The sequence below is a fragment of the Polycyclovorans algicola TG408 genome (assembly GCF_000711245.1).
GTDB classification, from domain to species: domain Bacteria; phylum Pseudomonadota; class Gammaproteobacteria; order Nevskiales; family Nevskiaceae; genus Polycyclovorans; species Polycyclovorans algicola.
In genome coordinates this window covers 1,938,430-1,996,100 of the sequence record NZ_JOMH01000001.1, presented here as the reverse complement: position 1 = coordinate 1,996,100, position 57,671 = coordinate 1,938,430, and the positions used below count along the sequence as shown (strand labels likewise).

Sequence of the window (57,671 nt, the reverse complement as noted above, 5' to 3'; positions counted from 1 at the left end):
CACGGGCCTGGGCCAGCGCCACCGCATCAAGAATCAGCACCACCTGCCCGTCCGGCAGGATGGTGGCGCTGCTGATGCCGTTGATGGCGCTGACGATGGGGCCCAGCGGCTTGGCGACGATTTCGCGATTGCCGATCACCGCATCAACCAGCAAGGCCGTGCGGCCGCCGCCTATCGGGCCTTCACTGGCACGCAGCATCACCGCCTGCACGGTGTTCTGGTCAACCGCGATAGGATGCGCCGCCACGCCCAGCAGGTCACTAAGACGTCGTAGCTGATAGGGGCTGCCGCCGTACATTACCGGCTCGGGCGTGCTGGTCGACAGGTGGCGCGGCAGCTCATTGAGCGGTACGCGGACCACCCCTTCAATGTTGGCCAGCGGCAATGCGTAGGGGCGCTCGGCGACACGCACCAGCAGCGCGTGCGATACCGCCAGAGTCAGCGGCAGACGAACCTGGAAGCGCGCGCCCTTGTGCCGTGTCGAGACCACGCCCAGCGTACCGCCCAACTGCTTCACCTCAGCGGCCACCACGTCCATACCGATGCCACGCCCGGCGGCCTGGGTGACGGTTGCGGCCGTGGAGAAACCCGGTTCAAAAATAAAGCTCGCCAGGTCGATCTCACGCTGCGGCGCGCCGGGGTCCAGCGGCGCGGCCAGCAAACCTTTTTGCACCGCGATGGCCTCGATGCGGTCGTGGTCGAGCCCGCCACCATCGTCGCTGAGCACCATCAACAGTTCGCTGCCCTCGCGTTGCAGGGTCAGCGTCACCAGCCCCACCGGCGGCTTGTTGGCCTCGGCACGCTGCTCGGGGGTCTCGATGCCGTGCACCACGGCGTTGCGCAACAGGTGCTCCAGTGGCGCGGTCATGCGCTCGAGCACGTTGCGGTCAAGCTCGGCTTCTTCACCGATGACCTGCAGGTTGGCCTGCTTGCCCAGTTCGAGCGCCGTGCTGCGCACCACGCGCTGCAGGCGCGGAATCTGCCGCGAAAACGGCACCATCAAGGTGCCCATCAGCCCTTGCTGCAGCTGGGTGTTGACGCGGTTCTGCTGCACCAGCAAGGTTTCGCTGTCGCCGACCACGGCGTTGAGGGTGTCCTGCAAGCCTGCGATGTCGCCCAGCGATTCGTTGAGCGAGCGCGACAACTCCTGCATACGCGTGTAGCGGTCCATTTCGAGCGGGTCAAAGTCGCTGGCGTAGCGGTCCTGCTCGGCGGTGCTGGAGGCCAGACCACGGGCGCGGATCTGGGCGTCGGTTTCGGCGTCCATCTGGCGCAACTGGTCACGCAAACGATCAACCGACTGCGCCATTTCGTTGAGCTGGCTGCGCGCCTGGGTCATCTGCGCTTCGAGTCGTGCACGGATGATCGACGCCTCGCCGACCTCGTTGAGCATGCCGTCGAGTCGTTCGACCGCAACGCGTGCGGTTTCCTGTCGCGACACGGCGCTGTCGGCCTCGTACTCGGGGACGAAGAACAGGCGCGGGTCCCACGCGGATGGCGCAGCGGCGCGCATCGGTTGACTGGGTGCGGCCGCCGCCAGTGCGGCGAGGCTGACCGGCGGCTTCAGCGACTCTTGTGCCAGATCGCTGATCGCCTGTCCGACCGCGTTCAGCGTGGCCGGCTCGGTGAGTGTCTGGCCTGCGCGCTCCTGGCGTTCCAGCTCGGTTTCGAGCGCATGCGCGCGGTCCGAGAGCGCCGACCAACCGCACATGCCGGCGCCGCCCTTGAGGGTGTGAAGGGCACGCAGCAAATCGCCTCGTGGGCTGGCGTCGGCGCTGTTCTGCCGCCAGCGCCCAAATGCAGCCTCGAGCGCATCGATCAACTCGCTGGCTTCTTCGGAGAAGATCGCCAGCAACTCAGCCTGGTCAGCGTCGTCGCCCGCCGTGTCGAGGCGCGTGAGTTCGGTAAACGGTGCCGCTTCAAGCGTAGCGACCGGCTCGGCATCGGCAATTGGTGCCTCGACCTCGGCCGGTGTTTCTGCAGGGCTGCGCAGGTCCAGGGCAGCGTCGTCCCACAGTGCAAAGGCGTGGGTCGATCCATGTTGCAACGCGCGCAGACCCGACTGCAGTCGCTCGGCGATGTCGGTGAGACGACTGAACACGCCCGGCGGCGGCGTCTGGCCCTGCAGGGCTTTGATCTGTATTTCAAGCCGCGAGGCGACATCGCCAAAGTCGGCGTAACCGGCCATGCGCGCACTGCCCTTGAGGGTGTGCAGCACACGCTGGGTCTCGGTGGCCGGCTCAGGCGCTTCAGGGTGCAGCGACCAGCTTCGCGCCAAGTCGTCAAATGCGTCGAGCAGCTCGTGGGCCTCGGCGAAGAAAATCGCTTCCAAGGTCTGGTCGTCGTCAGGATCGACCTCCGCCTCGACAGCCGCCTCGACGACCGCTTCGAGCGTCGCATCGGACGTCGCCGGCGGCGCAGCTTCGTCTTCGACTTCGGTTCCTGCGGCAACCGGCGTGGGCGGCTTCGCGTCAGCAGTCACACCCAGGTCGGCCTGCTGCGGCGCCTCGTCGACCCCAAGCCGGGCAATGCGCTCCAGCTGGTCCGGCGCCGCAGCCGGGGCACGCCCGTCGCGATAGGCGTCGAGCAACTGCATCATCGCCTCGAAGATCATCGGCAGCTGGGCGAAGACCCCGGGACCGGGCGTCACGTCGCCGAGCCGGCGTTGCAGGGCACGCGCCACGTGGGCGAGTGCCGGCACACCGGACACCGCTGCTGAACCGGCCAGGGTGTGGAGTTCGCGCTGCATCGCCTCGAGCAGGTCGTCGCGCTCGGGATCCTGTGCCCAGGCGCGTGACAGGGCCTCGGTCTTGTCGATGAGGTCCAGTGCTTCCATCGAGAAGATGTCGACCAGCTCGCGCGCCGCGACCACCGCCTTGACAGCCTCCGGCGCCCGGGTTTGCACCTGCCGCAGTCGCGCCATCATCGGCGCGGCGTCAGGGGCCTCGGCGTCGCTGCGGGTCACGGTGGCGACCCACGCGCGCGCCTCGGTGAGCACCTCGGCCAGTACCGCGCAGGCTTCTGCGTCAGGGCGCTGACTGATCGCACGCAACCCGTCGAGCCAGTGTTCGCATTCGGCGGCGACTTCGGCCAATGACGCCAATCCAACAACCCCGGAGGCGCCGCGCAGGGTGTGGAACGCGCGGATCACCGGATCGGGCACATTCGAATGGGTGCCGGGCTGCTGCAGCCATGCACCAATCTGATCGATTTTTTCGCCGGCGTCTTCGACGAACGCGACGCGCATCTCCGGCGTGACACGCGGCCCGTCAAGACAGAGTCGCGCATCTTCAATCAGGGTGGACACGTCTGCGGGCATGGCCTCGCCATCGCGGAACCGGGCGATCAGCGTTGGCAGCGCCGCGTGCGCGCGGGTGACGAGGGCGATGACGTCCGGGCGAATGTCGAGGGCGCTGTCGAGCACGGCATTGAGCACCCGCTCGACGGCCCAGGCGTAGTCGGCGAGATCATCGGCACCGACCATGCGGCCCGACCCTTTCAGGGTATGGAACGCGCGCCGGATCACCACCAGCGCCTCGGAACGCTCGGGCTGCCTGAGCCACGCCGGGATGACGCCATTGAGGGTCATCAACACTTCGCCGGCCTCTTCGCCGAAAATCTCGCGCAGCTCGGGATCGATGGCGTGGGTGTCCTTTGACGCCATCTCGGGTGCCGGCGGCGCAACCGGGGCGCGTGAACCGTGCGCCGGTAACAACGCCCGTAAATCGGCCAACAACAGGTCGATCTCGCCAAATGGGTCAGCGGCAGCCGAAACGGCCGGGATATCCAGGCCGTCGCGCAGGGCTTCGAGCGTCAGTTCGACACGGGTGAGGATCAGCGCGAACAGCCGCGCCACCGGGGTCTCCGGGCCCTCGAGCACCAGCGCCGGGTGCAAGGCCACCTCGGCGAGGCCGTTCAGCGCGGTGGCGAGGGTCAGTTGGTCGATGATCGGCAGGGTCAGCGCAACCCGCTCAAGCACCGCCGGCACGTCAGCCAGACCGGCAGGCTCACGCCGGCGAAACGCGGTGTCCAGCGCGCCACGCGCGCGGGCGATGTCGCCAAGGGCAACGCTGATCAACGCAGCCCGGCTGTCTTCGAGCGTCGGGTTGGGCAGCTCGCCCAACTCCGGATTCATCGGCGGCACCAGGCCACCCAGCTGGCCAAACAACTCGCGCTCCAGACTCGACTCGACGCGCAGCAGGTTTGCCGCCAACGCCTCCCAGCCGGCCACATCCGCCGTGAGCTTGAGCGCGCCCAACTGCAGGCATTGACGCGCGACGTGACCGCCGAGCACCCGCAGCCCCAGACCGCGCAGCGTGTCGGCCACCTGTGACAGTGACCGTTCGGCGGTTTCAAGGTGGCTGGGTTCGGCGGTGCGAACTGCGAGGTCAATCGCGTCTTTGGCCTCGGTAAGATCGGCCTTGATTTCGCGCGTCACCTGCGCCAAAAGACGTGCGTTGGGCCCCTGCAGTTGCGCGCGGCGACGCTCAACGGTGCGGTCGTCGGGCACCCAGTCGAACAGCCGCCATGCGGCCTGCGCTGCCATCACACGACGGCCACGCGGCAAGGCACGGGCCACGAAATACATCAGGGTGGTCGCGAGCTTGGCCGCCTGGGCATCGGCCTCGGCGGGCTGCTCTCCGAGCAGCTTGAGTTGCTGGCCGACGGTGCCCAGTTGGCGACGCAGCTCCATGCCAAAGTCCAAGCCCTGGGTCAGCACCGCCTCGACCACGGCGGCCATCGCAGTCCACAACCAGTAAGACGGCAAGTGCGGCGTGGCGGCTGCCAATTGTTCGGAGAGCTTGCCGAGACGGCCCCAATGGGCGCGCGCGTCAGATTGCTCGCGCATCACGGCCAGCAGCGACGACTGGTAATACGCTGACGCCTTGCGTGCCAGCGCTGGCATCTGGCTGGCACGCGCCTGGGCAGCGCCATCACGCGCCGGCCACGGGTGCAGTGCCAACTGCCGGGCGATGATCGCCGACTCGCTGACCAGGGGCCGGTTGACCGCAAGGCGCAGCTCGTTGATCAGCGGCAGCAACAGCAGCGGCGAGTCGGCCTGACCACGCGCCAGCAGGTCAAGGTAATCGGGAATCAGCACACAGCCGCTGAGCACCGCGCTCAGGCCGACATCATTGGTGCTGAGATGGTCGCCGCCGCCGGCCACCATGCCGCTGCGACGGCTGAGCACCTCGGCCATGCCCTCGAAGCTCAGCCGCAGGCTAACCCACGGCAAAATCTCGGCGACGCCCTGCAGTTGTTGCAGCACGGCCATCGCATCACTCAGCGGCGCGGTGCCGTCGTGACCTTCAACGTGACGCTCAATGGCCAGCCGCACCTTGATCAGACAGGCATCGATCTCGGGCCGTATCCACAGCACCCGATAGCCCTCGGGCAGCGGCGTCATCAGCGACACGGCGCGCTCACCAGCCGGCATGTCGCACCCGCTCGCTGGCTGCCAGTTTGTGCAGGCTGATGACGCGCAGCGCGCCGGTCTCGGGGGTGCGCAGGGCACCAAGTGTCACGGCCATCCACGGGTCCCCCTCGGTGGACGCCCACTCGCACTGGTCGCTGACGTCGAAGCTGCGCGAGCCGACAACCTCATCGACCAGAAACCCCAACCACTGCGGTTGGGTGTTGACCACCAAAGTGCGCTGCAAACGGCCCGGTGCGGTGTGACCGTCGCCGATCAACGCCTTCAGGTCGACCAGGGTCAGCAACTGGCCGCGCAGGTTGCCAACGCCGCGCAGCCAGGCGCGGGCATTGGGAATCAGGGTGGCGGGTGGTGGCGGAATGACCTCGCTGACATCAGCCTGCGGTACGAGCAGCGACTCGCTGCCGACCCGCACCATCAGCCCCTTCCAGCGGGTCGCAGCCTCGGTGGCAAGGTCGACGCGGAGCAACCGCAGCTGCGCGTCCAGCGCCAGCAGAGACTCGAACGGACCCTGCGACATCAAGCGGCCCCGAGGTGGGACTCGACCGCAGCGAGAAGCTCTTCGCGGGTGAAGGGCTTGGTGAGGTACTGGTCGGAGCCCACCAGTCGGCCGCGCGCGCGATCAAACAACCCGTCTTTGGACGACAGCATGATCACCGGAATTTTTGCGAACTGCGCGCTACCCTTGATGAGCGCGCAAGCCTGATACCCGTCGAGGCGCGGCATCATGATGTCAATGAAAACAAGCGAAGGCACGCTGCGCGCTAACACCGCCAGCGCTTCGAAACCGTCTTGTGCGGTCACCACTTCGTAACCAGCTTTGGTCAGCAGCGACTCGGCGGTTCGCCGGATCGTCTGACTGTCGTCTACCACCATGATGCGCACGGCTGAGCGTTGCTCCTCGGACACAGGCGATCCACTCCCTTTTGACGACAGTTTCTTGGCTTACTTGAACTGCGTTTTAGCACACTCCCAGCCCCGCCCGGCAATCATCGGCCTGCCCGAGCTGCGGCGCTACACTGCGCACCTTTCAAATCGAGTGTGCCTGCACCATGACGCCTCCCGTTCCCCGCCTTGCCACCGCCAACATGGGCCCGCTGCTGTCGCTGGAAACGCGCCTGATCGAGCGCTCGGCCGACATCGAAGCGTGGTTCCGCCAGCAGTGGCGCAAGACACCGGCGCCGTTCTACGCATCGACCGACCTGCGCAACGCCGGCTTCAAGCTGGCGCCGGTCGACACCAATCTGTTCCCGGGCGGCTTCAACAACCTCAGCGCGTCATTCGAGCCGCTGTGCATTCTGGCGCTGCAGGCGGCACTGAAGGGCCTGTGCCCCGAGGCGCGGCAGATCGTGCTGGTGCCCGAAAATCACACCCGCAACCACTTCTATCTTGAAAACGCCGCCCAGTTGCATGCCCTGTTGAGCAAGGCCGGCTACCGGGTCCGCATCGGGTCGCTGTCGCCTGAAATCACCGCGCCGACGCAAATCGAGCTGCCGGTGTCGGGCCGTAGCCTCACCTACGAACCGCTGGTGCGCGACGGCAACCGCTTGCGCGTTGGCGACACCAGCCCCTGCGCGATCCTGCTCAACAACGACCTGTCGGCCGGCTTGCCCGAGATTCTCAAAGGCTTGGAGCAGACCGTGTTGCCGCCGGCAGGGCTGGGTTGGCACGCGCGCCTCAAGTCGCGGCACTTCGGCTTTTACCGCGAGGTGGCGGCCGAGATTTCGGCGCTGCTTGAGCTCGATCCGTGGTTCATCGATCCGATGTTTCGCAACTGCGGGCAGATCAACTTCCTCAAGCGTGAAGGCGAAGAGTGCCTGATCAGCAATGTCGAGCGCCTGCTGGCCGACATCAAGGAAAAATACAAGGAATACGAGATCGATTCCGAGCCGTTCGTCATCGTCAAGTCCGACACCGGGACCTATGGGATGGGCGTGATGACCGCACGCTCGGTCGATGACGTGCGCGAAATGAATCGCCGCGCCCGCACGCACATGTCCAGCGCCAAAGAGGGCAACGCCGTCACCGGCGCCATTCTGCAAGAAGGCGTGCCCACCCTTGAGCGTATGGGCGATGACAACGCCACCGCCGAACCGGTGGTGTACATGATCGACCAACACGTGGTCGGCGGCTTCTACCGGCTCAACAGCCAGCGCGGTGCCGACGAAAACCTCAATGCGCCCGGCATGCGCTTCGAGCCGCTGGCCTTCGAAGAGTGCGGCAACCATCCCGAGCCCGGGGCCGCGCCAGATGACCAGCCCAACCGCTTCTACGCCTATGGCGTCATCGCCCGCTTAGCGGCGCTCGCCGCGAGCCGGGAAGCGGAGGCGCTGGGTGCGATGAGCTGAGTCAGGCCACGTCGGCGAGGGGTGCGTCTCGGTGAGTTTCAAGGCCCTCATCGCTGCTCGAATGGTTCGGTTTGCTGCGATTGCTGGGCCTATTTTGGTTTCAAAACCCTCACTGCTCGTTTGAAGGTTCAGTTGGCCGGGATTGCCCCCGGCGGTGCAGTTCCTTTTCTTGACACCAAGAAAAGGGAACCAAAAGAAGGTGCCCCACTGCCGGGCCCCGCTGCGCGGGGTGCCCTGTGCTTCTCGCAACGGAGGGGATTCGCGGAACTCGCTTCGCTCAGACAACCGCGAATCTGGTCCCTCCGCTGCTGCGATGCTCAGCCCGGTCAGACGGGGGTTGAACAGCAAAAGCCAAAGCGTCAGGGCGCGCTGCTTTTGCCTTTGACGTTCTCCCCCTTTGTTTCGGCCGAGCATCGGAGCGGCAGGCGATCAAGGCTTGCGCTTGTCTGAGCGATAGCGAGTTTGCGCAAGCCCGCCTGACGCGAGAAGCGCAGGGGCCTTTGGGCTGCAAGCCCAAAGCCGAAACATGGGGTGGCTCTTTTGCTTACTTTTCTAGCAGTAGAAAAGTGAGTGCCCCGCCGGGGGCAGTCCCGGCCACTGAACCATCAAGTTGGCGTTGGGGGTCATGAAACCCGCCGCTTCCAGAATCAGAATCAAGAACGGTTAATCAGGTCGCGCAGGAAGCAAACCCACCGCCGGAATAAGCCCCGGCCCGGCCGTCCGTGGCCGGGCGTTCGAGGCCGCAGCGAGTGCCACTGGCACGCTAGCTGCGAACAAACCTCAAGAAGCCATCCCTGGCGCGACTTCACCGCCCGAATGAACCCCGGCCCGGCCGTCCGTGGCCGGGCGTTCGGGGCCGCAGCGAGTGCCACTGGCACTCGCCAAGCGCGGCCCCTCACCCATTCGGCAGCTTCATGGTGTAGCGGCAGATTGCCGGGCAGACGAAGATCGCGCCGAGCATGTTGGCGAAGAAGGCGAACATCAGCAGCACGCCCATGTCAGCCTGGAACTGCAGGCCCGAAAGCAGCCAGGTCGACACCGAGCCGGTGAGCACCAGACCGGTAAAGATCACCGGCTTGCCGGTCATGCGTAGCGTTTCGTAGTACGCCTCGGTGAGCGATTTGCCCTTGCGGACAAACTCCTCAATGGTCGAGTAGATGTAGATGCCGTAGTCGATGCCGATACCCACCGCCAGGGCGGCAACCGGCAAGGTGGCCACCTTCATGCCTATGTCGGTCAAGGCCATAACGCCGTAAATGAGCTGCGACACCACCACCAGCGGCAGCAGAATCGACAGCACGCCGGCAAGGTTGCGGAACGAGATGAACAGGAACACCACGATCACCAAGTAGACGAACAACACCACCTGGATTTCTTTGTCCTTGACCACTTCATTGGTCGCCGCCATGACGCCGACGTTGGCAGTGGCCAGCGCAAAGTTGACCGGACAGTCAGCGGTCATGCCTTTCCAGGTTTCGACTTCGACGATTTCGCGTTCGCGCAGCGCCTGCACCTGTGGATCTGCGTCCACTTCGGCGTCAGATGCGCCGTCTGCCCGCAGCTTTTCAGTGAGGTGGCGCAGGTCCAGACGCAGGTTGCCAAACTCGCGTCGCTTGGCCGTCTTGGCCTCGCAGTCCGAGGCGCTGGCATCCGGGTGGTCCTCGTAGTACTCGGCGGCGTTACGGGCGTTGAAGTCCTTCACCGCGTCGGTGGCGCGGGTAATGGTCGTGGCCTTGTGATCCCCCATGAACAGGAACACCGCCATCGCCGAGCAATCGGGGTTCAGCAGACCCGAGGTGGTCGGTATCGGCGTGATCGCCTGCACCATGACGTACTGGTTGCGCGGCAAGATGTGGTGCTTGGGCGAAGCCTCGTTGAAGGCAGCCGTGACCTGCTTGGCGGCCCAAGGCAAGGACACGTAAGACTGCACACCCTCGACGTTTTGCAGCGTCCAGGCGAAGCGGTCAATCTGCGACATCACGTCGTGACGGATGCAGGCATCGGGTGAGGTTTCGGCAATGACCTTGAGGATGTCCGTGCCGATGGAAAAATTCTCAACCACTGCCGCCGTATCCTGGTTGTAGCGTGAGTCCGGGCGCAGCTCGGGCACGCCGGCCTGGGCATCGCCGTAGATCATGTCCTTGCCTTTCCAGGACGCCCAGCCAAAAGCCGAGGCCGCCATGAGGATGACAATGGCGGCCGGGACCGGCCGCGTGACGACGGTCATGGCGCGGAAGATCGGGTTGAGCACCGCCTCGCGCGATTCCTGTTTTTTCAGGAAGGCATCAACGTCACTCACCGAAATGTAGGTCAGCCAGATCGGCATCAACACCTTGTTGGTGATGATGATGGCGATCATGCCGTAGGTGGCGTTGATCGCCATCTCGCGAATGACGTCGATGGGGATCAGCGCGATGGTCAAGAAGCCAGCCGCGTCGGTGATCAGTGCCGTGGTGCCCGGAATCGCCAACCGGCGGAAGGTTTCCAGCGAGGCGTCATAGCTGTTTTTGCCAGTCGCCAGTTCTGACACCCAGCTGCTGGTGTACTGCACGCCATGCGAAACCGACACCGAGAGAATCAGGAACGGCACCAGAATGGCGAACGGGTCCAGCCCGAATCCGGTCATGGTGAGCAGGCCAAACTCCCAGATCACCGCCACAAATGAGCACACCAGGGGCAGCCACGACAGCTTGAAACTGCCGAGGTAGAGAATCAGCAGAATGAAGGTCAACCCCAGTGCGACGAAGAAGAAGCCGACCACCTCCATGGCCGCATCAGTGACGTCGCCGATGACCTTGGCAAAACCAAGAATGTGCACCTCGATCTCGTCGTCTTCGAACTGACGGATGGTGTCTTCAAGCTGTTTGGCGACCGCGCGGTAGTCGAGCTTTTCGCCGGTGACCGGATCGGTTTCCAGCAGCTCGGCAAAGATCATTGCCCCGCGCTGGTCGACGGTGGTGTAGCGACCGATGATGCCGGCCTTGCCGACATTCCCGCGAATGATGTCGAAGTACTCCTGCGTCGGCTGATACTCGGCCGGAATCACGTTGCCGCCGCGAAAGCCGCCTTCGACCACCTCGATGTAACGTACGTCTGGCGTGAACAGCGATGACACCCTGGAGCGGTCAACGCCTGGCAAAAAGAACACCTCGTCAGTGGCCGCCTTGAGCTTGTCGAGAAACTTCTCGTTGTAGATGCTGCCGTCCTTCTGGATCAGCGCCACCAACACCGTGTTGGCCCCCCCAAACTCGGCTTCGTAATGCTTGTAGATCTCCATGTAGGGGTGATCGAGCGGGATCGACTTGTCGAACCCCGCATCGACCCGCGTCCCTGAGGCAAACCACGCAAACAACACGGTGAGCACCAGCAAGATGAGCAGGTTGATCTTGCGAGGCCCGTAAATCAGCGGCTCGATGACCTTGAGAATCTTGTCCTGCAGGCTGCCGGCTTCGACGGTGGATGGCGCTGCCATGAGTCCTCTCCTTGTTATTCGTTAGATCAACGGTCGGACAGCGACAGCGGCGCCCGCTGCACGCCGGACTCGCCGACCGCCAGCAGGCCATCGCCGAAGGGAATCACCGCCGAGAGCGGCGTGCCGCGCGCCGAGCGGAAAGCGTCGATCTCCCGGTCGTCAAGGATCGTGATCACGCCATTGAGCCCGACCAGCACGGCCCGTCCGTCGTCGAGCCGGGCACCGCCGAACATGGTGGCCTCGTTGTCGCTTGCGATCTCCTGCCAAGCCTCGGCCTCGGGCTGATTGACCGGGTCATCGTTGGTGTACAGCGTGCCGCGCAGGCCATAGACCATCACGCCGGCCCCGCCGGTCCCCAAAGCGCCAAAGTACGAGCTTTCATAAGGCGAGGGCAGCCGGGTCCAGGTCTGGCCCTGATCGCTGGACACCGCGAGCAGACCCATCTCGCCGGCGATGAACAGGCTGCCATCGCCGAGGCGGGTGATGCTGTTGAGGTGAAACTCGTCTTCGACCACCTCAGGCGCGTCAACCGGGTTCCAGGTTTCGCCGCCGTCATCGGTGCGACGCATCTTGCCGTAGGTGCCGACGACGATGGCACTGTCAGCATCAAGCACCAGCAAGTCAAGAAACGGGCTTTCGAGCTCGGGTTCAAAGTTCTGCAGCGACCAGCTCGCGCCGCCATCGTCGGTGTGCACGATGACCGCATCGTGCCCCACCGCCCACCCGGTCTGACCGTCTTCAGCAAACTGCACGGCGGTCAGCGCCGAACGTACCGGCACTTCAACCTGTGCCCAGACATTGCCGTCCGCCGACACCAGAATGTGGCCACGATCACCCACCGCCACCAAGCGCTGGCCGGTGTTGACCACATCGAGTAGCAACGACTGCGGCGCCAGGGGTTGAATTTCGGCAGGTCGGGGGCGGATCGGCGGGGCGTCGTCATCTTGAGCAATGGCCGGAGGGGCTACCAAGCCGGGGGCAAACAGCGCCGCCATCAACCATCCGATTCGACGTTTCATCACGGTCCATCCCCCGATATGAGAGGCGTCATTTGCGCCCCGGTCTTGATCTCGTCATTTGCGCCTGCGGAAATGACGTCGCACGCCAGTGTAGGCCGGCGTGCGCAAATTGTTTGACCGCAGCGCCATGCGACGCGCGGCCCCCGCACAGTGCTCAGAAGGCGTAACCCAAAAACACCAGCAAGTTGTCGCGGTCACGCAGCGCATCGCGGTTGGCGCCGCCGGTGAACCAGGTGTAGCGGAGCTCACCGAGGATGCGATCCTGATAGTCCCAGCGCAGACCCGCGAGGATCTGCTTGCGGCCTTCGACGAAGTTCTGGCCAAGGCCGGGACCGACGCCGCCCACATCATGAAAGAAGGCGCCCAGAAACTCGAGATTGGCGCCAAAAATGGCGTTGTTGTAGCGCGTCAGCGTCACCAGGCGATAACCATACGAATGCTCGGTACCGAACCCCGAGCGATCGATCACGGCCTGGGACTGAGGGTTCTGCAACAGCTCGGGATTGGTGCGAATGTCACTGCTTGGATCGTTGGGATCGGCGCGAATGTCCGACGGGTTGATGCCGAGACTGCCGTCGGCACCGGCGGAAATGTGGGTGTCTACGCCACCACCATTGGCCTGGAAGACACCAAGGTCAGGGAAGCCCGGCAGATGGGTGTAACCCAGCTCCAGCAGCAGCGTCATCTGCGAAGCACCAAACGGGTTCTCGGCTGCACCCAACAGACGCGACAGGTTGAGGTTGAGCTGGCCAATGCCCATCGGCTCCCAGCCTTGCACGTACTGACCGGCCTGCACCGTCTCACCGCGATAGGTGGTCTGCAAAAAGTCCGGTACCGCCGTGCGGCGACCGGGCAGCACGGCAATGCTCAGGTCCAGGTCGTTTTCGGGAAACGCCGGCTGCAGCAGGGCGAAGGTCAAGTCCACCGTGTGCGCCTGGATCGGCAAGTTGTCGCGGTAAACATACTCGCCAGCCAGCGCGTAATTGCCCACCGTGGTGTTGAACGACATGCCGTACATGCGAATGTCTTCCGGGTACTCGACGAACAGCCGCGCCGTGTCCAACGGCAGCGCCTCACCCGAGAATGGAATCTGCACGCCATCGACGCCGTTCTGCAAAACGCCCTGCAGAATGCCGCCGAGCGCCGCCGGGTCAATGCCGCAGGCCAGCGCCAGCGGGACGATGGCCGTGGCAATACCACCCGGCGGAAGCGATGCCGGTAGGCAGGTGTCCTGCGCGGCAAAACCGCTGACGCTGGGCACCCTTGCGTGATAGTTCGCAAAGTAAAGGCCGAACTCGGTGCCGTTGTTGAAACCCTCGGCAAAGTAGCGGAAGGCGGCGCCGTACTGACCTGTGTCGCTGGGCCGGCGACGGAATTCTTCAGCGCCATCACGTTGCAGCGTGCGACTGGCCTGCGAGTTCAGAATGAATGCCGGGTCGCCAGGATTGTCGGCAGGGCGATACACGCCGCGCGTGCCGAACTGGTACGGGTCGTCAGCGCCGGCCGGAATGTAGGCCATTCCAGGGTCTTCCGGCGCCTTGCCGAACGACAGCATGGCGTACGTACCGCCCGGTCCGAGGGTGTCGGAAACCGAGAAGAAACTGCCCACCGGGTCGGTTGAGATCGGCCGCCACTCGTAGCCGTAGAACAGCTCCATGTTGAGGTTGGTAAACAGCTCGGCGTTGATCGTCACCATGCCCAGCGGCCGCTGCAGCTCACGCACGTCAAAGCCGGGGATGCGCAGCAGCGATTGGTCCGCAGGGTTGAGGGCGTTCAGCGAATTCGGCACCAGAAATGCCGACTCGCCCCAGTTGATCACCTGCTGGCCCACCTTGACGCTGACAAACTTCTCGCCGATCAGGAAGTTGCGGCTGATGAACGCGTCAAGAAAACGCAGCTCTCGCGCAATGGCGTCTTTACCGCTGCTGGAAAACGCCGTCTCGCGCGCCTGAAGCGTGGTGTCGGGGTGAAACTGGTCAAGGCTGTTGTAGTTGGCATCAAACAGCGCCAGGGTGCGAACGAACACGTTGGCGTCAAAAATCGTGAAGTTGATGTCCGTGGTCAGTTTGGCCGCCGCATGCACCACGTCATTTTTCGCGAAGTTCAGGTTGCCGTCGTCGGCGTTGGGGGTGAACGAGCCTGGCTGCGCGATGTAAAAATCGTTGGCGTTCATGTCTCCGGTCATTTCCTGCGGATTACAGGTGTTGCCGATGAACGTGTTTTCACCGCGCGGCCCAGGACCACTGACGCCGTCATCACCGACACGCTCGACACAGATCGGGTCGTTGCCCAGCAGCGCCGCCACGTTGGGCTTGCCAATGTTCGACAGATCGCGGTCCTGCATGCGCCACAGCGCGCCGGCGGTGGCCAAGTTGCTGACGGTGAACGGCACGCCGCCCAGCTCGAACTCAAAGATGGCCTGCGCCGCGCTCCCCCAGCCGGCACCGACTGCACACATCAGGATGCCTGCACCACGCCGTAACGACGCACCCCGTGATCTCTTCATATCCGCTACTCCCTCGGTTGCGGCGCCGTTTGGCTGTGGCCCTGCTCTCACGCCGTCTTGATGATGAAATCGGCTTGGCATCTCGATTACCGGCGACCCGCGTCAGTGAATCGGTGCTTAATTTGTACGAAAGTGTCGCAATCAAAATGCCCGGACGCAATCGGTGAAATCACCCTAAAGCGGATTTATTGCGCACGCCAGATGACACTCGCCATGCGCCCGCATTGACCGTCTCGGCGAAACGAAAACCAACGCTGCGACTCGGTGACCGTGCACGCCGCACTGTCGGTCACGTGAGTGATGCCCAGACCCTTCAATCGCAGCCGTGCCAGCGCGCCCAGATCACCCAGCCAGTGGCCCGCACGTGATGACGCCACGAACGCCGCCGACGCGGCCGGGGAATGCGCGACGAAGGCCGCGCGCACCTCGTCCCCCACCTCGAACGCCGTCGTGCCGATGCGCGGCCCCAACCACACCTGCAGCGCCGATGCCGAGGGCGGCAGCGCGCGCACGGTGGTCTCGATGACCCCGGCCGCCAGTCCGCGCCAGCCGGCATGAATGGCGCCGACCAGCGAGGCGTCGGCGCGCCAGAACAACAAAGGCAGGCAATCGGCCGTCATTACCACGCACGCCACGCCGGCTTGCGTCGTCCATTGCGCATCGGCCTCGGCATTGACAGCCGAGGGCGCCTCGACGACGTCAATGCCGTGGATCTGCGTCAGCCACTGGATCTGGTCGATACCGGTCAGTTGGGCCTGCAAGCGGGCGCGGTGGCGTGCGACCTCAGCAGCCGGCGCGCCGACGTGGCCAGCGAGGTTGAAGCCCCAGCCCTCGCCGCCGCGCAGGGTCTGAACAAGACGAATACCGGAGGGCAAATTGACCGGCGGCGACCAAACCGGCAACGGTTCAGTCATCGCGCGGGTCGAGCTCAACCAGTGCGTCCAGCAGGCCCTGCATGTCGGCGGGCGGCGGGCGACTCCAGACCACATCTTGGCCGGAACGCGGATGCACGAAACCCAGGGTCCGCGCGTGCAGCGCCTGCCGGTCAAACGCCGCAAGCCGCTCGCGCAAGGCTTCGTCCAGTCCGCCGCCACGCACCCGGTGTGCGCCGTAAGTCAGGTCACCGACCAGCGGATGACGGATGTGCGCGAAGTGCACCCGTATCTGGTGGGTGCGCCCGGTCTCAAGCTGCACGCGCACATGGCTGTGGTGGCCAAAGTGCTGCTCGACCCGGTAGTGGGTGACCGCCTCGCGCCCACCGCGCGGCACCACCGCCATTTTGGTGCGCTCGCGCGGGTGACGGCCGATGGGGGCATCAATTGTGCCGCCGGCGATCAGCGGCCCCTGGGTCACCGCGTCGTACTCGCGCTGCACGCTGCGCGCCGCCAACTGGTCAACCATCGACGCATGCGCCTCCAGGGTGAGCGCGACCATCAAAAGACCACTGGTGTCCTTGTCGAGCCGGTGGACGATGCCGGCGCGTGGAATCGCATTGCTCTGCGGAAAATGGTGCAGCAGCGCATTTTGCAAGGTGCCATCACGCTGACCGGCACCGGGGTGCACGGTGAGACCTGCGGGCTTGAAGATCACGGCCAAATCGGCGTCGGCGTGAACAACCTCCAACGGCATGTCCTGCGGCTCGACGCGGTGGTCGGGTAGCGGCACGGCATCGAGCTCGATCAGGCCGCCCTCAACCACCAGTTCGCGCGAGCGGGTCAGCACTTCACCATCGACCTTGACCCGACCCTCAACGATCCATTGCTGCAATCGCGCCCTCGAATATTGGTCGAACAGTCGCGCGCAAACCACGTCCAGTCGTTGCCCGCCCAACTCGGCAGGTACCGGCATGGTGAGCAAGTCGTCGTCACTGTCGACGGCCACTTCGGGGTCGACAGCGGTCATTGGCTATACTCGACGATCATCCGCAGCTCACAACGATTGGCTTCCATGATTTCCTGCCTGCAACGCCTGATGGTGATCTCAACGCTCGCGCTATTGAGTGCTTGTGCTTCGACGCCTGATGACAACGCCGACCCGGTGCTGCCGCCGACCAGCCCGTTCGCCGGTCCCGTCGACCAACCGCTAAGCGGTCGCGAGAGAAACCTGACCGTGGCGCAATTGTATCGGGCCGCCCGCGGCGCGATGGAGGACGGTGACTTTCAGACCGCCCTGACCCGCTACGACCGTTTGATTGGCGAGTTCCCGTTTTCGTCGTTTTCGACCCAGGCCTCGCTGGAGCAGATTTACGCGCTGCACCGCACCTTCAACCCCGACACGGCCATCGCCGCTGCGGACCGTTTCGTGCGCGACAACCCCCGCCACCCGGCCAACGATTACGTGCAGTACCTGCGCGGGCTGATCAACGAATCACGCGGTGACGGCTTTTTGTCCGGCCTGGGCTACGACACCACCCAGGACGACGTCAGCTTTGCACGGCGCGCGTTTGATGATTACGCGGTGCTGATTCAACGTTTCCCCGACAGCGTCTACAACGCTGACGCGCGCCAGCGGATGATTGCGCTGCGCAACCGCATCGCCGCTCACGAAATGCACGCACTGCGCTTTTACATGGATCGCCGGGCATATCTGGCAGCGGTCAAGCGCGCCGAGCATATCGTTGCCACCTACCCCGGCACCCCCTCGGTGCCCGAGGCGCTGGCGCTGATGGAACGCGCCCAGCGCACCCTCGGGCTGACCGACCAGGCCCTGGCCACCGAGCGGCTGCTGCGCGGCAACAATCTGCCCACCGCTGCCGACCTGGGCGAGGCGCAGGTCGAGCAGGGCTTCTTCGCACGAATCGGCACCCGCATCGGCAGCTGGTTTGGGCTGAGCGGTGGCGACGCCGAGACCGAGGCCGAGCCGGGCGAAACTGGCTGACGCGTCACCTGCGGCGACTTAGTGCCGCGCCCTGCCCTCAAATATCGCCGTAGAGCGCCGTGATCGGATAGCGCCGCTCACGGCCGAACGCCCGGCCCGTGACTTTGGGTCCCGGTGCAGACTGGCGACGCTTGTACTCCGAGCGGCGCACCAGACTCACCACGCGGCGCACGTCGGCCTCGTCGAAGCCCTCGTGAATCAGGTCGGGAATCGAACGCTGCGCCTCCACGTAGCGCTGCAAAATCGCGTCAAGCACCTCGTAGGGCGGCAGTGAATCGTCATCACGTTGGTCGGCGCGCAACTCGGCGCTAGGCGCGCGGGTTAGCACCCGCTCGGGAATCACCTCACCCAGGGTGTTGCGGTAGCGCGCCAGCGCGTAGACCTGCTGCTTGTAGACGTCCTTGAGCGGCGCAAAGCCACCGCACATGTCGCCGTAAAGCGTGGCGTAGCCCACTGCCATCTCCGACTTGTTACCGGTGGGCAGCACCATGTGGCCGAACTTGTTCGACAGCGCCATCAGCAATGCGCCACGACAGCGTGACTGCAGGTTTTCTTCGGTCACGTCCGCGGCGCGCTCATCAAACAGCGGCGCCAGAAGATCGGTGAAGGCCTCGAAGGCCGGCTCAATGGCGATGCGGTCGTAACGGATACCCAGCGCCTCGGCCTCGATTCGTGCGTCGTCATTCGACATGTCCAGCGTGTAGCGCGATGGCATCGACACCCCCCAGACACGCGAGGCCCCCAGGGCATCCGTGGCGATGGCCGCCACCAGCGCAGAGTCAATCCCCCCTGACATGCCCAGCAGTGCACCCGGGAACCCGTTGCGATTCACGTAATCGCGGGTGGCCTGGACCAGGGCGCTGTACAGCAGGGCATCGTCACCCGGTGCCGGGTGAGATTCACCGTGGCAGGTCACGCGGCCCTCCGCGTCACGGCGCACCTGCAGGGGGGTCACTTCTTCAACGAAGGGTCGCGCCTGGGCCGTCACCTGTCCGTCAGCGCCCAGCGCGAAAGCGTTGCCGTCGAAGACCACTTCATCCTGACCGCCGACGGCGTTGAGATAGACCAGCGGCAGGCCGGTTTCGGCGACGCGCTGACGCGCCACACTCAAACGCGCAGCCGCCTTGCCCTGCTCGAATGGCGAGGCATTGAGCGTCAGGATCACCTCGGCACCGGCGGCGCGCGCCTGGGCGCAGGCCTCGGTCGTCCAAATGTCTTCGCAGATGGTCACGGCCACGCGAAAGCCGTCCTGTTCGAAGACACAGGCCGCATCCCCGGACGCGAAATGACGGCGCTCGTCGAACACGCCATAGTTGGGCAGGTGCTGCTTGCGATAGGTGGCCAGACGCTGTCCATCACGCAGCACCCATGCGGCGTTGAACAGCCGCTCCCCTTCATAGGATGGGCCACCGACCACCACCGTGATGCCGTGCACGCTGTCCTGCAGGCGCTGCAGACCTTCTGCAATCAGCGCCGGCAACCCCCGGCGCAGCAACAGGTCGTCGGGCGGATAGCCGAGCAGCGCCAATTCCGGGCACAACAACAGGCTGGCGCCGTGGCGGTCACGCGCCTCGGTGGCGAATTGAATGATCTTGTCGACATTGCCAGCCACATCCCCGACCCAGAGGTTGAGTTGTGCCAGCGCCCAGCGGGTCTCAGCTTGCATGTGTACTTGCTCCAGAAACGTCAAAGGCCCGCGCTGCGAGCCTTTGAGTCACTGCAATCCCTGATTACAGCAGGGCCTTCATCGCCGCGCCGAGATCGGCCGGTGACCGTACGGTCTTGACGCCTGCCGCTTCCAGCGCCGCGAACTTCTCGTCGGCCGTGCCCTTGCCACCGGCGATGATCGCGCCGGCATGGCCCATGCGCTTGCCGGGGGGCGCCGTGACACCGGCGATGTAGGCCACCACCGGCTTCTTGACGTTGGCCTTGATGTACTCGGCCGCCTCTTCCTCCGAGCTGCCGCCAATCTCACCGACCATGATGATGCCGTCGGTCGCCGGATCGGCCTCAAACAGGGCGATGGTGTCGATGAAGCCCATACCGCGCACCGGGTCACCGCCGATGCCGACGCAGGTGCTCTGGCCCAGCCCGTTCTGGGTGGTCTGGTAGACGGTTTCGTAGGTCAGCGTGCCGCTGCGCGAGACGATGCCGATGCGGCCGGGCTTGTGAATGTGGCCGGGCATGATGCCGATCTTGCATTCGCCCGGCGTGATGATGCCGGGGCAGTTCGGCCCGATCAGCACGCAGTCGAGGCCCGCCAGCGCCGCCTTGACCTTGACCATGTCGTTGACCGGAATGCCTTCAGTGATGCAGACGATGACCTTGATGCCGGCATCGGCCGCTTCAAGAATCGCGTCAGCCGCGCCAGCGGCGGGCACGTAGATCATCGAGGCTTCGGCGCCGGTGGCGGCGACCGCATCATGAGCGGTGTTGAACACCGGCCGGTCGAGATGCTTGCTGCCGCCCTTGCCCGGCGACACGCCACCGACAAACTGCGTGCCGTAGGCAATCGCCTGCTCGGAATGGAAGGTGCCCTGCTTGCCGGTGAAGCCCTGGCAGATGACCCGGGTAGTCTTGTTGACGAGAATCGACATGTGCTTCAGGCCCCTTGATTGGCGAGGGTGACAACGGTTTTGGCGGCTTCAGTGAGGTCGGAAACCGGGGTGATCTTGAGGCCACTGGATTCGAGCATTTCGCGCCCTTTCTCCATGTTGGTGCCCTGCAGACGTGCCACCACAGGCAGCTTAAGACCGGTCTGCTTGCACGCCTGGATGATGCCTTCGGCAATCAGGTCGCAGCGAACGATGCCGCCAAAGATGTTGATGAAGATGGCCTTCACGTCGTCGCTGCGGGTGATCAGCTTGAAGGCCTCGGTGACCTTCTCGGCCGTGGTGCCGCCGCCGACGTCGAGGAAATTGGCGGGCTGGCCGCCGTGCAGCTTGACGATGTCCATGGTCGCCATCGCCAGACCCGCGCCGTTGACCATGCAGCCGATGCTGCCTTCCAGGGTCACGTAGTTGAGGTCGAAGCGGGTGGCCTCGACTTCACGCGCGTCTTCCTGGCTGGTATCGCGCATCTCGGCGACGGCCTTCTGCCGGTACATGGCATTGCTGTCGAAATTGACCTTGGCATCCAGCGCCATGATCTTGCCTTCGGCGGTGACGATCAGCGGGTTGACCTCGACCTGACTGGCGTCCAGCTCGGCAACGATGCGGTAAATGCCGAGCAGCGCCTGGGTGAACTGCGCGGTCTGGTCCTTGTCGAGCCCCATGAAGAAGCCGAGCTGGCGCGCCTGGTAGGGCTGCAGACCGGCGGCCGGATGCACGTGCACCGACATGATCTTCTCGGGGGTCTTTTCGGCGACCTCTTCGATGTCCATGCCGCCTTCGGCCGAGGCCATGAGCACGATGCGCTCGGACGTGCGATCCACCAGCGCCGACACGTACAACTCGCGGGCGATGTTCGAGGGTTTTTCGACCCAAACACTGTTGACCGGCAAGCCGTCGGCGCCGGTCTGCTTGGTGACCAAACGGGTCCCCAGCATGGCTTTGGCCGTGACTTCAACCGCATCGACCCCTTCGACGAGTTTCACGCCACCGGCCTTGCCGCGTGCGCCGGCATGCACCTGCGCCTTGACCACGAACCGATCCCCACCGAGCGACTTGGCCGCGGCACGCGCCTGCTCGGGACTGGTCGCCAAAGCCCCCTGCGGCACTGAAATGCCGTAGCGCGCAAATATCTCTTTGGCCTGATACTCGTGAAGGTTCATGACGGTCTGGGGTGCGGAAATGAGCGCGCATTCTGGACGAAGTGCCCCAGCGCCGCCACTGACCGGGTGCCGACGATTGGCCACACAGTGCACAATTTTCCAACGTCGACCGTTGCTGCACTTTGCACACCACACCGACGCGACATGCACGCGCCAACCTTTCCGGGGGACCGATTGATGTTCAGACTGATCCTGCTGATTGCCGCATTGCTGATCATCGGCCAGTTGCTGCGCATCGGCCTGCGCCAACTTCGCGGGCCTGGCAGCCCTCGCGACAACGACCCCGACGCCGACCCATTCGAGGTAATGACCCAGTGCCCGCACTGCGGCGTGCATGTGCCCAAAGTCACGCTCGATGCCGGCGGCGTTTGCCCCGAATGCCACCAGTAATCCTGCGCAGCGGCGGAATCGAAGACTGGCGCGCGCTGCGGGCACTGACCCTTTACCGACTGGTGCTAATCGGCGCACTGCTGGGCTCGCTGGAATTCGGCATCAGCCTGCAGGTTTTCGAGCAGGTCGACGCCGCGCTGTTTCGACAGGTCAGCCAGGCCTACGCCATCGCTGCCCTGCTGATGCTGGCCGCCGTGCTCTACCGCACACCGCGCAGCAGCCTGCAGATGGGCGTGCAGTTTGTGGTCGATGCGCTGGGCGTGGCGGCGCTGGTCTATGCCACGGGTGGCATCCAGAGCGGCCTGGGCATTCTGCTGATCACCCCAATGATCGTGGCGGCGCTGATTCTCAGTCCGCGCATGGCCCTGGTCTGCGCCTCATTCGGCAGCCTGCTGATGTTTGGCGAGGAGTTTTATCGCCATATGGGACGGCCTTTGTCGACGCCCGACATCACCAGTACCGGCGTGCTTGGCCTGATGCTGTTCGCCAGCACCGCCGCAGCCTCAACCGTCGCCGCGCGAGCGCGGCGCAGTGAAGAGAAAGCCGTGCAGGCCGGCACCGAGCTGGCCGACCTGTCGCAGCTCAATGAAAGCATCATCGGCACCATGCAAACCGGCGTGGTCGTGGTCGACGCCGACGGCACCTTGCGGCTTGCCAACCAGGCGGCGCGACATTTTCTGGGCACCCCGACCACCGACCAGCACACGCTGCATCGGGTTGCGCCCGCGCTGGCCCAGGCGTGGCAGGTGTGGCGCGGCGGCAGCGCACTGGCGCAGGGGCCCATCGCCATTCCCGGGCATGACCGCGAAGTGGTGCCGCGCTTTTCGCCGCTGGGACAGGGGCCGCGCCGGGCGACGCTGATCCTGCTCGATGACGCCTGGCAGCTTCAGGAACAAGCGCGGCAACTCAAACTCGCAGCATTGGGACGGCTGAGCGCCGGCATTGCGCACGAAATTCGCAACCCGCTGTCGGCCATCACCCAGGCCGGCCAGTTGTTGGCCGAAGACGCCCGACTGGCACCTGATCAGCACAAGCTGCTGGACATGATTCAGCGCCATGGCGCGCGCATCGACCGTATCGTCCGTGATGTGCTCGACTTGGCGCGCCCGCACGACCATGCCCTGCCAGTGATCGACCTTGACCGCAGCGTCGAGCAGGCACTGGTGGCGTATCGCGAACAGCCGCAAACCACTGAGCAGACCATTCAACTTCACCCGGCTCGGGTCCCACGTCAGGTGCGTTGCGACCCGGCGCACCTGCAGCAGGTGCTGCACAACCTTTGGGAGAACGCCGCCGAACACGCGCCCGGACAGCCGGTGGACGTCCTCAGCGGTCGCGACAACCGCGGCAACACCTGGCTGGACATCTGCGACAGCGGTCCCGGCATCGACAGGGCGATGCGCGAGCGCATTTTTGAACCGTTCGTCACCACCTCGCCGCGCGGCATCGGTCTTGGGCTGTATCTGTCGCGCGAACTCTGCGAGCTTAACCAGGCCCAGCTGCGCTACCTTGACCAGCCGCGCGGCACGCGTTTCCGCATCCGCTTCGCCAGCACACCGCCGTAAGCACGCCCCACCATGCCCTCTTCAACCCCTGCCCGCCGCGTGCTGATCGTCGACGATGAAGCCGACCTGTGCGAACTGCTGGAAATCACCCTGTCGCGCATGGGCCTGCAGACCCGGGCCGTCGGCAGCGTGGCGGCGGCGCGCGCACAACTGGCCGAGCAGGCGTTTGATTTCTGCATCACCGACATGCGCCTGCCCGATGGCAGCGGGCTGGATTTGGTGCATCACCTGCACGGCCACTATCCCGATCTGCCGGTGGCGGTCATCACCGCCCATGGCAACACCGAGTTGGCCGTGGAAAGCCTCAAGGCCGGCGCTTTTGATTTTGTCAGCAAGCCGGTGGATCTGAGCGTGCTGCGCCGGCTGGTGCACGATGCACTGGCCCTGTGTCCGCAAGGCGCCGCGCCCGATACCGAAGACCCAACGCTGCTCGGCACCCACCCGAGCATGGTGGCGCTGCGCGCGCTGGTCCAGCGGCTGGGGCGCTCGCAGGCACCGGTGCACATCAGCGGCGAATCCGGCACCGGCAAGGAGTTGGTGGCGCGGCAGATTCACCGTTGCAGTGCCCGCGCCAAGGCGCCGTTCGTGCCGGTCAACTGCGGGGCCATTCCACCCGATCTGATGGAGAGCGAATTCTTCGGCCACCTGAAAGGCGCCTTCACCGGCGCCGTGCGCGACAAGGCCGGCTTTTTCCAGGCTGCCGAGGGCGGCACGTTGTTCCTCGATGAAGTGGCCGACCTGCCGCTGGCCATGCAGGTGAAATTGCTGCGCGCCCTGCAAGAGCGGCAAGTGCGCCCGGTTGGCGCCGAGCTGGAGCAGCCGGTCAACGTGCGCATCATCTCGGCCACCCACCAGAGGCTGGACGAGGCCGTGCAGCGTGGTCATTTTCGACAAGACCTTTACTACCGGCTCAATGTCATCGAGGTCCATGCGCCGGCGCTGCGCGATCACGCACAAGACATTCCCGCGCTGGTTGAACACGGACTGGCGCTGCTCACCGCGCGGCATGGATTGCCACAGGTTCCCGCAGTCACTCGCGCTGCGCTGGACGCGCTGTGCGCTTACCCGTTTCCCGGCAATGTGCGCGAGCTGGAGAACATTCTCGAGCGCGCATTGACGCTGAGCGATGGCGGTGCGATTGACGCCCACGATCTGCAGCTCCGGCCTGCCACGCTTTCGGCCCGCGCCGCACCGACAGCAACCAAGCCGGAACCCGAGGCCATGGTCGCCGAAGACGCGTCGCTGGGCGATCAGGTCGAGGCCATCGAGCGCCGCGCGATTGTCGATGCCCTGCAGCGCGCACGCTTCAACAAGACCCGTGCCGCCGCGCTGCTGGGGATGAGCTTTCGTGCGCTGCGCTACCGGATCAAAAAGCTCAAGATAGACGCATAAATTGGCCCGACCAGGCCGCCGTTGGGGAACGGAGAAAGACAATGGGGAGAAACGCGCGTCAATCGTTGTCGGGCTGGGCCCTGGCAATGGCCATTGCGGCCCTCAGCCCGATGGCATCAGCCCAGGACGCCGAGGCACCGCCCACCGTCAGCACGGTCGCAGCGCCGCCGCTGGAGGACGCCGAGGCTGCGTCCGTGGCAGCGCCCCCCGCGCGCCGGGTCATCGAAGAGATCGTTGTCACCGCCACCAAACGGTCCACCGACATTCGCGACATTCCCCTGAGCATCGACGCCTTCGACGGCGATGAACTGCGCGACATCGGCGCGACCAATCTGGAGGCCATCCTGCGCTTCTCGCCCGGCGTGGCGGTGACGCCGGGGTTGGACCCGGAGGCCGCACAGGTGATCATCCGCGGCGTGTCCACCGACACCTTTTTCACCTTCTTCACCCGCACCTTCGGGCTGTTCTATGAAGATGTGGCGCTGGTTAATCCGTCGATTCTCGGGCCGCAGCCCAACCTCGATCCGTTCGACATGGGCGTGGAAGTGCTCAAGGGTCCGCAGGGCACGCTGTTTGGCGGCTCGGCGCTGTCGGGCGCCATCCGCTACGTGCCCAACAAACCCGACACCGAGTCCAGCTACGGCAAGCTGGGCGCGGGCGTCGGCGTGCTGGCGCGCAGCGATGGCCTCATCCAGCGCTACGACGGCCTGTGGAACCAACGCATCAACGATGACCTGGCGCTACGCGTGGTGGGCACGGTCAACGAGCGGCCCGGTTACGTGCGCGACCTGCGCTCGGGTGAGGACGACATCAATGCCACCGGCTCGACCCAATTTCGCGCGCTGCTTGACTGGCAGGCCAGCGACCGCCTGGCGCTGGGCCTGAGCCTGCTGCGTCGCGACACCGACCAAGACGACGGCGCCCTTGGCAATAACGACCGCAGCCCCGAGCACAGCCAGCGCTTTTTGCCGGACGAGCTGGAATCGACCACCAACGTTTTGCTGGCCGACGCCGAATGGGCCTTTGATGCCTCCAGCCTCACGCTGATCGTCAGCCACCTGGACAAGGACTATCCGCAAAATCTCGACTATTCCCAGTTCATCGGCACCGCGTCGGTGGGCGTCGGCACCTTTGGCGACACGGTGGTCGAATCGCAGCAGCCCAGCGCCGAGCTGCGCTGGGTGACAAGTGCGCCCACCGATTCGGCGCTGTGGCTGCTGCGCGACTGGTCGTTGGTGACCGGGTATTTCTACACCGCTGCCGATCAATTTTTGCAACTGACCATCGGCACCCTGCCCAGCGGCGGCCTGATTCGCCTGCGCGCCCAGGTCGATGCCGAAGAACACGCCGTCTTTGCCGACTTGACCCGCAGCCTCGGTGAACGCTGGGAGGTTGGGCTGGGTGGGCGCCTGTTCCGCCAGACCACCGAGGCCGACATCAGCACCACCGTCATCGCCGCCGAAGGGCTGAGCACGGTGCTGCTGCCCGGCCTGCTGCCGCAGGTGATTGGCGCGCTGCCCGGCAAAGCCGCGGTGCCCGTGGGGCGCGATGTGGGCAACATCGGCGAAACGGTGTTCAACCCCAAGTTCACTCTGCGCTGGATCTACAGCGATGACCTGTCAGTGTTCGCCTCGGCGGTGAAAGGCTTTCGCTATGCCGGCGCCAACCAGAACCCGACGCGCGACCCCGATGTGCCACTGTTTTTCGATTCAGACGAGATCTGGAACTACGAACTGGGCGTGCGCACCCGCTGGCTGGACGGCTCGCTGCAGGTCGATGCCACGGTGTTCTACCTGGACTGGACCGACCTGCAAATCCAGCAGCGCGAGTTCACCGGCGCGTTCGCCTATTCGGACAACGTGGGCGGCGCGCGCAACCAGGGTGTGGAGTTGAGCATTGACTGGCTGCTGCCGGCCGGTTTTACGGTGGTGCTCAACGGCGCCTATGTGGACGCCGAAACCACGACCTTCTTCGATGACTTCCAGGGTCCGGCCCCGGCCGGCAGCGAACTGCCGGGCACCTCGCCGTTCTCGGGCTCGGCACTGTTGGCCTGGGCCGGTGACCCGGGCGGGCGACGGGTGTGGAACGGTTCGCTGTCGTACACCTACCAAAACCGCAACTTCAACAACCTGCCGCACACCTACGCGCATCCACCGCTGGGACTGCTGGGGGCCAGCGTCAACCTCACGCTGGCGACGCTGCCCGGGCAACCGAGGCTGTCGCTGATCGGCAACAACCTGACCAACGAGCTCAAACCCGGCGCGGTATTCGAGACACCCAACAGCGGCGGCATTCTCACGCTGTTCAACCCGCCACGGTCGGTGGTGCTGAGCGTCGAGGTCGCGTTCGGCGGCTGATCTGGCCGCGAATTTGTGCGGTCAGCGCGTCAAGGCAGTTTCTTAGCCGCCGCCGCGCCGGTATACTTCTGCGGCTCGACGTGCCGGCACCCCGTTCAGGTCTGCGTCGACTCCTTTCGTTAGTTCATGAGGTTTATCAGTCGATGAGCAATCAAGGCGTGGATGGCGGCCGTCGCCGCTTCCTGACCCAGGCCACTGTGGTTGTCGGCGGTGCAGGCGCCGTGGCGGCGGCCTGGCCCTTTCTGGCTTCTCTGAAGCCCAGCGAACGCGCCAAGGCGCTCGGTGCCCCGGTGGTCCAGGACATCAGCGCCCTGGAAGCCGGCCAGCGGATTACCGTGGCCTGGCGCGGCAAGCCGGTCTGGGTGGTGCGCCGCACGCCCGAGATGCTGGACAGCCTCGGCGAGATCAAAGATGAACTGAGCGATCCCGATTCCGAACAACCGCAGCAGCCCAGCTACGCGCAGAACGACGCGCGCGCGCTCAAGCCCGAAGTGCTGGTCATGGTCGGTTCGTGCACCCACCTCGGCTGCTCACCCACCTTCCGTCCCGACCATCCGGCACCGGAGATTCACAGCAACTGGAAGGGCGGCTATTTCTGCCCCTGCCATGGTTCGATGTTTGACCATGCCGGCCGGGTGTATCGCGGCGTGCCGGCCCCGCTCAACCTTGAAGTGCCCCCGCACCGCTACGAGTCCGACACCATGGTGGTGATCGGCGAAGACCCGAAGGATGTTGGCTAATGGCGATCGTTCCCAACCCTTATAAAACCACTGGCGTGCTCGGCTGGATCGATGACCGCTTCCCGCTGACCAAGATCTGGAAAGATCACATCAGCGAGTACTACGCCCCGAAGAATTTCAACTTCTGGTATTTCTTCGGCTCACTGGCGATGGTGGTGCTGGTCAATCAGTTATTGACCGGCATTTTCCTGACCATGCACTACAAGCCGTCGGCCGAGCTGGCCTTTGACAGCGTCGAATACATCATGCGGGACGTGCCGTTTGGCAACATCATCCGCTACCTGCATTCCACCGGTGCCTCGGCCTTCTTCGTGGTCGTGTTCCTGCACATGTACCGGGCGCTGATGTACGGCTCCTACAAGAAGCCGCGCGAACTGATCTGGATTTTCGGCTGCCTGATTTTCGTCGTGCTGATGGCCGAAGCCTTCGCCGGCTACGTACTGCCCTGGGGCCAGATGAGCTACTGGGGGGCACAGGTGATCATCTCGCTGTTCGGCGCCATTCCGGTGATCGGCAACGACATCGTGATCTGGATACAGGGGGACTACATTCCTTCTGATGCAACCCTGAACCGACTGTTCTCGCTGCACGTCATCGCCCTGCCCTTTGTGCTGGTCGGGCTGGTGGTCGCGCACCTGATGGCGCTGCACGAAGTGGGTTCCAACAACCCCGACGGCATCGACATCAAGAAGAACAAGGACGCCAGCGGCAAGCCGCTGGACGGCATCGCCTTCCACCCGTACTACACCGTGAAGGACCTGGTGGGCGTGGGCGGCTTCCTGATCATCTTCCTCGGCGTGGTGTTCTTCGCCCCGGATGGCGGCGGCTACTTCATTGAACGTCCCAACTTCATCCCCGCCGACCCGCTGGTCACGCCCGAACACATCACCCCGGCGTGGTACTTCGGTGCCTTCTACGCGATGTTGCGCGCGGTCCCCAGTAAGGCCATGGGCGTCATCACCATGGGCGCTGCCGTGGTCATCCTGTTTGCGGTGCCGTGGCTTGACCGCTCCAAGGTGCGTTCGATCCGCTACAAGGGCATGTTGTCGAAGATTGCGCTCGGGGTGTTCACCGTCGCCTTCGTGCTGCTGACCTACTACGGCCTGCAGCCGCCGTCGGGTCTCGGCACCTTGATTTCGCGCGTCGGCACGGTGATTTACTTCGCCTTCTTCCTGCTGATGCCCTTTTACACCTCCATCGAAAAAACCAAGCCCGAGCCAGAACGGGTGACGGGGTAAACATGAAAAGTCTGTTCTTGACTGCAGGGGCGCTCGCCCTGGGCCTCATGGCCAGTTCCGCTGCCACTGCAGCCGGCGGTGGTGCGATGCCGTTCAGCTATTCGCCCGACCCCGGCAACACCGCATCGTTGCAACGCGGCGCCCGCAATTTCACCGCCTACTGCGCGGCCTGCCACTCAATGAAGCTGATGCGCTACAGCCGCGTCGGGGACGACCTGAACATTCCGGAAGAAATGCTTCAGGCCAACCTGATGTTCAACACTGACGCGACCGGCGACATGATGATGGCGGCCAGTGCCGACGGTGCCGCCAGCTGGTTTGGCCAGAAGCCGCCCGACCTGTCACTGACGGCTCGTGCACGCACGCCGTCGTGGGTCTACAGCTACCTGATGAGCTTCTATGTCGATGCCGAGCGGCCGCTTGGCGTCAACAACACCGTGCTCGCCGGCGCCTCGATGCCGCACGTGCTGTGGGAGCTCCAGGGATGGCAGGTCAAGCCCGACGCCGAAGAAGGTGACGCGGCGGCCGACGACGATGGTCACGGCGGCGGTTCGCCCAACGGCCTTGAGCTGGCCACTGAAGGCCAGCTGTCACCCAAGGAATATCAGGCATTTGTGGGCGATCTGGTCAATTTCATGGCCTATGCCGCAGAGCCAGGACGGGCCGGTCGTCAGCAGTTGGGCGTGAAGGTCCTGCTCTTTCTGCTGGTGTTCACCTTCCTTGCCTACCTGCTGAAGAAAGAGTACTGGCGCGACATTCATTGACCGTGCGGCCGCCTTCTCCGTACGGCGTCACTGCCCGCCTTAAGCCGCTCATGGCCCAGCCATGAGCGGTTTTTCTATGGGCGTCACCCCCAAACGACGGGTCCGCGCCGCCCCGTTCCGGCCCCTGCGGGTCTTCGGCCTGGAAGCGGACCCTGCCACGCGCTGGGTGAGGATCGTGCTGGCCGAAAAACTGCAGCACGACGCCCACTTTGAGGCGGTCGATGTCAGGCGGCCTCCCGAAGACCTGATCGCCCTCAACCCCGGCATGCGCCTGCCGATGCTTCTCGACCGTGAAGTCTGCGTGGTTGAGGCAGGCATCATCGTCGAGTACCTCAACGAACGCTTTCCGCACCCGCCGTTGATGCCCTCAGATCCTGCCGGCCGTGCGCGCATGCGGCTCCTGCTGTCGCAGCTGTGGCAGGCACAGGCGCGCAAAGCTGCCACCGGCAAAACCGATGCCTGCCGCGACATGTTGCTGACACTGGCGCCGCTGATGAGCGCCAAGGGGCTGGCCATCGCCCCCGGGCTGCACCTCGGCGACACGGCACTGGCGGCACTACTGCCGGGCTGGCTACGCGCCGACATGGCGTTGCCCGCCTCGCTCGCGAGCCGCGTCGAAGCCTGCTACTCGGCCCTGATGCGGCGGGCTGCAGTACACTCGGTTCCATTATGAAAGCTCGCAGCCGCCGCCCTTATCTTGTCCGCGCGATCTACGACTGGACCCTGGAACATGGTTTCACCGCCCACCTGCTGGTGGCCGCCGATTTCCCCGGGGTCAAGGTGCCCCTGAGCTACGTCAAAGACGGGCGGATCACGCTCAACATCAGCCCGACCGCCGTGGTCAACCTCAATTTGCTGGCCGACATGGTCTGGTTCAGCGCCCGCTTCGGCGGTCGCTCGCAGGAGGTGCTGGTGCCCTATGGCGCGGTGCTGGCCATCTTTGCCCGCGAGAATGGTGAGGGCGTGGTCTTCGGTGAAGTTGAACACGCCGATCCTGCCGACCCCAGCGCGCCGCCACCCGGTGACGGCCCGCGACCGACCACCCCGCCACCGCCCTCCAGCGGCGACGAGGGCAAATCCAAACGTTCACATTTGCGGGTCGTGAAATAAGGCGATCACAAGCCTGCGCGCGGCCCGCCGACATGCCAGCGGAGGCCCTATGCGATTCATTTACCTGATCCTGATCATCCTGATTTCTGCAGTGATCTTCGTGTTCACCTTACAGAATCTGGGTGCGATCACCGTGTCGTTCCTGCACTGGCAGATGCGTACGCCGCTGTCGATCACCATCGTGGTGATTTACTTTCTGGGCATGCTCACCGGTGGGTCGCTGGTGTCGTTGATCAAGTCGTGGATTCGTGGGTCGACGCGGGAGCCGCGGAGTCCGACTTGAAGGTGCGGTTGGGCTCGTCATCGACACGGCGTGGGTTGATGGTCCGTCCGGTTGCTTTCAAAACCGTTGTGACTTGTTCTGACTGGTCTGTCAGCGAGTTGGGTTTCAGAACTTCCACTGCCAGCTTGAGGGCTCAGTGGCCGGGACTGCCCCCGGCGGGGCACTCACTTTTCTACTGCTAGAAAAGTAAGCAAAAGAGCCACCCCATGTTTCGGCTTTGGGCTTTCAGCCCAAAGGCCCCTGCGCTTCTCGCGTCAGGCGGGCTTGCGCAACTCGCTAACGCTCAGACAAGCGCAAGCCTTGATCGCCTGCCCCTCCGATGCTCGGCCGAAACAAAGGGGGGAGAACGTCAAAGGCAGAAGCAAAAGCAGCGCGCCGGTGACGCTTTGGCTTTTGCTGTTCACCCCCGTCTGACCGGGCCGAGCATCGCAGCAGGGGCGGGATCAAGCCTCGCGGTTGTTTGAGCGAAGCGAGTTGAAGCGAGGCCCCGCACCTGCGAGAAGCACAGGGCACCCCGCGCAGCGGGGCCCGGCAGTGGGGCACCTTCTTTTGGTTCCTTTTCTTGGTGCAAGAAAAGGAACTGCCCCGCCGGGGGCAGTCCCGGCCTCTGAGCCCTCAAGTTGGTGGTGGGGGTCATGAAACCCAGCCCGCCAGCAGGCCCATCAAGCGAGCCTTGATGGTGATGGAACCCTTAATCGCCAGCACATCAGACCCGACGATCAGGGCTCTGAAACAAGCCCGCAGCCCCCTAAGGTCCCGGCAACGTCTTCCCCGGATTCAGAATCCCCACCGGATCAAACACCCGCTTCAGTGAGTGCATCAGTGCCAGTGTCACCGCATCAATCTCCCAGGCAACGAACTCACGCTTGTCGATACCCACGCCGTGCTCCCCCGACAACGTGCCCCCCAGATCAAGCACTTTGCGGAACAATCGTGACAGCGCAGGCGTGATGGCACTCATCTGCGCCGGATCATCCGGGTCGGCAAGGATGTTGACGTGAATGTTGCCGTTGCCGGCATGGCCGAAGTTGACGATCTGCAAGCCGCCCGATGCGGCGATCGCCTCGACCTCGGCCAGCAATAGCGGCAGACGGCTGACCGGCACCGCGACGTCTTCGTTGACCTTCTTGGGTGCCAGTTTGCGCAGCGACGGCGACAGCGCCTTGCGACATGCCCAGAGCGCCTCGGCATGCGCCGCTGTCTCGGCAACATCGACGGCCACCACCCCATCGCCGGCGGCCGCAACCGCCGCCACGGCTTGCTGGGTCAAGCTCACCGACGCGGCGCTGCCGTCCACCTCGATCAGCAGCAGCGCGCCGGTTGCGGCAGGCACCCCGGTATCACGCCAGGCCTGCGCGAGGGCCACGGCGGCGCCGTCCATGAACTCCACCGCGCAGGGCAGATCGGCTTGGCCCATCAGGCGTACCACGGCGGCGATGGCGGCCGTGGTGTCAACGTAGCAGGCGCGCAACATGCGGCGCTCGGTGGGGCGCGGCAGCAGTTTGAGGGTCGCCTCGGTGATCACCGCCAGCGTGCCTTCACTGCCGATCAGCAGCCGTGTCAGGTCATAGCCGACGACGCCCTTGGTGGTTTCACCGCCGCTGCGAATCAGGTCGCCGTTGCCGGTCACCGCCCTGAGCCCGAGCACCGCATCCCGCGCGGTGCCGTACTTGACCGCGCGCGGCCCGCCGGCACCGCAGGCGAGGTTGCCCCCCACAGTCGAATAGGCCGCACTGGTCGGATCCGGCGCCCAGAACAGACCATCGGCCTCGGCAATGCGCTGCACCTCGGCGTTGAGCACGCCGGGCTCGACCACCATCAACCGGTCCGCCGGTCGATACTCGATCACGCGGTTCATCCGCTCCAAAGTCAGCACCACACCGCCTGCGACCGGCACGCTGGCACCGGTGGTGTTGGTGCCTCGGCCGCGCACGGTCAGCGGCACGGCATGCTCGCGGCAGGCGCGCACGGTCAATGCCACATCCTCGGCATTCAGGGCGACCACCACCGCCTGCGGCGCGGCGCAGCGACGCGAGTTGTCGTAACCATAGGCCAGGCAATCGGCGGCGTCGGTCATCACCCGCTCGGCCGGCAAGGTGGCGCGCAAAGACGCAAGTACGGCCTCGATGTGGCCTATCATTAGCCGGCCACCTCGAAGGCGTGGCGGATCCACTGCGGTTCGGCGCTGCCGTCAAAGGCCATGACATCAAAGCGAACGGCGCGATGTTGGTGCGCGCGTTGCTGCTGCAACCACGCTTGCGCGGCGCGCACCAGACGCGCCTGTTTGGTGGCGGTGATGCTGTCAGCAGCGGTACCGAAACGGCTGATTGCGCGGGCGCGCACTTCGACGAACACCAATTGCTCGCCGTCGAGCGCGATCAGGTCCAGTTCGCCAGCCTTGAATCGCGCATTGCGCGCCAGGATCTGGAGACCGGCGCGCCGCAAATACTGCGCCGCCCGGTCTTCGGCCTGTCGCCCCCGCGCCAGCGCGCGCAGGCGATCAATTACCACGCCGAGCCGCGAACGCCGTCCTCGACGCGCAATTGTTCAAGGTAGCGATCTTCAACCCTGACACGGCCGGGGTCGGTGGCGCGCGGCAGCAGGTCGATGCCCCGGGTGGTGAAGCGCGCGCAGTCGAGTCGTCGCTGGACCGCGCCGTTGACGTCAAACCAGAGCTCACCGGTGCTGCCAATGACGCTGTAACCGAGACTGGCCTGACCTCGCGCGACACTGGAGGCCAGCGCGAAGGCATCTACGCCCATCGCGAACAGGCGCGACTGATTGCCGTTGCTCGGGAGCGTCTGCGCCACCCCTGCCAGCGGACTTTGCGTGCCGAGGGCGTCGTCAAACATCCACGGCATGTCGCAAAAACGGCTGCCGGCAAGGTCAATGCCCGGCCGCATACCCGGCTCGTAGATCATTGAGGTGGCGTAGGCGGGCAGATCTTGTGCACGGTGAAAGCGGAACTGGCTCCAAATCAGCCGCCCGTCGGTGGGGCGACCGGCAAAGAACACGAAATCGACATCGGCGCGGCGGCGGGTCTCAAATACCGGGCGCTCACCGAGCATGGCGCTGACTTGACGATGGCGCGACTCACTTTCGCCAATCTGCATCAAGGCCTTGATGGAAGTCGAAAAATCATCGGTGCCCGGCGCATAACGACGGCTGCTCAGCAAGCGCCCGCCGAGGGCTTCGATGCGATCACGAAAGGCTTGCTCGACGCGCGCGCCCCAGTCGTTGTCGGGCAGCAGGCTCACGGCCGTGCGCAGGCCCTGGCTCACGGCGTGATCGGCCGCAGCGCGCGCCTCATCTTCGGGCGCCAGCGCGAACTGGTACAGGTTGGGCACCCAGGCCATGTCGGCAGGCAACTGGTTGAGGGCAACCACCGGCACCGGCAATGGGCCACGCTGGGCGATGGCGGCCACCGACTCGCGGCGCAGCGGCCCGATCACTATGGCGGCGCCGTTCGCCAGCGCCTGATCAAATGCACTGAGCGCCTCATCCGGCGTGCTGCCCGCGTCATAAAAGCGGACCGGCGCCACGGCACCGGCCTTCAGGTAAGCGGCGATCCAGCCATCCCGAATCACCTCACCAATGCTCTGTAACGGGCCACTCAATGGCAGCAGCACCGCCCACTCGCCCCCGAACGGCAGCGGCATCTGGGTGAAGCGGCCGTCCCCGTCGGGACTGTCCAGGGTTTCGAAGCGCGCCTGCCCGGGGTGATTCGGGTAATCGTCGCGCCAGCGGTCCAATGCATCAGCCGCCGGTTGTCGCGCCACCAGACCGAGTGCGATCCAGCCTTCGACATCGCCTCCGAGCGCGCGCGCCCGATCAAGGTCGCTGGGCGTCAGCGGCGCGCGCATCAAGTCCGACCAGAGTTGTTCCTGATTGGCCTCCCGCGCCTCGCCCTGCAACCACCGGCCACGCTCGGACCAGGCGTGAATCGCACCGACGAAATCACCGAGCTCACGCAGGGCATCCGCACGCAGGCCTTCGGTCGCGGCGGCCAGTTCGGCACTGATCATCGCCACCGGCAAACGCTCAAGGACCGCATTGGGCCGGCCCTCGGCCGCAGCAATGCGGGCGTTGATCAGTTGTAGATAAGGCAACTGCTCAGGGTCAAGCGATTGATCAAACACCGCATTGATGCGCGACTTCGCCTGCTCCAGGTCACCGACGTTGAGCGCCGCTTCAGCGGCATCCAACTCGGCGCTGCGGGGCGGCGCGGGCGGCAACGAGGGCACCGGTCGCATCGACGGCAGTGGCAACGGCGCAGTGGCGCCAGACGGCGGCTCGGGCTCGGGGGTGGTCTGCATCGGCGGTGACGGTGCAGGGGCCGGGCGCTGCGGGGCCTGTATCGGCGCGCCGACACAACCGGCGATCAGGCCGGTGATTGCGGCCAAGGCCAAAAAGGTGGCCAGCGGCCGCAATTCTCGTTGTTTTGACGTCGATCTCATGGCGTCAAAAGTATGACACGCTACTTTCTTGGCAGCGGATATCCACCCACCGCAACGCCCTCGCCTACCGGCCTTGAGTATGTCGAACCCCGAATCGGTCGCCCGCGGCCATCTCTATGTTGTGGCAACGCCCATCGGCAATCTGGCCGACCTGAGTCCGCGCGCGGCCGCTGTGCTGGCGGGGGTTGACCTGATCCTTGCCGAGGACACCCGCAACAGCTGGGTGCTGATGCAACACGCTGGTATCACCACGCCAATGGCGGCACTGCACGACCATAACGAGCGCGGGCTGGCCGAGTCACTGATCCAACGTCTTGAGGCCGGCGAAGCGCTGGCGCTGATCTCGGATGCGGGGACGCCGCTGATCTCGGACCCCGGCTTCGTGTTGGTGCGCCAAGTGCGTGATGCCGGTTTACCGGTGATGACCGTCCCCGGCCCCTGTGCGCTGATTGCCGCGCTGTCGATTGCCGGGCTGCCGACCGACCGCTTCACCTTCGTCGGCTTTCTGCCCGCCAAAACCAGCGCCCGCCGCAGCGCCCTGGCGCCGCTGGGGGCGCTCACTGAAACGTGGGTCTGCTACGAGTCCAGTCATCGCATTGCCGACACCCTGGCCGACATGGAAGCCGTGCTCGGCGCCGACCGCGACGTGCTGCTGGCGCGTGAACTGACCAAGCGCTTCGAGCAGAGCGTTCGCCTGCCACTGGGTGCCCTGCGCGCTTGGCTGGCCGAAGACCCGATGCATGAGAAGGGCGAGTTCGTGCTGTGTGTGGCAGGCGCCGCGGCCGCTTCGGATGCCGATCGTCAACTGACTGAAGGGCGCCGCCTCATGGCGCGACTGGTGCAGGAACTGCCCGCCTCGCGCGCGGCGCGCATCGCGGCCGAACTGAGCGGTGCGCCGCGCAAGCAGCTCTACGTCGAGTCACTCGCCGAGCCCGACGCCTGAGTCCCGCGACGGCGGCGTTTATCATCGGCACATGAATCCGACTTCCCCCGACCCGGCCAACGCCGCGTCCGACCTCGTCAGCCGCTCCCGCGCCGTGGTCTGGCACCCCTGTACGCAGATGAAAGACCACGAATGGCTACCGCTGGTGCCGGTCGCCAAGGCCGAGGGCGTGTGGCTGGAAACGCCCGATGGCAAGCGCATTCTCGATGCCGTCAGCTCGTGGTGGACCAACATTTTCGGCCACCGGCACCCGGTCATCGTCGAGCACGTCAAGCGCCAACTGGACACGCTCGATCACGTGATGCTCGCCGGCTTCACCCACGAGCCGGTGGTCAGCCTGTCCGAAAAGCTGGTGGCCCTTACGCCCAAGGGATTGAGCCGCTGCTGCTACAGCGACAATGGCTCGTCGGCGGTCGAAGTCGCGCTGAAGATGAGCCACCACTACTGGCGCAACACCGGCAAGCCCGAAAAGACCCGCTTCGCGACCTTGACCAACAGCTACCACGGCGAAACCCTGGGCGCACTGGCGGTCGGCGACACCGGTCTGTACCGCGATACTTACGCGCCGCTGCTGCTGACCCCCATCACCCTGCCCTCGCCCGATTGCAGCCTGATGCAGGATGGTGGTCGTGGTCCCGGTGAAAGCTGGGAGGACTACAGCCGCCGCCGCTTCAGCGACGCGCGGCGCATTCTCGAAGCCCATGCCGAGACCCTGTCGGCGGTGATCATCGAGCCACTGCTGCAATGCGCTGGCGGCATGCGCATGTATCACGCGGTGTGGATCAAGCTGCTGCGCGAAGCCTGCGATGAGCTGGGGATTCATCTGATCGCTGACGAAATCGCCACCGGATTCGGCCGAACCGGACACATGTTTGCCTGCGATCACGCCAACATCACGCCCGATTTCATGTGCCTGTCCAAGGGCATCACCGGCGGCACCCTGCCGCTGGCCGTCACCATGACCAACGAGCGCGTCTACGAAGCGTTCTACGACGATTACGCCACCGGCAAGGCCTTCCTGCATTCGCATTCCTACACCGGCAACCCGCTGGCCTGCGCCGCCGCGCTGGGCACCCTGGCGGTGTTCGACGAGTGCAACTGGATGGCCATCGTCCGCGGCCTGGGGCAGCTGATGTGGACCCAGACCGCCGCCTTGCGCAGCCATCCGCATGTGGCCGAAGTGCGCCAGCAGGGCATGGTGCTGGCGGTGGAGTTAGCGGCCTCGCCGCATCAGCGCAAGCCCTACCCGGCCGGCGAGCGGCGCGGTCTGCGCGCTTACCAACATGCGCTGGACAAGGGCGTGCTGCTGCGACCGCTGGGCAACACGCTCTACCTGATGCCGCCATACGTGATCACGCCAGCCGAGATCGGCCGACTATGCGAGGTGCTGACCGAAGCGGTTGACGTCGCCACCCGCACATGACCCGCATCCATCTGCCGGTCACGTTGCGCGAAGGCGACGAGCACGACTTGCCCGAAGCCGCGCATCGACATCTGGTACAGGTGCTGCGGCTGCATGCCGGCGACGCACTGACGGTGTTCGACGGCCAAGGCTGCGAGGCCCCCGCCGCGCTGATCACTGCGGAAAAGCGCCACAGCCGCATCAGGGTTGGCGCCGTGCAGCGGCCCGTGCGTGAGTCGCCACTGGCGGTCACTTTGCTGCAAGGCGTGTCCAAGGGTGAGCGCATGGATTACACCCTGCAAAAGGCTGTTGAGCTGGGTGTGACCGCAATCCAGCCGCTCACCACACAGCGTTCGATGGTGAAGCTGGACGCCGACCGCTGGGCCAAAAAATATGCGCACTGGCAGGGCGTGATTGTCAGTGCCTGCGAGCAGTCGGGTCGGGTGGTGATCCCGTCACTGCATCCGCCGGCAAGCCTGGACGCGGCGCTGAACGCCCTGCCTGATGAGGTCTTGAGACTGGCCTTGCTGCCCGAGCACGGCCGAGCCCTGCGCGACTTGCCACCCCCTGAGTCGGGCGTGGCGCTGCTGGTCGGCCCCGAAGGCGGGCTGGACCCCACCGAGATTCGCCTGGCGCTGGATGCCGGCTTCACCGCCGTGCAGCTCGGCCCGCGTGTGCTGCGGACCGAGACCGCCGGGGTGGCGACACTGGCCGCCTTGCAGGCGTTGTGGGGCGATTGGGGAGCCGGGTGACTCGCGCTTAAAGGCGAAGGACTGACCGGCGACCGGGCGCGCCACCCCATCACGCCCTGTGTGATCTGCCCGATGGTGCGGATTCCCCAATGGGCCGCGAAGGGGTTAGTCTTGGGCGCCCCGGCAACTCCTGCATCCCAACGTGCTGATCACCAACGCCAAAATTATCAATGAAGGTCGCCAGTTCGACGCTGATGTCCTGATTAGCGGGGAGCGCATCGAAAGAATCGCGCCGCAAATCAGCTGCCCGCCCGGACACGAGGTGTATGACGCCGGCGGCCTGACGCTGATCCCCGGCATGATTGACGATCAGGTGCACTTTCGCGAACCGGGGCTGACCCACAAGGGCAACCTCGCCACCGAGTCGGCGGCAGCAGCAGCAGGCGGCATCACCAGCGTGATGGACATGCCCAACAACAACCCGACCATCACCACCCGCGAAAGGCTGGCCGAAAAGTACGCCATGGCCGCCGGCCGCATGCACACCAACTACGCTTTTTACTTTGGCGCGGCCAACGACAACGCCGAGGAAGTGGCGCGCCTGCAGCCGGACGAAGCCTGCGCGGTCAAGGTGTTCATGGGCGCGTCCACCGGCAACATGCTGGTTGACGATCCGACCACGCTGTCGGCCATTTTTTCGCGCTCCAAGCTGATGGTGGTGACCCACTGCGAAGACACGCCGATGATCCTCGCCAATGAGGCCGCCGCGCGTGAGCGCTGGGGCGAGGACGTGCCGTTTGATCAGCATCCGCTGATCCGCTCGGAGGCGGCCTGCTATGCCTCCACCGAGCTTGCCGTGGGCTTGGCCAGGCAGCACGGCGCGCGACTGCACGTGCTGCACCTGACCACCGCCAAAGAGCTCGAATTCTTCGCCGCCGGCCCGGTCAAGGACAAGCGCATCAGCGTCGAGGCCTGCGTGCACCACCTGTATTTCGACCAGAGCAGCTATGCCACGCGCGGCGCCAAGGTGAAGTGCAACCCCGCCATCAAACGTGCCGAGGATCGCGCGGCGCTGGTGGCGGCGGTAAAGGCCGGCATCATCGATGTGGTCGCCACCGACCACGCGCCGCACACGCGCGAAGAAAAAGACCGCACCTACTTCAAGGCGCCGGCCGGGTTACCGCTGGTGCAGCACGCACTGCCGATGCTGATGACGCTGGCCGCTCGCGGCGAGCTGAGCCTTTTCGACGTGGTCGAGCGCACCAGCCATAACGTGGCGCGGCTGTTCGGCGTGCGTGACCGCGGCTTCATCCGCGAAGGCGCCTACGCCGATCTCGCACTGGTCGACCCAAATCACTCATATCTCGTTGACCGCAGCGACGTGCGGTACCACTGCGGTTGGTCACCATTGGAAGGCGACACCCTCACCGGCCGCGTGAAAACGACGTGGATCAACGGTCACAAGGTTTATGACGACGGCGTTCTGGTCAGCCAACCCCGCGGGGCAAGGCTACGCTTCTCGGCGTCTTTTTAGGACTTCCAATGGCTGACCTAGACCGGCTCATACACCGGTTGTATCGCGTTGTCGCACTTGAACCCCATTGGGAAGAAGCACGCCTCAAGGCGCTGGAGGTGCTTGCGCAATGGAGCGACGCCACCAGTGCCGTGTGGCTGACCGGCGCCGGCAACGCGGCTGGCCCGGTGCGCACCAGCACCCTGTCGGTCTCGCCGGTGCAGCTCGACGAACTCAGGCACTTGCCGCAGCGTCCTTCCCAGCGCACCACCTGGTTGTCACCCTTGCCTGCGACGTTGGCTGTACCCGGATGCCCGTCCACGGTCGGCTGCGTGATTGATTATCAGCACCGGGACACTCACCTGAGCAGTCGCGTACTGCTCACGTTTGCGACCAAGCCGGACGTCGGTGACGACACCCTGTCCCATGCCATCGGACATCTGGTCGAGGCGGGTACCCTGGCTTTCGATTTGCTTCTGGCACGCGACAGCTGGCTGGGGGCGATGGGACGCCCGACACGCGGGGCCGGCGCCCTGATCGACCCGAAGGGCGCGTATTACGCCGTCAGTCCGGCGTTCAGCACGGTGATGGACCATTGCTTCGGCAGTGGCATATCCACGAGCCAGTTGCCGGTGCCGTTAAGCGCGGACGCGCTCGACCCGCACAAGACGTTCACCCTCGGCAGATTGCAGGCAAGGGTCTCGCCGCAGGGTCCGCTGTGGTTGATTCACGTCCGCACCACGCTGCCCATCGACAAGCTGTCACCCCGCGAGCAGGAGGTGGCCCGCCACCTGTCAGAGGGCAAAACCTTCAAGCGCATCGCGCAGCAGCTCGGGCTGTCACCGTCGACGGTCGCGAACCACAGCGCATCGATCTACCGCAAGCTGGGCGTTTACCGCCGTGAAGATCTGATCAGCCAAGTGCGCACCGACGTCAAACGCAAATCGGCCTAAGCTGGGCGCAACCCCTCAGCCTGATCGTTCATGGCCACTCCGCAACCCGACCCTCTCGAACCGTTGGTGCGCCAACTTGGCGTGCCCCGACGCGATCTGGGGTTTCTTGACGCGCTCAATGCCGCCGCCTGCGCGCAGTTGGTCGCCGACATCGAGCGCGCCAAAGGCCTGCACGCTGCCGCGCTGGGCGAGGCCATGGAAGGCGCGCTCAACCAGTTGCCACGGCTGCTGCGCCTGCCCGTCCGCAAACTGTTTGGACTGTGACGATGGATCGCCCGACCGAACTGCGCCGCCTTGCCCGGCTACTGCACCGCGACACGGACGCGCTGCGTCACCTGGACACACTGGATGCTGTCCAGCTGATGCAGTTGCGGCGCCTGTTGCAAGAATCGCTCATCGAACGCTTCGCGGGCGCCTTCAAGCGTCTGGCGGCGGGCGGGCGACTGATTCCCGACCCGCTCAAGGCGAAGCTGTGTACCGGCATTTTCGGCGCAGCGCTGACCGCCAATCTGTCGTACTTCACGCCCACCGACCAGTCGGTGCGGCTGGCCCGGCATTTTGACGATGACTTTCTCACCGAGACCGCGCGCCACCAGGTGCCCGAACGCGCCCAGGCGCTGCTGGCGGCGCTGCCGGTCGAGATCATGCGCGGTGTCGCTCGCAAACTGTTGGCGGCCAGGGAGTTCGCCATCATGGGCGGCTTCACCGACTACCTGCCCGACGACAAGGCGCTGATCCTGATCCAGGACATCGCGCAGCCTGCAGACCGCTTGCGCGTCTCATCATTCGCACAGCGCAAGGACCGCGTCGCCCGCATCATGGCGCAGCTCACCGATGAAGCCCTTGCCGCGCAACTGGCGGCCGCCATGGCCGAGCCAGACTTGTTGACCGAAATCGTGCTGACCGTCGCCGAGATGCCTGGGCCCCAACAAATGCGCCTGGCCGACATCAGCGACCGGGTCGATATCAAGCTGCGATCACGGCTTGAGCAGCACGTCGCCGCAGACGCGCCGACCCGCGAACGCCTGCAGCCGTACTTCCAGCGCTGAGCGGCCGCAGACATAAAAAGGGCGAAGAGCACATGGGTGCTCTCCGCCAGTCCCAGCCATTTGGTTAACCCCTGCGGGCCGTGTCTATTGCAATACCGTGTGCCTTGGAATTTGGATGCAGAAGCGTGCTGAATTGATTTGTCGCGGCCTGGCTGCGGGGCTCGCCGCCCTGCTGCTGAGTGGCTGCGGCAAGGCCGGTTACTACGCCCATCTGGCGGGGGGACAATGGCAACTGCTGTCGTCGCGCACCGCCATCAGCGAGGTCATCGCCGCACCGCAGACACCGGCTGAACTGGCCGAGGCGCTGCGCGACGTGCGTGACGTGCGCAGCTTCGCCATTGACACCCTGGCGCTGCCCGACAACGGCAGCTACACGCATTACGTCGACCTGAAGCGCGATCACGTGGTGTGGAACGTCATGGCTGCGCCGAAGTACGCGCTGACGGCGCGCGAGGTCTGTCACTGGTTTGTCGGTTGTCTGGCGTATCAGGGTTATTTCGACCCGGCGCGGGCCGAGGCCGAAGCCGCGCGACTGACCGCCGCCGGCTGGGATGCAATGGTCGTACCGGTGCCGGCCTATTCCACGCTGGGAACCTTTCGTGACCCGGTGCTCAACACCATGCTGCGCGGCGGCATCGCGCCGCTACTCGGCACGGTGATCCATGAGATGACCCACGAACGATTGTTCGTGCCCGGTGACACCGCCTTCAACGAAAGCTACGCCAGCTTCGTCGAAGCCGAAGGCCTGCGCCAATGGCAGGCCGCACGTGGCCGAGTGCCCGACGGGGACGCCGCCGCGCTGATCCAGCGCCGTCGTGACTTCATCAAGCTGGTGCTGGACACCCGCGAGCGGCTGACCGCTGCGTACGCCGACCACGAGGGCGACGAACCCGCCCTGGCCGCCGCCAAGGATCATGCCTTCGCCGAGCTGAAGCGCCGGTACCGGGCGATGCGCGACGCTCAATGGGAAGGCTGGCGCGGCTACGATGCCTGGTTTGACCGACCGCTCAACAATGCGGATTTGCTGCCCTTCGGCCTCTATGACCAATGGGTGCCGGCCTTTGCTGCGCTCTTTGAGGAGGTCGGGCGCGACTGGTCAGCTTTTCATCTGGCGGTATCGGCGATTGGCGAGCTGCCGCCCGATGCGCGCCGCGCCAAGTTGACGCAGTTGCTAGCATTCGCGCCATGCGAGGAATCCGACGATCAGGCGTGTGGCTGAGTGTGCTGCTGGCCTGCGCTTGCGCGAGCCCGGTGATGGTGCAAGGCGACACCCAGGCCAAGCGCGAGGTCATCGTCTTTATCGACCGTCTGCTGAGTCGTGAGCAAGGCGAGGGCTGGGAGCGCACCGGCCAGTACTTTGCGTGGTCATTCAACTTCAGCGGTGACGGCTGCACCCTGCACGCGACCCGACGCGAGCTGACCGGCTCGCGTGTGCTGCGCCAAGCCATCCCCCTTGACCGTACGCGGCCCGGATGGGATGGCAGCACCAGCCTGATTTTTGCCTGCGATCAGGGGCCGGCCTGCATCGACACGCTGCACCAGGGGGTGGGCTTGCGCGACGAGTTCGGCGCTGACGACACCCAGCTCTTTGCACCCGACCCCCATGATCTGCCCAAGCTTGCCGATGCCTTCACCGAGCTGAAGCGGCTTTGCGATGACCCGTACCGCCTGCCGCCCGAGGGGCCGGCGTTTCCACGCGGACAAGATTACCCCGGCGCGGGCCTTTAGGGCCTGTTAACAATTGGCGCATCGCTGCGGCCGAGTCGGTTATGGCCTTGGGCGAGGCGGGAGAAGCGCGGTTGGGTCATTCCACACAAGCGACGACCAACGAAGTCCAGGGCCATAACCGGCCGGCCCCGCGATGCCGGCCAACAACCAACAAAAAGGCGACCCGAAGGTCGCCTTGATTTGACTCATCAGTGGCATCAGCCCTCGGCGCGCTGCAGCGCGGCGATGCGCTCTTCCAGCGGCGGGTGGGTCGAGAACATGCGGCTGATCTTGCCCCCCGAAATCCCGAACGCGGTGATCTGCTCGGGCAGGGTCGATTGGCCATGTGCCATCTTCAAACGCTCCAGCGCGCTGATCATCTTGCGACGACCGGCCAGATGCGCCCCGGCAAGGTCGGCGCGAAACTCGCGTTGACGCGAGAACCACGCAACGATGGTCGACGCCAGAATGCCGAACACGATCTGCAACACGATCACGCTCAAGAAATAGCCCATGCCGTAACCGCCCTCGTTCTTCAGCACGGCGCGGTCGATGAAGTGGCCGATGATGCGGGCAAGAAACATCACAAAGGTGTTCACCACGCCCTGGATCAGGGTCAGGGTGATCATGTCGCCGTTGGCGACGTGACCAATTTCGTGGCCCAGCACGGCTTCGACTTCGTCCTGAGACATGTGCGTCAGCAGCCCGGTCGAAACCGCGACCAGCGCCTTGTTCTTGTTCGAGCCGGTGGCAAACGCGTTGGGCTCGGGCGCGTTGTAGATCGCCACGTCGGGCACGCCGATGCCGGCGGCCTGGGCCTGACGTTTTACCGTGTTGACCAGCCACATTTCCTGGCTGCTGCGCGGATTTTCGATGATCTGGGCGCCGGTCATCTTCAGCGCCACCCACTTCGACATCAGCAGCGAGATGAACGAGCCGCCCATGCCAAAGATGGCGCAGAACAGCAGCAGGGTGGTCAGGTTGAGGGTGCCGTCGGCCTCGAGATACCGGTTGAGCCCAAACAGGTGGGCGACCACCGACAGCACCAGGATGACGGCGATGTTGGTCAGCAGGAACAAACCGATTCGTTTCATGGGCGTAGACGAGACTCAGTGGCTTCGGATAAGAACAATATGCGGCAGATAGACCGCCGCTCAAGGGTCTCAGTTCAGGATTTCGTTCCGATGTCAGCGTTCAGCGCCTCGACCCGCTGGAAGCCCCGCGGCAAATGCCCGCCGCGGCTGGCGCGGGCACCGCGATACAGATCAAGATCGGCTGGCTTGAGCGTGAGGGTGCGTTTGCCACAGGTCAGCACCAGATTGGCCGCCGGCGGCAAAACCCCCAGGGCCAGAATTTCATCCTTGCCCTTGAGGCCGATCAGCTTGTTGCCCTTACCCTTGGTCAGCTCGGGCAGGTCAGCCACCGGAAACACCAGCAGACGCCCTTCGGCCGTGCACACGGCAAGCTCGGACGCCGGGTCGCGGCACAGCACTGGTGGCATCAGCGCGGCATCGCCAAGGCTGACCACCGCCTTGCCCGCGCGATTGCGTGCCTGCAGCGCATCAAGCTGGGTGACAAAGCCGTAGCCCTCGTTCGAGGCCAGCACGTAGCGCTGGTCACCCTCGCCCATCAGCAGCGACACCAGTTTGCCGCCGTCCTGCAGGTCCAGACGGGTGGTGACGGGCTCGCCCTGGCTGCGCGCCGAGGGCAGTTCACGCGGGTTGAGCGTGTAGGCGCGCCCCTTGGTGTCAAAGCCGATCAGCAGTTGATTGGTTTTGCCCTGGGCGTGGATGAAGTACCCGTCGCCCGCCTTGTAGGCCAATGTCGTCGGGTCCAGGTCGTGGCCCTTGCCGGCACGAATCCAGCCCGCCTGGCTGAGCACCACGGTCACCGCCTCGGCGGGCAGGATGGACTCGGCCGACAGCGCCTGCGCAGGCGGCGCGGCGCCGATCGGGCAGCGGCGGTCATCACCGTACTTCTGTGCATCGTCGGCAATTTCCCTGGCGATGAGGCCTTTCAGCGACTCGTCGTCGGCCAGCAGCGCCTCGAGCTCGGCGCGCTCGGCGGCCAGGGCGTCCTGCTCGCCCTTGATCTTCATTTCTTCAAGCCGCGCCAACTGGCGCAACTTGGTGTCGAGGATGTATTCGGTCTGCCGCTCGCTGAGCGCAAAGGTCGCCATCAGCACGGCCTTGGGCTCGTCCTCGAAGCGAATGATGCGGATCACTTCATCGAGGTTCAGGAAGGCAATCAGCAAGCCCTCCAGCAGGTGCAGACGGTCATTGACCTTGGCCAGCCGGTGGTTGAGGCGCCGGGTGACCGTGGCGAAGCGGAACGCCAGCCACTCGACCAGGATCTCGCGCAGGTTCTTGACCTTGGGCCGACCATCCAGACCAATCATGTTGAGGTTGACGCGGTAACTCTTTTCCAGATCGGTGGTCGCGAAAAGGTGCGCCATCAACTGCTCGGCGTCGACCCGGCTGGAGCGAGGCACGATGACGATGCGCACCGGGTTTTCATGATCGGACTCGTCGCGCAAATCCTCGACCAGCGGCAGCTTCTTGGCGCGCATCTGCTCGGCGATCTGCTCCTGCACCCGCGAGCCGGAAACCTGATGTGGCAGCGCGGTGACGATCAGGTATCCGGTGTCAGGCTCGCGCTCCCAGCGCGCCCGCGCTCGCACGTTACCCAGCCCGGTGCGGTAGAGCTTCAGCAGGTCGGCCGATTCCGAGACGATTTCACAGCCGGTGGGGTAATCCGGCGCCGGCACGAAACGCATCAGCGTCTCGATCTCGGCGCCGGGATGCTTGAGCAAATGGATGCAGGCCTTGGCCAGCTCGCGCAGGTTGTGCGGCGGGATGTCGGTGGCCATGCCCACGGCGATACCGGTGGTGCCGTTGACCAGAATGTTGGGCAGGCGCGCCGGCAGCAGCCGCGGCTCGTCCAGCGTGCCGTCGAAGTTGGGCGTCCAGTCGACCGTGCCATTGGCCAGTTCGACCAGCAATGTCGAGGCATAGGCCGTCAGCCGCGATTCGGTGTAGCGCATCGCCGCAAAGCTTTTCGGGTCGTCGTGCGAACCCCAGTTGCCCTGCCCATCGACCAGCGGATACCGATACGCGAAGGGCTGCGCCATGGTGACCATGGCCTCGTAACAGGCCGAGTCCCCGTGCGGATGGAACTTGCCGAGAACGTCACCGACAGTGCGCGCCGACTTCTTGTATTTGGCGCCTGCGGTCAGGCCAAGCTCGCTCATGGCGTAAACGATGCGCCGCTGTACCGGCTTCAGACCGTCGGCGATGTTCGGCAGAGCGCGGTCCAATACCACGTACATCGAGTAATCGAGATAGGCACGCTCGGCGAACACCGAGAGGGGCAGACGTTCGGTTTCAATCACGGACATCGCGGGGCAGAACTCAGAAAAATGCGGGTGGCAGAGTGTACGCAGCCGCCACCGGCCGCGCCGGACCTGCCCTGCCCTGGCGCAGGGCCTAAAGGGCTTCCGCAGGCAGCCCCTGCAGCAGCGCCCCGGGATTTAGCACGCCGACCACGCCGCCCAGACCTTGCAACGTGCCCTGCAGCGCCGGTTCGCTGGGCAAGCCGGGCCCCAGCAAGCGATCACCGCCAATCACCAGGTCAGCAACGCCCACGGTCCCGAGCCCGGGCAGGTCAACCAGCTGCGCGGTCAGCGTCAGGCTTGGCAATCGGTGCCCGAAGCCGGGCTGCGGGTCGACCGTGGGCGCGGTGAACAGGTTGGCACCGCCCAGCCCCAAACCTTCAAAGCCCAAGGTGCCGACCAGCGGCAGACCGCTGGCCACCAGCGACAGGTTGAGCGTCGGCAATCCTTGTGCCGACGCCGGACTGCAGAGCGCCATCGACCCGAGGGCAATGAGCGTGGCAATTTTCATGGGCAGGACCGTCGACAAGGGGCAGCGCCACAGTGCGCGGCTGGGCCGGTCCTGCCTATCCGCAAACGACGCCAGACGGCGTCACTGCTGACCTACCCGCGTCAGCCTGCGGATGACGCCGACCCCTATCGGTCAAACGTTGGCGCGGTTGCCCTCGCGCTCGAGCCAGTCTTTGCGATCACTGGCGCGCTTCTTGTTGAGCAGCATGTCGACAATCTGGTCGGACTGCCCTTCGTCAAGCGTCAACTGCACCAGCCGTCGCGTGTCGCGCGCCATTGTGGTTTCGCGCAGTTGCAGCGGGTTCATCTCGCCCAGTCCCTTGAAGCGGGTGACGCTGAGCTTGGCCTTGGGGTGCTCGGCCTGCAGGCGGTCGAGTATGCCGTCGCGCTCGGCGCCATCCAGGGCATAAAACACTTGCTTGCCCAGATCGACGCGGTACAGCGGCGGCATGGCGATGTACACGTGACCAGCCGCAACCAGGGGCCGGTAGTGACGCAAAAACAGGGCGCACAGCAAGGTGGCGATGTGCAGCCCGTCAGAGTCAGCGTCGGCCAGTACGCAGACCTTGCCGTAGCGCAGCTGGCTCAGGTCGGCACTGCCGGGATCAACGCCAATGGCGACCGAAATGTCGTGAATTTCCTGGCTGGCGAGCGCCTCGTTGGCATCACACTCCCAGGTGTTGAGAATCTTGCCGCGCAGCGGCATCACCGCCTGGGTGTCACGATCGCGCGCCTGTTTGGCCGAGCCGCCCGCCGAGTCGCCTTCGACCAGAAACAGCTCGGTCTGGGACAGATCAGTGGACACGCAATCGGCGAGCTTGCCGGGCAGCGCCGGGCCGCTGGTGATTTTCTTGCGCACCACCTGGCGACTCTGCTTGAGGCGCGCGGCGGCGTTGCTGATCACCAGCTGGGCGATCTGCTCGCCCTCGTTCGGGTGCTGGTTGAGCCACAGGCCAAAGGCGTCGTGGACGGTCCCGGAGACAAACGCTGCGGTCTCGCGAGAACTCAGGCGCTCCTTGGTCTGCCCGGCAAACTGCGGGTCGTGCATCTTGGTCGACAGCACGTACTGACAGCCGCTCCACACATCATCGGGCGTGACTTTCACGCCGCGCGGCAACAGGTTGCGAAACTCGCAGAACTCGCGGATGGCCTCGGTCAGTCCGGTGCGCAAACCATTGACGTGGGTGCCGCCCTGGGCGGTGGGAATGAGATTGACATAGCTCTCGGCGACCGCTTCGGTGCCGCCGGCCGTCCACACCAGCGCCCATTCGGCTTCTTCACGCGCCGCCTTCAGCGAGCCGGTGAAGGGCTCGGCCGGCAGGGTTTCGAGATCGCCGAGCGCGTCCTTCAGGTAATCGAGCAGACCATTTTCGTAAAGCCAGGTGATCTGCTCACCGTGGACGCGGTCGTCGAGGCTGATTTTCAGGTTCGGGCAGAGCACGGCCTTGGCGCGCAGGTTCTGCTTGAGCCGCGGCAGGCTGAACTTGGGACTGTCGAAATACTTCGGGTCAGGCCAGAAACGCACGGTGCTGCCGGTGCGCCGCTGCCCCACGGTGCCCACTTCGCGCAGCTCTTCGGCCTTGTTGCCGCTGGCAAACGCCATCTCGTGCTGCTTGCCGCCGCGATAGACGGTCACCACCAGCCGCGTCGACAGCGCATTGACCACCGACACCCCGACGCCGTGCAGACCGCCGGAGTAGCCGTACATCTTGTTGGAGAACTTGGCACCGGAGTGCAGCTTGGTGAGTATCAGCTCAACCCCTGACACCCCGTGCTCGGGGTGCAGGTCCACCGGCATGCCTCGGCCGTCGTCGGAAACTTCCAGCGAGCCGTCCTCGAAGACCGTGACCTGAATGCTCTTGCAATGACCCGCCAGCGCCTCGTCGACCGCGTTGTCGATGACTTCCTGGGCCAGGTGATTGGGTCGCTGGGTGTCGGTGTACATCCCCGGACGCTTGCGCACCGGGTCCAAACCCTGCAGAACCTCAATGGCATTGGCGCCGTAACTTTGAACATCGGTCATGGAATAACCCGGAAAGCGGTGGAGGCAGGGCGCGCGGAGGCTACGGGAAAATTTGGCCTCGCGGCAAGCGAGCTGGGATGCCATCTTGCCCGACGCGGCAATTGTGCCTAACGTCGGGGCCGTGACTGCGAGACGGTCAACCCTCAGCACCGTGTGGCAGTGACTTCGGGACCCATGCTGGCCGTCGAGGCGGTTGGCCCACTGGAGAGCGGTCATGGCGAACTTCCACGACACCCCATCCACCCCTTCACCGCCCCAACGGACGCCTGGCACCGGCGAACGCCGCCTGGCGGCGCTGTTGGCGCGTGCCGACATCGCACTCAACGGCTCCCGCCCGTTCGACCTGCAATTACATCGCCCGGGGGCCGCCGCGCGCATTCTCGCGCAGGGCAGCCTCGGGCTCGGCGAGGCTTACATGGATGGCGACTGGGACTGCGAACAGCTCGACGGCCTGATCCAGCGCCTGCTCGCCGCACGCCTGCAAAACGCCGTCCATCCCCCGGTGCTGGCCTTGGCCAGACTGCGCGCACGCCTCTTCAACCTGCAGAGCCGGGCGCGCGCCTGGGTGGTCGGCCGCGCGCACTACGACTTGGGCAATGACTTCTTCGCCGCCATGCTTGGCGAGTCGATGGCGTATTCCTGCGCCTACTGGGCCGACGCCGACACCCTGGATGCAGCGCAGAACGCCAAGCTCGAACTGGTCTGCCAGAAGCTGGGGCTGAGGCCCGGCATGCGGCTGCTCGATATCGGCTGTGGCTGGGGCAGCCTGCTGCGCCATGCGGCCGAGCATCACGGCGTGCAGTGCGTGGGCCTGACCATCTCGCGAGCGCAGGCTGAGTGGACCCAACAGCGCTGCCAAGGGCTGCCGGTCACCGTGAAACTGGCCGACTACCGCAGCTTCGAGGTCGCGCCCGGTGCCCGCTTTGACCGCGTGGCATCAATCGGCATGTTCGAACACGTCGGCAACAAGAATTACCCGGCGTTTTTCGACGTCGCACGCAGGGCACTGAAGCCTGACGGGTTGATGTTGTTGCACACGATCGGCAAGACCCGCCACCACGAGGCGACCGATCCCTGGATCGACCGCTACATCTTTCCCAACGGCCAGTTGCCGACCCTGGGGCAGATCACCGATTGCGTTGACGCCGCCTGGGTCACCGAGGATGTCCACAACTTCGGCGCCGATTACGACCGCACCCTGTTGGCCTGGCACGCGCAATTCCGCCAACACTGGCCGCGCTTTGCGGCGCGCTACGGCGATCGGTTCAGGCGCATGTGGCGGTATTACCTGCTGTCGTGCGCAGGGGCGTTCCGCGCCCGGGCCGTTCAGCTCTGGCAAGTGGTGCTGTCGCCCACCGGCGTGCCCGGGGGTTATCGCCGCCCGCTGAGCTGAAACGCCTCGCATGTAGCACGAATTGGCCCTCAAACAGGCGTACCTGGGTGATACTGGGTGCCGAATTTCCCCCTGAGAACTCAATGGCGCGCGACCGCTCGCTCACGATTCGCCCGGCGCTGCACGCCGACATTGCTGCCATCCGGCGCCTGATGAAAAAAGCGTATGCACCGCAAAGCGGCTACACGCTTGATCAGTTGCGTGGCCAGCTCAACCACTTTCCGGAAGGCCACCTCGTGGCCGAACTCGACGGGGTGGTGGCAGGCTATTGCGCCAGCATCATCGTCACCCGGGAAGAGGCCATGCGTCCGCACACCTGGACCGAGATCACCGGCAACGGCTTTGGCTCGACCCACGATGAAGACGGCGATGTGCTCTACGGCTACGAGGTTGCGGTTGACCCCGAATTTCGTGGTCGGCGGCTGGCCGAGCGCCTTTACTCCGCGCGCCGCAAGCTGTGTGTCGAACTGGGACTCGAGAGCATCGTCTTCGGCGGGCGCCTGCCCGGCTATGCGCGTCGCGCCAAGAAGGTGGGCGGCCACGGCGAGTATTGCCGGGCGGTGATCGCCGGACAGATTCGTGACCAGGTGATGAATTTTCAGTTGCGTCAGGGCTTCGAGTTTCTGGGCGTGTTGCCGAAATACCTGAAGTCCGACGCCGAGTCTGGCGGCGCCGCCTCGCACATGATCTGGCGCAACCCGCAGGCCCGCCAGGACGTGACGCGCGCCCATTCGGCGGCTGATCGCGGTCCGTCAACGGTGCGCGTCGCCACGGTGCAATACCTGCAGCGCGCCATCAGGTCATTTGATGAGTTCGCCGATATCGTTCGCTACTTTGTCGACACGGTGTCCGATTACAAGTGCGATTTCGTGGTGTTTCCCGAATACTTTGCGATGCAGTTGCTGTCGATCGAGAACCAGCCGCTGAAACCCCGTGAGGCGGTGCTGAAACTGGCCGAATACAACGACCGGCTGGAAGCGCTGTTCCATGAAATGGCGCTGCGCTACAACGTCAACATCATTGCCGGCAGTCACCCGGCCGTGCAGGAGGACGGACGCCTGCTCAACCTCGCCCACGTGTTTCTGCGTGACGGCTCGGTTTACGAGCAGCCCAAAATCCACCCGACGCCGTCCGAGCGCTACTGGTGGCAGGTCGAGGGCGGCGATTACGTGAGCGCCATCCAGACCGACTGCGGCACCATCGGCGTGCTGGTCTGTTACGACAGTGAATTCCCCGAGCTTACCCGACATCTGGTTGACCAAGGGACCGATATCCTGTTCGTGCCCTATTCCACCGAAGAGCGCAACGGCCACCTTCGAGTGCGTTACTGCGCTCACGCCCGCGCGGTCGAAAACCAGATTTACGTCATCACCTCGGGCAACACCGGCAACCTGCCGCGCGTTCACAACATGGACATCCACTACGCCCAGAGCGCGATCATCACGCCGTGCGATTTTCCGTTCGGCCGTGACGGTGTGGCCGCCGACACCACCCCCAATGTTGAGATGATCGCGTTTGCCGACCTCGATCTCGCCGCGTTGAAAACCGCCCGCGCCCATGGGTCCGTGCAAAACCGCAAAGACCGCCGCCACGATCTGTACGCCGTGCAATGGCGCGGTCGCGCAGCGCCCTGACCTCAGCCATATGCCATGACCAAAGCCAAAGATGCCGCACCGGATGATCCGGTCAGCCAGTTCGAAACCGACATGAAGACGCTCGAAGCGCTGGTCCAGCAGTTGGAGCAGTCCGACCTGCCGCTGGACCAGTCCATTGCCCTGTTCGAGCAGGGCATGGCGCTCAGCCAGCGCTGTCGTGGCGCACTCGATACCGCCACCCAGCGGGTCGAAACCCTGACGCGGCCCAGCGACGACGAATGACCGCCGAGCCGCAGGCCTGGGTCACGCGCGTCGAGCGGGCACTGCGTCAGGCACTGGCGCGCAGTACCCCAGACGACGAGGCCAGCCGGCGCTTTGTCGAAGCCTTGGGCTATGCCAGCGCCGGCGGCAAGCGGCTGCGGGCCCTGATGGTCTACGCCAGCGGCGGCGCCGTGGGCGCAACAGCGGAACGGCTGGATGCCGTGGCAGCGGCCGTCGAATTCACACATGCCTACTCGCTGGTCCACGACGACCTGCCGGCAATGGACAACGATGACCTGCGGCGCGGCCAGCCGACGGTGCACAAGGCCTTTGGCGAGGCCACCGCCATTCTCGTCGGCGACACGCTCAACACGCTGGCCTTCGAGGTGCTGGCGGCCGATGAGGCGCTGGATGCCGACACCCGCATCCGCCTGGTGGCCTGCCTGGCCGCCGCCGCCGGCGCACGCGGCATGGTCGGCGGCCAGGTGCTGGATCTTGCCGCACAGACTGGTGGCGACACGCCCTTGACCTTGGAGGCCCTGACCACCCTGCATCACCGCAAGACCGGCGCGCTCATTCAAACCTGCTTCGACATGGCCGGCATCGCCGCCGCCGCATCACCCACCGAGCAGAATGCGCTCAGCGCCTGTGGCGCCGCGCTGGGGCTGGCGTATCAGATTCAGGATGACGTACTGGACGTGGACGCCAACACCGCCGAACTGGGCAAGACCGCCGGCAAGGATGCGCGCGACGGCAAGCAAACCTTTGTCAGCCTTCTGGGCCTGGCTGCCGCCCGAGACCGCGCCAACATCGCCTTTGATCGCGCCCAGGATGCCGCGCAGAGACTGCGGCAACCCGCAGCGTTGCTAGACTTGATGGACACCATCCGGCAGCGCCGCCACTGATGCCACTCACTTCAGCGCCACCGGTCGTCGTCGCCCGGCTGTGTACCGCACCGGCGCTGTGCACGATAATGGCGCTTCAACCTGTCATCCTTCCGACATGAGCGAAACGCCGGGCTACACCTTGCTGGGCCACGTCGAGACCCCGCAGGATCTCCGCAAACTCCCCGCCGATGCCTTGCCGCAGCTGGCGGTTGAGCTGCGACGCCACCTGATCGAAACGCTCGGGCGCGTCGGTGGCCACTTCGCCGCCAATCTGGGCACGGTGGAGCTGACCATTGCCCTGCATCGCAGCTTCAACACCCCGTACGACCGGCTGGTGTGGGACGTGGGGCATCAGGCGTATCCCCACAAGATGCTCACCGGCCGTCGTGCACGGCTCGACACCATTCGTCGCCTGCACGGGCTGGCGCCGTTTTGCCACCGCGAAGAAAGTGAGTACGACGCGTTTGGCGTCGGCCATTCCTCCACCAGCATCTCGGCCGCGCTGGGCATGGCCGCAGCCGCGCGCATCAAGCACGAGGACCGCCGCGCGGTTGCGGTGATTGGCGACGGCGGCATGACCGCCGGCATGGCCTACGAGGCGCTGAACCACGCCGGCCACACCGGCACCGACCTGATCGTGGTCTACAACGACAACGACATGTCGATCTCGGAAAACGTGGGCGGCATGCGCAATCACACCGCGCGGCTGGTGCAGCGGCTGGGGCTGGTCAGCCCACATTTGCAGCGCCTGCCACAGGACGCCGAGGTCAATGAGGTGCGCCTTGATGAGCCTGGCGCGCTGTTCCGCACCCTGGGGGTGGCTTACCACGGGCCGATTGATGGTCACGACGTGGTCGCGCTGACCGCCGCCTTCGATCAGCTCAAGCAGCTCAAGGGCCCGCAGCTGTTGCACGTGCTCACGGTCAAGGGCAAGGGTTTCGACCCTGCCGAGGTGGATCCGATCAAGTACCACGGGGTGTCGCAGTTCGACCCCGTCACCGGCCAGTTCCCGGCGAAAAAGGCGGCGGGCAGCCCGAGCTACACCGAGGTCTTTGGCGACTGGCTGTGCGACGAGGCGGCGCGTAATCCGAAGCTGACTGCGATCACGCCTGCCATGCGCGAAGGCTCGGGCCTGGTCCGCTATGCGCAACAGTTCCCGGAGCGCTATTTCGACGTCGGTATCGCCGAGCAGCACGCGGTGACCCTGGCTGCCGGCTTGGCTTGCGAGGGCATGACGCCGGTTTGTGCGATTTATTCAACCTTTCTGCAGCGCGGTTACGACCAGCTGATTCACGATGTCGCCATCCAGAACCTGCCGGTGGTGTTCGCCATCGACCGCGGCGGTCTGGTGGGCGCCGACGGCGCCACCCACCACGGCAGCTTTGACCTGTCGTACCTGCGCTGCATCCCCAACATGGTGGTGATGGCACCCAGCGACGAAAACGAGTGCGCGCGCATGCTCAGCACCGGCGTCGCCCACGACGGCCCCAGCGCGGTGCGCTATCCGCGCGGCGCCGGGCCTGGCGTGTTGGTCGAGAGTCCGCCGCGCCCGATGCAACTCGGCAAGGGCCGCATCGTCCGTGAAGCCCTCGGTCGCCGCCAGCCGCGCGTCGCCTTGCTGGCCTTCGGCTGCATGGTGGCCCCGGCACTGGAGGCCGCAGAGCTGCTCGACGCGGTAGTGGCCGACATGCGCTTCGTCAAGCCGCTGGACATCGAGCTGATCCTTGACCTGGCTCAAGAAAACGACCTGCTGGTCACCCTCGAAGACAACGTCCGCTGCGGCGGCGCCGGCTCGGCCGTCAATGAGGTGCTGGTGGCCCATCACCAACAGGTGGCGGTGCTCAACCTCGGGTTGCCGGACCAGTTCATCGAACACGGCGGCCGCGAAGAACTGCTGGCTTCCTGCGGACTTGATGCCAGCGGCGTACTGCGCAGCATCCAGAAGCGCCTGCGCGCCAAGGACATGGACCAGGGCGCGCTACGTAAGATTGGGTAGCGTGGTGTCGATTTAGGGGTGTGCTTGTTGGCCGCAGCGCTGGCGTCAGTTGCGTGGGTCCAGCCTGCCCAGGGTTCGGTTGCAACGCCCTCATCCCTCTTTGAAGGGCTTGTTGGCCGGGACTGCCCCCGGCGGGGCACTTACTTTTCTGTCGCCCAGAAAAGTAAGCAAAAGAGGGCGCCCTACGTTCCGGCTTTGGGCTGACGCCCAAAGTCCCCTGTGCTTCTCGCAATCGGCGGGCGGGCGCAAACTCGCTGCGCTCAGACAAGCGCCCGCCTTTTCGCCGCTTGCTGCGATGCTCGGCCGGAACAAAGGGGAGAACGTCAAAAGCCGAAAAGCCAAAGCAACACCCCGTAGCTGCAGTTGCTTTTGCTTCTCGCTGTTCCAGCCCCCTTCTGCCGGGCCGAGCATCGCAGCAGCGGAGGGATCAGATTCGCGCTTGTCTGAGCGAAGCGAGTTAGCGCGAATCCCCTCCGCTGCGAGAAGCGCAGGGCACCCCGCGTCAGCGGGGCACGGCAGTAGGGCAGGTTTCTTTGCTTACTTTCTTTTCTGCAAAAGAAAGTGAGTGCCCCGCCGGGGGCAGTCCCGGCCAACAAGCCCATCAAAGAGGGATGAGGGCGTTGCAACCCAAACGGGTCACCCCATCAGTCGACACGACTGAAGCACCCAAGCGCTAGCGCACACACCCATCCGGCCGTGGCGTCTTCTGAAAATCACGTGCATAGCGCAGCGGCAATTCATCCATGGCGTCGCGCTCGGCGACCGTGAGCTCGGGTTCATCGAGGTTCTGCAAGGGGCCGAAGTCCAGCCCGGCGGCGCGCGCGACATCGGCCACCGGCACCCGGAAATAGCGCGGCGGCTCGTCACCGCAAACGATCTGCGGCACGCGAAATGCGGTCACCGTCGGCGCCCGACCGTCGCGCTCGCGCACCCAGATGCGGTAATAGCCGTCCGGCACCGGCAGCCCGCCCGCAAGCTTTGCCGGTCGCTTGGGCCAGATCGGTCCGGTCACCACCCAAACGCGTTGCGCGCCGGCCAACCAGATGTCGACTTCGGCCATCTCCAGCCGCTGCCAGGTGCCGCGGTTGAGGCGCGGCGTCTGCGGCGCGATGTTGCTCATGTGCATGGCCTGCTGCTGGGCCTCGGCGCCGAAGAACCGCGACACGGTGGCATTGGGCGCCAAATGGCCGCGGTCGAAGCCGGTGCCACGGTACGACTCGCTGCGCACCGCCGGCCGGGTGCGAGAGTCGACCGTGTAGCCCTTGGGGCGCGGATCGACATCGCGGCGGTCATCGCCGGGCACCAGTTGGTAGGCGACCCACAGCGCGCTGCGGCGACCGCTGGACCAGCCAATGCGAAAGCCATCGTTGTCGAGCGTGGTCATCGCCCGCTGCGCCAGAAAACCATTGACCTGCGGGCATTGCTGATAGCACGGCGTCTCGGCCGCCGGCGCGCCCTGTGCCGGGCCGGCTAGCACGACCCAGCCCAGCAGCGCGGCCAGCCGCCACGCTCGGGCACGGTGACGGCGCATCACGACATGCCCGGCGCGGTCACGATCCCCAGGGTGCGGTGCAACCGGACCACGGTGCCGACAATCAGCAGGCTGGGGCCGCTCAGGCCTGCGTCGGTGAC

46 protein-coding genes (2 of these 46 only partly in view) are annotated in these 57,671 nt (G+C 65.1%); 26 read left to right on the top strand and 20 right to left on the bottom strand.

Going from position 1 to position 57,671, the window contains the following annotated elements:
* The 3 genes in view from U741_RS17765 to U741_RS0109470 are tightly spaced (each overlapping or abutting the next) and all read right to left on the bottom strand, a layout consistent with a single transcriptional unit that may run on beyond the window.
* On the bottom strand, positions 1–5,437 hold the 5' portion of the coding sequence (locus tag U741_RS17765; protein WP_043110250.1) for an Hpt domain-containing protein. The gene continues 419 nt to the left of window position 1, outside the view; the window shows 5,437 of its 5,856 coding nt (coding positions 1–5,437); the start codon lies at positions 5,435–5,437; its stop codon lies beyond the left edge, outside the window.
* On the bottom strand, positions 5,424–5,954 hold the full coding sequence (locus U741_RS0109475) for a chemotaxis protein CheW (RefSeq protein WP_029890234.1): 531 nt from the start codon (positions 5,952–5,954) through the stop codon (positions 5,424–5,426). The genes U741_RS17765 and U741_RS0109475 overlap by 14 nt, the downstream gene beginning before the upstream one ends.
* Positions 5,954–6,310 (bottom strand): response regulator, encoded by a 357-nt coding sequence (locus tag U741_RS0109470; RefSeq protein ID WP_052379006.1) that lies wholly within the window; start codon positions 6,308–6,310, stop codon positions 5,954–5,956. The genes U741_RS0109475 and U741_RS0109470 overlap by 1 nt, the downstream gene beginning before the upstream one ends.
* A gap of 176 nt (positions 6,311–6,486) precedes the next feature.
* Between U741_RS0109470 and gshA the strand changes: the two genes are divergently transcribed.
* Positions 6,487–7,782, top strand: coding sequence for a glutamate--cysteine ligase (gene gshA, locus U741_RS0109465; protein ID WP_029890232.1), 1,296 nt, complete (start codon positions 6,487–6,489; stop codon positions 7,780–7,782).
* Positions 7,783–8,677: 895 nt separating this feature from the next.
* On the opposite strand, the gene U741_RS0109455 is transcribed toward gshA, so the two are convergent.
* The 5 genes from U741_RS0109455 to rluD form a co-directional block, all read right to left on the bottom strand.
* Entirely contained in the window at positions 8,678–11,254 is a 2,577-nt protein-coding gene (locus U741_RS0109455; protein ID WP_052378670.1) for an efflux RND transporter permease subunit, read from the bottom strand.
* A 26-nt stretch (positions 11,255–11,280) separates the two neighbouring features.
* Complete coding sequence (locus U741_RS0109450) at positions 11,281–12,273, bottom strand: WD40/YVTN/BNR-like repeat-containing protein (RefSeq protein ID WP_029890230.1); 993 nt, start codon at positions 12,271–12,273, stop codon at positions 11,281–11,283.
* Positions 12,274–12,427: 154 nt separating this feature from the next.
* Positions 12,428–14,731: a DUF1302 domain-containing protein gene (locus U741_RS0109445; protein WP_029890229.1), complete on the bottom strand. Its 2,304-nt coding sequence runs from the start codon at positions 14,729–14,731 to the stop codon at positions 12,428–12,430.
* Positions 14,732–14,964: 233 nt separating this feature from the next.
* Positions 14,965–15,693, bottom strand: coding sequence for a peptidoglycan editing factor PgeF (gene pgeF, locus U741_RS0109440; RefSeq protein ID WP_029890228.1), 729 nt, complete (start codon positions 15,691–15,693; stop codon positions 14,965–14,967).
* Positions 15,686–16,681, bottom strand: a complete 996-nt coding sequence (rluD, locus tag U741_RS0109435; protein WP_200872704.1) for a 23S rRNA pseudouridine(1911/1915/1917) synthase RluD — start codon at positions 16,679–16,681, stop codon at positions 15,686–15,688. The genes pgeF and rluD overlap by 8 nt, the downstream gene beginning before the upstream one ends.
* A 45-nt stretch (positions 16,682–16,726) precedes the next feature.
* Here rluD and U741_RS0109430 point away from each other — a divergent pair, with 45 nt between their 5' ends.
* Entirely contained in the window at positions 16,727–17,656 is a 930-nt protein-coding gene (locus U741_RS0109430; RefSeq protein WP_052378669.1) for an outer membrane protein assembly factor BamD, read from the top strand.
* 37 nt (positions 17,657–17,693) lie between these two features.
* On the opposite strand, the gene U741_RS0109425 is transcribed toward U741_RS0109430, so the two are convergent.
* The 3 genes from U741_RS0109425 to sucC all read right to left on the bottom strand — a co-directional run bounded on the left by U741_RS0109425 (position 17,694) and on the right by sucC (position 21,428).
* Complete coding sequence (locus U741_RS0109425) at positions 17,694–19,322, bottom strand: NAD+ synthase (protein ID WP_029890225.1); 1,629 nt, start codon at positions 19,320–19,322, stop codon at positions 17,694–17,696.
* Positions 19,323–19,386: 64 nt separating this feature from the next.
* Positions 19,387–20,253, bottom strand: coding sequence for a succinate--CoA ligase subunit alpha (gene sucD, locus U741_RS0109420; RefSeq protein WP_029890224.1), 867 nt, complete (start codon positions 20,251–20,253; stop codon positions 19,387–19,389).
* Positions 20,254–20,258: 5 nt separating this feature from the next.
* Positions 20,259–21,428 (bottom strand): ADP-forming succinate--CoA ligase subunit beta, encoded by a 1,170-nt coding sequence (gene sucC / locus U741_RS0109415; protein ID WP_029890223.1) that lies wholly within the window; start codon positions 21,426–21,428, stop codon positions 20,259–20,261.
* Between the two features lie 177 nt (positions 21,429–21,605).
* On the opposite strand from sucC, the gene U741_RS0109410 reads away from it, so the two are divergent.
* From U741_RS0109410 to U741_RS0109365, 10 genes are all read left to right on the top strand, one after another.
* On the top strand, positions 21,606–21,818 hold the full coding sequence (locus tag U741_RS0109410; protein WP_152551560.1) for a hypothetical protein: 213 nt from the start codon (positions 21,606–21,608) through the stop codon (positions 21,816–21,818).
* Positions 21,806–23,383, top strand: a complete 1,578-nt coding sequence (locus U741_RS0109405; protein WP_029890221.1) for a sensor histidine kinase — start codon at positions 21,806–21,808, stop codon at positions 23,381–23,383. Before U741_RS0109410 ends, U741_RS0109405 begins: the two co-directional genes overlap by 13 nt.
* 12 nt (positions 23,384–23,395) lie before the next feature.
* Positions 23,396–24,775, top strand: coding sequence for a sigma-54-dependent transcriptional regulator (locus tag U741_RS0109400; RefSeq protein WP_029890220.1), 1,380 nt, complete (start codon positions 23,396–23,398; stop codon positions 24,773–24,775).
* A 41-nt stretch (positions 24,776–24,816) separates the two neighbouring features.
* Entirely contained in the window at positions 24,817–27,132 is a 2,316-nt protein-coding gene (locus U741_RS0109395) for a TonB-dependent receptor (RefSeq protein WP_084154772.1), read from the top strand.
* Between the two features lie 143 nt (positions 27,133–27,275).
* Positions 27,276–27,872 carry a ubiquinol-cytochrome c reductase iron-sulfur subunit gene (gene petA / locus U741_RS0109390; RefSeq protein ID WP_029890218.1) on the top strand — a complete coding sequence of 199 codons (597 nt, stop codon included), beginning with the start codon at positions 27,276–27,278 and terminating at the stop codon, positions 27,870–27,872.
* Positions 27,872–29,110, top strand: coding sequence for a cytochrome b (locus U741_RS0109385; protein WP_052378668.1), 1,239 nt, complete (start codon positions 27,872–27,874; stop codon positions 29,108–29,110). Before petA ends, U741_RS0109385 begins: the two co-directional genes overlap by 1 nt.
* 2 nt (positions 29,111–29,112) lie before the next feature.
* Entirely contained in the window at positions 29,113–29,874 is a 762-nt protein-coding gene (locus tag U741_RS0109380) for a cytochrome c1 (RefSeq protein ID WP_029890216.1), read from the top strand.
* A 61-nt stretch (positions 29,875–29,935) separates the two neighbouring features.
* Positions 29,936–30,547 carry a glutathione S-transferase N-terminal domain-containing protein gene (locus tag U741_RS18375; protein ID WP_084154771.1) on the top strand — a complete coding sequence of 204 codons (612 nt, stop codon included), beginning with the start codon at positions 29,936–29,938 and terminating at the stop codon, positions 30,545–30,547.
* Complete coding sequence (locus tag U741_RS0109370) at positions 30,544–30,984, top strand: ClpXP protease specificity-enhancing factor (protein ID WP_029890214.1); 441 nt, start codon at positions 30,544–30,546, stop codon at positions 30,982–30,984. Before U741_RS18375 ends, U741_RS0109370 begins: the two co-directional genes overlap by 4 nt.
* 49 nt (positions 30,985–31,033) lie before the next feature.
* Positions 31,034–31,267, top strand: coding sequence for a LapA family protein (locus tag U741_RS0109365; RefSeq protein WP_029890213.1), 234 nt, complete (start codon positions 31,034–31,036; stop codon positions 31,265–31,267).
* Positions 31,268–32,015: 748 nt separating this feature from the next.
* Here U741_RS0109365 and U741_RS0109360 read toward each other — a convergent pair.
* Genes U741_RS0109360 through U741_RS0109350 form a run of 3 tightly spaced genes read right to left on the bottom strand, consistent with a single transcriptional unit; the run spans position 32,016 to position 35,724 of the window.
* Positions 32,016–33,407, bottom strand: a complete 1,392-nt coding sequence (locus tag U741_RS0109360) for an FAD-binding oxidoreductase (protein WP_029890212.1) — start codon at positions 33,405–33,407, stop codon at positions 32,016–32,018.
* Positions 33,407–33,778 carry a YraN family protein gene (locus U741_RS0109355; protein WP_029890211.1) on the bottom strand — a complete coding sequence of 124 codons (372 nt, stop codon included), beginning with the start codon at positions 33,776–33,778 and terminating at the stop codon, positions 33,407–33,409. The genes U741_RS0109360 and U741_RS0109355 overlap by 1 nt, the downstream gene beginning before the upstream one ends.
* Complete coding sequence (locus U741_RS0109350; RefSeq protein WP_084154770.1) at positions 33,772–35,724, bottom strand: penicillin-binding protein activator; 1,953 nt, start codon at positions 35,722–35,724, stop codon at positions 33,772–33,774. The genes U741_RS0109355 and U741_RS0109350 overlap by 7 nt, the downstream gene beginning before the upstream one ends.
* Positions 35,725–35,803: 79 nt before the next feature.
* On the opposite strand from U741_RS0109350, the gene rsmI reads away from it, so the two are divergent.
* The 9 genes from rsmI to U741_RS0109305 all read left to right on the top strand — a co-directional run bounded on the left by rsmI (position 35,804) and on the right by U741_RS0109305 (position 44,004).
* Entirely contained in the window at positions 35,804–36,667 is an 864-nt protein-coding gene (gene rsmI, locus U741_RS0109345) for a 16S rRNA (cytidine(1402)-2'-O)-methyltransferase (RefSeq protein WP_029890209.1), read from the top strand.
* Between the two features lie 31 nt (positions 36,668–36,698).
* The gene (locus U741_RS0109340) at positions 36,699–38,090 is read left to right on the top strand and encodes an adenosylmethionine--8-amino-7-oxononanoate transaminase (RefSeq protein ID WP_029890208.1); all 1,392 of its coding nucleotides are present in this window, start codon (positions 36,699–36,701) and stop codon (positions 38,088–38,090) included.
* Positions 38,087–38,821 (top strand): 16S rRNA (uracil(1498)-N(3))-methyltransferase, encoded by a 735-nt coding sequence (locus U741_RS0109335; RefSeq protein WP_029890207.1) that lies wholly within the window; start codon positions 38,087–38,089, stop codon positions 38,819–38,821. Before U741_RS0109340 ends, U741_RS0109335 begins: the two co-directional genes overlap by 4 nt.
* A 142-nt stretch (positions 38,822–38,963) precedes the next feature.
* The gene (locus tag U741_RS0109330) at positions 38,964–40,295 is read left to right on the top strand and encodes a dihydroorotase (protein ID WP_029890206.1); all 1,332 of its coding nucleotides are present in this window, start codon (positions 38,964–38,966) and stop codon (positions 40,293–40,295) included.
* 8 nt (positions 40,296–40,303) lie between these two features.
* Positions 40,304–41,227 (top strand): helix-turn-helix transcriptional regulator, encoded by a 924-nt coding sequence (locus U741_RS0109325; protein ID WP_084154769.1) that lies wholly within the window; start codon positions 40,304–40,306, stop codon positions 41,225–41,227.
* 30 nt (positions 41,228–41,257) lie between these two features.
* Positions 41,258–41,491 (top strand): hypothetical protein, encoded by a 234-nt coding sequence (locus U741_RS0109320; protein ID WP_152551559.1) that lies wholly within the window; start codon positions 41,258–41,260, stop codon positions 41,489–41,491.
* 2 nt (positions 41,492–41,493) lie between these two features.
* A complete protein-coding gene (locus tag U741_RS0109315) occupies positions 41,494–42,276 on the top strand; it encodes a hypothetical protein (protein WP_029890203.1) in 783 nt (260 codons plus the stop codon).
* A 115-nt stretch (positions 42,277–42,391) separates the two neighbouring features.
* Entirely contained in the window at positions 42,392–43,495 is a 1,104-nt protein-coding gene (locus U741_RS0109310; RefSeq protein ID WP_052378666.1) for an aminopeptidase, read from the top strand.
* A complete protein-coding gene (locus U741_RS0109305) occupies positions 43,486–44,004 on the top strand; it encodes a hypothetical protein (RefSeq protein ID WP_029890201.1) in 519 nt (172 codons plus the stop codon). Before U741_RS0109310 ends, U741_RS0109305 begins: the two co-directional genes overlap by 10 nt.
* A gap of 197 nt (positions 44,005–44,201) precedes the next feature.
* Here U741_RS0109305 and htpX read toward each other — a convergent pair whose 3' ends face one another.
* The 4 genes from htpX to parE form a co-directional block, all read right to left on the bottom strand.
* Complete coding sequence (gene htpX / locus U741_RS0109300) at positions 44,202–45,077, bottom strand: protease HtpX (protein WP_029890200.1); 876 nt, start codon at positions 45,075–45,077, stop codon at positions 44,202–44,204.
* Between the two features lie 74 nt (positions 45,078–45,151).
* A complete protein-coding gene (parC, locus tag U741_RS0109295) occupies positions 45,152–47,380 on the bottom strand; it encodes a DNA topoisomerase IV subunit A (protein ID WP_029890199.1) in 2,229 nt (742 codons plus the stop codon).
* 88 nt (positions 47,381–47,468) lie between these two features.
* Positions 47,469–47,885: a hypothetical protein gene (locus U741_RS0109290; RefSeq protein ID WP_029890198.1), complete on the bottom strand. Its 417-nt coding sequence runs from the start codon at positions 47,883–47,885 to the stop codon at positions 47,469–47,471.
* 132 nt (positions 47,886–48,017) lie between these two features.
* A complete protein-coding gene (gene parE / locus U741_RS0109285; protein WP_029890197.1) occupies positions 48,018–49,907 on the bottom strand; it encodes a DNA topoisomerase IV subunit B in 1,890 nt (629 codons plus the stop codon).
* A 214-nt stretch (positions 49,908–50,121) separates the two neighbouring features.
* Between parE and cfa the strand changes: the two genes are divergently transcribed.
* From cfa to dxs, 5 genes are all read left to right on the top strand, one after another.
* The gene (gene cfa / locus U741_RS0109280; RefSeq protein ID WP_043110248.1) at positions 50,122–51,300 is read left to right on the top strand and encodes a cyclopropane fatty acyl phospholipid synthase; all 1,179 of its coding nucleotides are present in this window, start codon (positions 50,122–50,124) and stop codon (positions 51,298–51,300) included.
* Positions 51,301–51,383: 83 nt separating this feature from the next.
* Positions 51,384–52,934 carry a carbon-nitrogen hydrolase family protein gene (locus tag U741_RS0109275; protein WP_029890195.1) on the top strand — a complete coding sequence of 517 codons (1,551 nt, stop codon included), beginning with the start codon at positions 51,384–51,386 and terminating at the stop codon, positions 52,932–52,934.
* A 15-nt stretch (positions 52,935–52,949) separates the two neighbouring features.
* Positions 52,950–53,177, top strand: a complete 228-nt coding sequence (gene xseB, locus U741_RS0109270) for an exodeoxyribonuclease VII small subunit (protein WP_029890194.1) — start codon at positions 52,950–52,952, stop codon at positions 53,175–53,177.
* Entirely contained in the window at positions 53,174–54,061 is an 888-nt protein-coding gene (locus tag U741_RS0109265) for a polyprenyl synthetase family protein (RefSeq protein ID WP_029890193.1), read from the top strand. The genes xseB and U741_RS0109265 overlap by 4 nt, the downstream gene beginning before the upstream one ends.
* Before the next feature lie 97 nt (positions 54,062–54,158).
* Positions 54,159–56,039, top strand: a complete 1,881-nt coding sequence (gene dxs / locus U741_RS0109260) for a 1-deoxy-D-xylulose-5-phosphate synthase (protein ID WP_029890192.1) — start codon at positions 54,159–54,161, stop codon at positions 56,037–56,039.
* Between the two features lie 673 nt (positions 56,040–56,712).
* Here dxs and U741_RS18370 read toward each other — a convergent pair.
* Positions 56,713–57,570: a DNA/RNA non-specific endonuclease gene (locus U741_RS18370; protein WP_052378665.1), complete on the bottom strand. Its 858-nt coding sequence runs from the start codon at positions 57,568–57,570 to the stop codon at positions 56,713–56,715.
* A protein-coding gene (gene cysG / locus U741_RS0109250) for a siroheme synthase CysG (RefSeq protein ID WP_029890190.1) crosses the window boundary here: on the bottom strand, positions 57,570–57,671 show its final stretch. 1,284 nt of this gene lie beyond the right edge of the window; 102 of the gene's 1,386 nt are visible here — the last part of the coding sequence; its start codon lies off the right edge, out of view; the stop codon is at positions 57,570–57,572. The genes U741_RS18370 and cysG overlap by 1 nt, the downstream gene beginning before the upstream one ends.

Bases quoted from the DNA above. Each gene is read 5' to 3' on its own strand.
- U741_RS0109475 (WP_029890234.1), bottom strand. From the start codon at position 5,954: ATGTCGCAGGGTCCGTTCGAGTCTCTGCTGGCGCTGGACGCGCAGCTG.
- U741_RS0109470 (WP_052379006.1), bottom strand. From the start codon at position 6,310: ATGGTGGTAGACGACAGTCAGACGATCCGGCGAACCGCCGAGTCGCTG.
- gshA (WP_029890232.1), top strand. From the start codon at position 6,487: ATGACGCCTCCCGTTCCCCGCCTTGCCACCGCCAACATGGGCCCGCTG.
- U741_RS0109455 (WP_052378670.1), bottom strand. From the start codon at position 11,254: ATGGCAGCGCCATCCACCGTCGAAGCCGGCAGCCTGCAGGACAAGATT.
- U741_RS0109450 (WP_029890230.1), bottom strand. From the start codon at position 12,273: ATGAAACGTCGAATCGGATGGTTGATGGCGGCGCTGTTTGCCCCCGGC.
- U741_RS0109445 (WP_029890229.1), bottom strand. From the start codon at position 14,731: ATGTGTGCAGTCGGTGCCGGCTGGGGGAGCGCGGCGCAGGCCATCTTT.
- pgeF (WP_029890228.1), bottom strand. From the start codon at position 15,693: ATGACTGAACCGTTGCCGGTTTGGTCGCCGCCGGTCAATTTGCCCTCC.
- rluD (WP_200872704.1), bottom strand. From the start codon at position 16,681: ATGACCGCTGTCGACCCCGAAGTGGCCGTCGACAGTGACGACGACTTG.
- U741_RS0109430 (WP_052378669.1), top strand. From the start codon at position 16,727: ATGATTTCCTGCCTGCAACGCCTGATGGTGATCTCAACGCTCGCGCTA.
- U741_RS0109425 (WP_029890225.1), bottom strand. From the start codon at position 19,322: ATGCAAGCTGAGACCCGCTGGGCGCTGGCACAACTCAACCTCTGGGTC.
- sucD (WP_029890224.1), bottom strand. From the start codon at position 20,253: ATGTCGATTCTCGTCAACAAGACTACCCGGGTCATCTGCCAGGGCTTC.
- sucC (WP_029890223.1), bottom strand. From the start codon at position 21,428: ATGAACCTTCACGAGTATCAGGCCAAAGAGATATTTGCGCGCTACGGC.
- U741_RS0109410 (WP_152551560.1), top strand. From the start codon at position 21,606: ATGTTCAGACTGATCCTGCTGATTGCCGCATTGCTGATCATCGGCCAG.
- U741_RS0109405 (WP_029890221.1), top strand. From the start codon at position 21,806: ATGCCACCAGTAATCCTGCGCAGCGGCGGAATCGAAGACTGGCGCGCG.
- U741_RS0109400 (WP_029890220.1), top strand. From the start codon at position 23,396: ATGCCCTCTTCAACCCCTGCCCGCCGCGTGCTGATCGTCGACGATGAA.
- U741_RS0109395 (WP_084154772.1), top strand. From the start codon at position 24,817: ATGGGGAGAAACGCGCGTCAATCGTTGTCGGGCTGGGCCCTGGCAATG.
- petA (WP_029890218.1), top strand. From the start codon at position 27,276: ATGAGCAATCAAGGCGTGGATGGCGGCCGTCGCCGCTTCCTGACCCAG.
- U741_RS0109385 (WP_052378668.1), top strand. From the start codon at position 27,872: ATGGCGATCGTTCCCAACCCTTATAAAACCACTGGCGTGCTCGGCTGG.
- U741_RS0109380 (WP_029890216.1), top strand. From the start codon at position 29,113: ATGAAAAGTCTGTTCTTGACTGCAGGGGCGCTCGCCCTGGGCCTCATG.
- U741_RS18375 (WP_084154771.1), top strand. From the start codon at position 29,936: ATGAGCGGTTTTTCTATGGGCGTCACCCCCAAACGACGGGTCCGCGCC.
- U741_RS0109370 (WP_029890214.1), top strand. From the start codon at position 30,544: ATGAAAGCTCGCAGCCGCCGCCCTTATCTTGTCCGCGCGATCTACGAC.
- U741_RS0109365 (WP_029890213.1), top strand. From the start codon at position 31,034: ATGCGATTCATTTACCTGATCCTGATCATCCTGATTTCTGCAGTGATC.
- U741_RS0109360 (WP_029890212.1), bottom strand. From the start codon at position 33,407: ATGATAGGCCACATCGAGGCCGTACTTGCGTCTTTGCGCGCCACCTTG.
- U741_RS0109350 (WP_084154770.1), bottom strand. From the start codon at position 35,724: ATGAGATCGACGTCAAAACAACGAGAATTGCGGCCGCTGGCCACCTTT.
- rsmI (WP_029890209.1), top strand. From the start codon at position 35,804: ATGTCGAACCCCGAATCGGTCGCCCGCGGCCATCTCTATGTTGTGGCA.
- U741_RS0109340 (WP_029890208.1), top strand. From the start codon at position 36,699: ATGAATCCGACTTCCCCCGACCCGGCCAACGCCGCGTCCGACCTCGTC.
- U741_RS0109335 (WP_029890207.1), top strand. From the start codon at position 38,087: ATGACCCGCATCCATCTGCCGGTCACGTTGCGCGAAGGCGACGAGCAC.
- U741_RS0109325 (WP_084154769.1), top strand. From the start codon at position 40,304: ATGGCTGACCTAGACCGGCTCATACACCGGTTGTATCGCGTTGTCGCA.
- U741_RS0109320 (WP_152551559.1), top strand. From the start codon at position 41,258: ATGGCCACTCCGCAACCCGACCCTCTCGAACCGTTGGTGCGCCAACTT.
- U741_RS0109315 (WP_029890203.1), top strand. From the start codon at position 41,494: ATGGATCGCCCGACCGAACTGCGCCGCCTTGCCCGGCTACTGCACCGC.
- U741_RS0109310 (WP_052378666.1), top strand. From the start codon at position 42,392: ATGCAGAAGCGTGCTGAATTGATTTGTCGCGGCCTGGCTGCGGGGCTC.
- htpX (WP_029890200.1), bottom strand. From the start codon at position 45,077: ATGAAACGAATCGGTTTGTTCCTGCTGACCAACATCGCCGTCATCCTG.
- parC (WP_029890199.1), bottom strand. From the start codon at position 47,380: ATGTCCGTGATTGAAACCGAACGTCTGCCCCTCTCGGTGTTCGCCGAG.
- U741_RS0109290 (WP_029890198.1), bottom strand. From the start codon at position 47,885: ATGAAAATTGCCACGCTCATTGCCCTCGGGTCGATGGCGCTCTGCAGT.
- parE (WP_029890197.1), bottom strand. From the start codon at position 49,907: ATGACCGATGTTCAAAGTTACGGCGCCAATGCCATTGAGGTTCTGCAG.
- cfa (WP_043110248.1), top strand. From the start codon at position 50,122: ATGGCGAACTTCCACGACACCCCATCCACCCCTTCACCGCCCCAACGG.
- U741_RS0109275 (WP_029890195.1), top strand. From the start codon at position 51,384: ATGGCGCGCGACCGCTCGCTCACGATTCGCCCGGCGCTGCACGCCGAC.
- xseB (WP_029890194.1), top strand. From the start codon at position 52,950: ATGACCAAAGCCAAAGATGCCGCACCGGATGATCCGGTCAGCCAGTTC.
- U741_RS0109265 (WP_029890193.1), top strand. From the start codon at position 53,174: ATGACCGCCGAGCCGCAGGCCTGGGTCACGCGCGTCGAGCGGGCACTG.
- dxs (WP_029890192.1), top strand. From the start codon at position 54,159: ATGAGCGAAACGCCGGGCTACACCTTGCTGGGCCACGTCGAGACCCCG.
- U741_RS18370 (WP_052378665.1), bottom strand. From the start codon at position 57,570: ATGCGCCGTCACCGTGCCCGAGCGTGGCGGCTGGCCGCGCTGCTGGGC.